The sequence below is a fragment of the Achromobacter sp. NFACC18-2 genome (genome assembly GCF_900108985.1).
In the GTDB taxonomy this organism is placed as follows: Bacteria; Pseudomonadota; Gammaproteobacteria; order Burkholderiales; family Burkholderiaceae_B; genus Achromobacter.
This window is the reverse complement of the sequence record NZ_FNYM01000006.1, coordinates 223,616-279,796: the sequence shown is the minus strand read 5'-3', so window position 1 is coordinate 279,796 and position 56,181 is coordinate 223,616. Positions and strand designations below refer to the sequence as shown.

General features: G+C 63.1%; 55 protein-coding genes (2 of these 55 only partly in view). 34 read left to right on the top strand and 21 right to left on the bottom strand.

What is annotated here, in order from left to right:
- From BMW75_RS11815 to clsB, 12 genes are all read left to right on the top strand, one after another.
- Window positions 1-390, top strand: partial view of a GAF domain-containing protein gene (locus tag BMW75_RS11815; protein ID WP_092579480.1) — the 3' portion only. The gene continues 96 nt to the left of window position 1, outside the view; 390 of the gene's 486 nt are visible here — the last part of the coding sequence; the start codon falls outside the window, past its left edge; its stop codon occupies window positions 388-390.
- A 341-nt stretch (window positions 391-731) separates the two neighbouring features.
- The gene (gene dapA, locus BMW75_RS11810) at window positions 732-1,646 is read left to right on the top strand and encodes a 4-hydroxy-tetrahydrodipicolinate synthase (RefSeq protein WP_092579478.1); all 915 of its coding nucleotides are present in this window, start codon (window positions 732-734) and stop codon (window positions 1,644-1,646) included.
- Window positions 1,647-1,747: 101 nt separating this feature from the next.
- A complete protein-coding gene (locus BMW75_RS11805; protein WP_092579476.1) occupies window positions 1,748-2,533 on the top strand; it encodes a sterol desaturase family protein in 786 nt (261 codons plus the stop codon).
- A complete protein-coding gene (locus tag BMW75_RS11800) occupies window positions 2,533-3,441 on the top strand; it encodes a fatty acid desaturase (RefSeq protein ID WP_092579474.1) in 909 nt (302 codons plus the stop codon). The genes BMW75_RS11805 and BMW75_RS11800 overlap by 1 nt, the downstream gene beginning before the upstream one ends.
- Window positions 3,442-3,474: 33 nt before the next feature.
- Window positions 3,475-5,400, top strand: coding sequence for a StlD/DarB family beta-ketosynthase (locus tag BMW75_RS11795; RefSeq protein ID WP_092579472.1), 1,926 nt, complete (start codon window positions 3,475-3,477; stop codon window positions 5,398-5,400).
- Window positions 5,397-6,293: a DUF6999 family protein gene (locus BMW75_RS11790; protein ID WP_092579470.1), complete on the top strand. Its 897-nt coding sequence runs from the start codon at window positions 5,397-5,399 to the stop codon at window positions 6,291-6,293. Before BMW75_RS11795 ends, BMW75_RS11790 begins: the two co-directional genes overlap by 4 nt.
- A gap of 173 nt (window positions 6,294-6,466) precedes the next feature.
- A complete protein-coding gene (locus BMW75_RS11785) occupies window positions 6,467-7,750 on the top strand; it encodes a putative Na+/H+ antiporter (RefSeq protein WP_092579468.1) in 1,284 nt (427 codons plus the stop codon).
- 206 nt (window positions 7,751-7,956) lie between these two features.
- On the top strand, window positions 7,957-8,271 hold the full coding sequence (locus tag BMW75_RS11780) for an FmdB family zinc ribbon protein (RefSeq protein WP_092579466.1): 315 nt from the start codon (window positions 7,957-7,959) through the stop codon (window positions 8,269-8,271).
- 16 nt (window positions 8,272-8,287) lie between these two features.
- The gene (locus BMW75_RS11775) at window positions 8,288-8,953 is read left to right on the top strand and encodes a DUF502 domain-containing protein (RefSeq protein ID WP_175493155.1); all 666 of its coding nucleotides are present in this window, start codon (window positions 8,288-8,290) and stop codon (window positions 8,951-8,953) included.
- 40 nt (window positions 8,954-8,993) lie between these two features.
- Window positions 8,994-10,778: an aspartate--tRNA ligase gene (aspS, locus tag BMW75_RS11770; RefSeq protein WP_076518376.1), complete on the top strand. Its 1,785-nt coding sequence runs from the start codon at window positions 8,994-8,996 to the stop codon at window positions 10,776-10,778.
- 234 nt (window positions 10,779-11,012) lie between these two features.
- The gene (locus BMW75_RS11765) at window positions 11,013-11,879 is read left to right on the top strand and encodes an endonuclease/exonuclease/phosphatase family protein (protein WP_092579462.1); all 867 of its coding nucleotides are present in this window, start codon (window positions 11,013-11,015) and stop codon (window positions 11,877-11,879) included.
- Window positions 11,876-13,087 (top strand): cardiolipin synthase ClsB, encoded by a 1,212-nt coding sequence (clsB, locus tag BMW75_RS11760; RefSeq protein WP_092579460.1) that lies wholly within the window; start codon window positions 11,876-11,878, stop codon window positions 13,085-13,087. Before BMW75_RS11765 ends, clsB begins: the two co-directional genes overlap by 4 nt.
- 10 nt (window positions 13,088-13,097) lie before the next feature.
- Here clsB and BMW75_RS11755 read toward each other — a convergent pair whose 3' ends face one another.
- From BMW75_RS11755 to pgi, 4 genes are all read right to left on the bottom strand, one after another.
- A complete protein-coding gene (locus BMW75_RS11755; RefSeq protein WP_092579458.1) occupies window positions 13,098-13,967 on the bottom strand; it encodes a DMT family transporter in 870 nt (289 codons plus the stop codon).
- A 21-nt stretch (window positions 13,968-13,988) separates the two neighbouring features.
- The gene (locus BMW75_RS11750) at window positions 13,989-15,341 is read right to left on the bottom strand and encodes an MFS transporter (protein WP_175493154.1); all 1,353 of its coding nucleotides are present in this window, start codon (window positions 15,339-15,341) and stop codon (window positions 13,989-13,991) included.
- A 99-nt stretch (window positions 15,342-15,440) separates the two neighbouring features.
- Window positions 15,441-16,010: an SRPBCC family protein gene (locus BMW75_RS11745; protein ID WP_076518381.1), complete on the bottom strand. Its 570-nt coding sequence runs from the start codon at window positions 16,008-16,010 to the stop codon at window positions 15,441-15,443.
- Between the two features lie 85 nt (window positions 16,011-16,095).
- The gene (gene pgi / locus BMW75_RS11740; RefSeq protein ID WP_092579454.1) at window positions 16,096-17,676 is read right to left on the bottom strand and encodes a glucose-6-phosphate isomerase; all 1,581 of its coding nucleotides are present in this window, start codon (window positions 17,674-17,676) and stop codon (window positions 16,096-16,098) included.
- A 239-nt stretch (window positions 17,677-17,915) separates the two neighbouring features.
- On the opposite strand from pgi, the gene BMW75_RS11735 reads away from it, so the two are divergent.
- From BMW75_RS11735 to BMW75_RS11725, 3 genes are all read left to right on the top strand, one after another.
- Complete coding sequence (locus BMW75_RS11735) at window positions 17,916-19,019, top strand: MraY family glycosyltransferase (protein ID WP_092579452.1); 1,104 nt, start codon at window positions 17,916-17,918, stop codon at window positions 19,017-19,019.
- Between the two features lie 158 nt (window positions 19,020-19,177).
- The gene (gene waaC / locus BMW75_RS11730; protein ID WP_076518384.1) at window positions 19,178-20,215 is read left to right on the top strand and encodes a lipopolysaccharide heptosyltransferase I; all 1,038 of its coding nucleotides are present in this window, start codon (window positions 19,178-19,180) and stop codon (window positions 20,213-20,215) included.
- A gap of 1 nt (window position 20,216) precedes the next feature.
- A complete protein-coding gene (locus BMW75_RS11725; protein ID WP_092579450.1) occupies window positions 20,217-21,494 on the top strand; it encodes a 3-deoxy-D-manno-octulosonic acid transferase in 1,278 nt (425 codons plus the stop codon).
- On the opposite strand, the gene BMW75_RS29450 is transcribed toward BMW75_RS11725, so the two are convergent.
- Genes BMW75_RS29450 through BMW75_RS11710 form a run of 3 tightly spaced genes read right to left on the bottom strand, consistent with a single transcriptional unit; the run spans window position 21,491 to window position 23,322 of the window.
- Complete coding sequence (locus tag BMW75_RS29450; RefSeq protein WP_092579448.1) at window positions 21,491-21,655, bottom strand: hypothetical protein; 165 nt, start codon at window positions 21,653-21,655, stop codon at window positions 21,491-21,493. The genes BMW75_RS11725 and BMW75_RS29450 overlap by 4 nt on opposite strands.
- Before the next feature lie 12 nt (window positions 21,656-21,667).
- Window positions 21,668-22,474, bottom strand: coding sequence for a type III pantothenate kinase (locus tag BMW75_RS11715; RefSeq protein ID WP_092579446.1), 807 nt, complete (start codon window positions 22,472-22,474; stop codon window positions 21,668-21,670).
- Window positions 22,471-23,322 (bottom strand): biotin--[acetyl-CoA-carboxylase] ligase, encoded by an 852-nt coding sequence (locus tag BMW75_RS11710; RefSeq protein ID WP_092579444.1) that lies wholly within the window; start codon window positions 23,320-23,322, stop codon window positions 22,471-22,473. Before BMW75_RS11710 ends, BMW75_RS11715 begins: the two co-directional genes overlap by 4 nt.
- A 93-nt stretch (window positions 23,323-23,415) precedes the next feature.
- Between BMW75_RS11710 and BMW75_RS11705 the strand changes: the two genes are divergently transcribed.
- The 10 genes from BMW75_RS11705 (at window position 23,416) to BMW75_RS11660 (ending at window position 31,799) form a co-directional block, all read left to right on the top strand.
- On the top strand, window positions 23,416-24,546 hold the full coding sequence (locus BMW75_RS11705) for an MlaE family ABC transporter permease (RefSeq protein ID WP_092579442.1): 1,131 nt from the start codon (window positions 23,416-23,418) through the stop codon (window positions 24,544-24,546).
- Window positions 24,546-25,385, top strand: coding sequence for an ABC transporter ATP-binding protein (locus tag BMW75_RS11700; RefSeq protein ID WP_092579440.1), 840 nt, complete (start codon window positions 24,546-24,548; stop codon window positions 25,383-25,385). The genes BMW75_RS11705 and BMW75_RS11700 overlap by 1 nt, the downstream gene beginning before the upstream one ends.
- Window positions 25,372-26,319: an MlaD family protein gene (locus BMW75_RS11695; protein WP_175493151.1), complete on the top strand. Its 948-nt coding sequence runs from the start codon at window positions 25,372-25,374 to the stop codon at window positions 26,317-26,319. The genes BMW75_RS11700 and BMW75_RS11695 overlap by 14 nt, the downstream gene beginning before the upstream one ends.
- 5 nt (window positions 26,320-26,324) lie before the next feature.
- Window positions 26,325-26,930, top strand: coding sequence for an ABC-type transport auxiliary lipoprotein family protein (locus tag BMW75_RS11690; protein WP_092579436.1), 606 nt, complete (start codon window positions 26,325-26,327; stop codon window positions 26,928-26,930).
- A gap of 41 nt (window positions 26,931-26,971) precedes the next feature.
- Window positions 26,972-27,625 (top strand): alpha/beta hydrolase, encoded by a 654-nt coding sequence (locus BMW75_RS11685; protein WP_076518395.1) that lies wholly within the window; start codon window positions 26,972-26,974, stop codon window positions 27,623-27,625.
- Window positions 27,626-27,777: 152 nt separating this feature from the next.
- Complete coding sequence (locus BMW75_RS11680) at window positions 27,778-29,040, top strand: D-alanyl-D-alanine carboxypeptidase family protein (RefSeq protein WP_092579434.1); 1,263 nt, start codon at window positions 27,778-27,780, stop codon at window positions 29,038-29,040.
- Between the two features lie 132 nt (window positions 29,041-29,172).
- Window positions 29,173-30,039: a D-amino acid aminotransferase gene (locus tag BMW75_RS11675; RefSeq protein ID WP_092579432.1), complete on the top strand. Its 867-nt coding sequence runs from the start codon at window positions 29,173-29,175 to the stop codon at window positions 30,037-30,039.
- A gap of 111 nt (window positions 30,040-30,150) precedes the next feature.
- On the top strand, window positions 30,151-30,423 hold the full coding sequence (locus BMW75_RS11670; protein WP_076518397.1) for a YbeD family protein: 273 nt from the start codon (window positions 30,151-30,153) through the stop codon (window positions 30,421-30,423).
- Between the two features lie 12 nt (window positions 30,424-30,435).
- Window positions 30,436-31,074, top strand: coding sequence for a lipoyl(octanoyl) transferase LipB (gene lipB / locus BMW75_RS11665; RefSeq protein WP_092579430.1), 639 nt, complete (start codon window positions 30,436-30,438; stop codon window positions 31,072-31,074).
- Complete coding sequence (locus BMW75_RS11660; RefSeq protein ID WP_092579428.1) at window positions 31,071-31,799, top strand: tetratricopeptide repeat protein; 729 nt, start codon at window positions 31,071-31,073, stop codon at window positions 31,797-31,799. The genes lipB and BMW75_RS11660 overlap by 4 nt, the downstream gene beginning before the upstream one ends.
- A gap of 6 nt (window positions 31,800-31,805) precedes the next feature.
- On the opposite strand, the gene BMW75_RS11655 is transcribed toward BMW75_RS11660, so the two are convergent.
- Window positions 31,806-32,618, bottom strand: coding sequence for a substrate-binding domain-containing protein (locus BMW75_RS11655; protein ID WP_092579426.1), 813 nt, complete (start codon window positions 32,616-32,618; stop codon window positions 31,806-31,808).
- Window positions 32,619-32,780: 162 nt separating this feature from the next.
- On the opposite strand from BMW75_RS11655, the gene lipA reads away from it, so the two are divergent.
- The 8 genes from lipA to BMW75_RS11615 all read left to right on the top strand — a co-directional run bounded on the left by lipA (window position 32,781) and on the right by BMW75_RS11615 (window position 40,997).
- Window positions 32,781-33,785: a lipoyl synthase gene (gene lipA / locus BMW75_RS11650; RefSeq protein WP_076518402.1), complete on the top strand. Its 1,005-nt coding sequence runs from the start codon at window positions 32,781-32,783 to the stop codon at window positions 33,783-33,785.
- Between the two features lie 748 nt (window positions 33,786-34,533).
- Window positions 34,534-35,571, top strand: coding sequence for a glycosyltransferase (locus BMW75_RS11645; RefSeq protein ID WP_092579424.1), 1,038 nt, complete (start codon window positions 34,534-34,536; stop codon window positions 35,569-35,571).
- Window positions 35,559-36,728, top strand: a complete 1,170-nt coding sequence (locus BMW75_RS11640) for an NAD(P)/FAD-dependent oxidoreductase (RefSeq protein ID WP_092579422.1) — start codon at window positions 35,559-35,561, stop codon at window positions 36,726-36,728. Before BMW75_RS11645 ends, BMW75_RS11640 begins: the two co-directional genes overlap by 13 nt.
- Window positions 36,725-37,519 carry an NAD-dependent epimerase/dehydratase family protein gene (locus BMW75_RS11635; protein ID WP_092579420.1) on the top strand — a complete coding sequence of 265 codons (795 nt, stop codon included), beginning with the start codon at window positions 36,725-36,727 and terminating at the stop codon, window positions 37,517-37,519. The genes BMW75_RS11640 and BMW75_RS11635 overlap by 4 nt, the downstream gene beginning before the upstream one ends.
- On the top strand, window positions 37,516-38,352 hold the full coding sequence (locus BMW75_RS11630; protein ID WP_092579418.1) for a sugar phosphate isomerase/epimerase family protein: 837 nt from the start codon (window positions 37,516-37,518) through the stop codon (window positions 38,350-38,352). Before BMW75_RS11635 ends, BMW75_RS11630 begins: the two co-directional genes overlap by 4 nt.
- Complete coding sequence (locus BMW75_RS11625; protein ID WP_092579416.1) at window positions 38,349-38,705, top strand: DMT family transporter; 357 nt, start codon at window positions 38,349-38,351, stop codon at window positions 38,703-38,705. Before BMW75_RS11630 ends, BMW75_RS11625 begins: the two co-directional genes overlap by 4 nt.
- A 15-nt stretch (window positions 38,706-38,720) precedes the next feature.
- Complete coding sequence (locus tag BMW75_RS11620) at window positions 38,721-39,530, top strand: glycosyltransferase family 2 protein (RefSeq protein ID WP_092579414.1); 810 nt, start codon at window positions 38,721-38,723, stop codon at window positions 39,528-39,530.
- A gap of 90 nt (window positions 39,531-39,620) precedes the next feature.
- Complete coding sequence (locus BMW75_RS11615; RefSeq protein WP_092579412.1) at window positions 39,621-40,997, top strand: hypothetical protein; 1,377 nt, start codon at window positions 39,621-39,623, stop codon at window positions 40,995-40,997.
- Between the two features lie 119 nt (window positions 40,998-41,116).
- Here the strand turns inward: BMW75_RS11615 and BMW75_RS11610 are convergent, their stop codons facing one another.
- From BMW75_RS11610 to BMW75_RS11555, 12 genes are all read right to left on the bottom strand, one after another.
- The gene (locus BMW75_RS11610; RefSeq protein ID WP_092579410.1) at window positions 41,117-42,067 is read right to left on the bottom strand and encodes an NAD-dependent epimerase/dehydratase family protein; all 951 of its coding nucleotides are present in this window, start codon (window positions 42,065-42,067) and stop codon (window positions 41,117-41,119) included.
- Window positions 42,064-44,319, bottom strand: a complete 2,256-nt coding sequence (locus BMW75_RS11605; RefSeq protein WP_092579408.1) for a glycosyltransferase — start codon at window positions 44,317-44,319, stop codon at window positions 42,064-42,066. Before BMW75_RS11605 ends, BMW75_RS11610 begins: the two co-directional genes overlap by 4 nt.
- A 130-nt stretch (window positions 44,320-44,449) precedes the next feature.
- Window positions 44,450-46,624 (bottom strand): methyltransferase domain-containing protein, encoded by a 2,175-nt coding sequence (locus tag BMW75_RS11600; RefSeq protein ID WP_175493150.1) that lies wholly within the window; start codon window positions 46,622-46,624, stop codon window positions 44,450-44,452.
- An 83-nt stretch (window positions 46,625-46,707) separates the two neighbouring features.
- Window positions 46,708-48,024, bottom strand: a complete 1,317-nt coding sequence (locus BMW75_RS11595) for an ABC transporter ATP-binding protein (protein ID WP_371466971.1) — start codon at window positions 48,022-48,024, stop codon at window positions 46,708-46,710.
- Window positions 48,025-48,088: 64 nt separating this feature from the next.
- The gene (locus BMW75_RS11590) at window positions 48,089-48,907 is read right to left on the bottom strand and encodes an ABC transporter permease (protein ID WP_092579402.1); all 819 of its coding nucleotides are present in this window, start codon (window positions 48,905-48,907) and stop codon (window positions 48,089-48,091) included.
- A complete protein-coding gene (galE, locus tag BMW75_RS11585; protein ID WP_092579400.1) occupies window positions 48,897-49,940 on the bottom strand; it encodes a UDP-glucose 4-epimerase GalE in 1,044 nt (347 codons plus the stop codon). The genes BMW75_RS11590 and galE overlap by 11 nt, the downstream gene beginning before the upstream one ends.
- Complete coding sequence (gene rfbC / locus BMW75_RS11580; RefSeq protein ID WP_092579398.1) at window positions 49,937-50,482, bottom strand: dTDP-4-dehydrorhamnose 3,5-epimerase; 546 nt, start codon at window positions 50,480-50,482, stop codon at window positions 49,937-49,939. The genes galE and rfbC overlap by 4 nt, the downstream gene beginning before the upstream one ends.
- Window positions 50,482-51,363: a glucose-1-phosphate thymidylyltransferase RfbA gene (gene rfbA, locus BMW75_RS11575; RefSeq protein WP_092579396.1), complete on the bottom strand. Its 882-nt coding sequence runs from the start codon at window positions 51,361-51,363 to the stop codon at window positions 50,482-50,484. Before rfbA ends, rfbC begins: the two co-directional genes overlap by 1 nt.
- Complete coding sequence (rfbD, locus tag BMW75_RS11570; protein ID WP_092579394.1) at window positions 51,360-52,259, bottom strand: dTDP-4-dehydrorhamnose reductase; 900 nt, start codon at window positions 52,257-52,259, stop codon at window positions 51,360-51,362. The genes rfbA and rfbD overlap by 4 nt, the downstream gene beginning before the upstream one ends.
- 7 nt (window positions 52,260-52,266) lie before the next feature.
- Window positions 52,267-53,190, bottom strand: coding sequence for a glycosyltransferase family 2 protein (locus BMW75_RS11565; protein WP_254791988.1), 924 nt, complete (start codon window positions 53,188-53,190; stop codon window positions 52,267-52,269).
- Window positions 53,191-53,327: 137 nt separating this feature from the next.
- Window positions 53,328-54,389 carry a dTDP-glucose 4,6-dehydratase gene (gene rfbB / locus BMW75_RS11560; protein WP_092579392.1) on the bottom strand — a complete coding sequence of 354 codons (1,062 nt, stop codon included), beginning with the start codon at window positions 54,387-54,389 and terminating at the stop codon, window positions 53,328-53,330.
- A 168-nt stretch (window positions 54,390-54,557) separates the two neighbouring features.
- On the bottom strand, window positions 54,558-55,118 hold the full coding sequence (locus BMW75_RS11555; protein ID WP_092579390.1) for a cob(I)yrinic acid a,c-diamide adenosyltransferase: 561 nt from the start codon (window positions 55,116-55,118) through the stop codon (window positions 54,558-54,560).
- Between the two features lie 227 nt (window positions 55,119-55,345).
- On the opposite strand from BMW75_RS11555, the gene BMW75_RS11550 reads away from it, so the two are divergent.
- A complete protein-coding gene (locus BMW75_RS11550) occupies window positions 55,346-55,651 on the top strand; it encodes a copper-binding protein (RefSeq protein ID WP_092579388.1) in 306 nt (101 codons plus the stop codon).
- An 85-nt stretch (window positions 55,652-55,736) separates the two neighbouring features.
- Here the strand turns inward: BMW75_RS11550 and hslU are convergent, their stop codons facing one another.
- Window positions 55,737-56,181 carry the 3' end of an ATP-dependent protease ATPase subunit HslU gene (hslU, locus tag BMW75_RS11545; RefSeq protein ID WP_076518428.1) on the bottom strand. The gene runs 890 nt beyond the window's last position, so the window shows 445 of its 1,335 coding nt (coding positions 891-1,335); the start codon falls outside the window, past its right edge; it ends in the stop codon at window positions 55,737-55,739.

Genomic DNA, 56,181 nt, shown 5'->3' with positions numbered 1-56,181 from the left:
CGCATCGCCAATGCCGCCAACCTGAGCGCGCTGGCCTTCCAGGCCTTGCCCGACCTGAATTGGGTGGGCTTTTATTTCTTCGACGGCCAGGAGCTGGTGCTGGGCCCCTTTCAGGGCAAGCCCGCCTGCGTGCGCATCCCGCTGAATCGCGGGGTGTGCGGCGCGGCCGCCAGCCAGCGCCAGACGCAGCTCGTGCCGGACGTGCATGCCTTCCCCGGCCACATCGCCTGCGACGCGGCCTCGCGCTCCGAAATCGTGGTGCCGCTGGTGCACCGGGGCGAGCTGATCGGCGTCTGGGACGTGGACAGCCCCGTGCCGGGCCGCTTCGATGAAGACGACCGCAAGGGCATGCAGGCCCTGTGCGAGGTGTTCCTGGCCACGCTGGCCTGATCTTCAGGCCGGGCCGGTCGCCTGCCCGGATCCGCCACCTCGTTGACACCGCCGCGCGCGCCCGGTAGATTTCCGCAACCGTCGCCTCATCGCGCTTCGCCATTTCATGATTCCTCAGGCCCACCAGACTGCTGCACGTATCCGCGCCCTTGGCGTGGTGCTGGCTGCCGCCGGCCTGAAATCCAAAAAACAGCCGCTCATCTGACCGGAGCATGCTGTTCCGTCAGATGGGCGACGGAACAGCGGCCTCCTGGCGGCGCGTTTGCGCCTCCGCGCGCACCCCCTGACATCCCGAGCACTTCTGTACGGTCCCACCACGGTCCTACCGAAGGAGTGTTCTCATGCAATCACATCAATCTCTGTTCCAGGGCGTCTGGGTGCCGCTGGTCACGCCGTTTTCGGGCGGCGCGGTCGACGGCGGGGCCCTGCGCCGCCTCGTGCGGCACTACGTGGCCGCGGGCGTGGACGGGCTGGTCGTGTGCGGCAGCACCGGCGAGGCCGCATCCCTGGACGACGCCGAGCAGCTTGCCGTGCTGGACGCGGTGCTGGCCGAAGCGGGCAGCCTGCCCATCGTCATGGGCCTGGCAGGCAATCACCAGGGACACGTGCTGCAGCGGCTGTCGGCGTTCGGCACCCGGCCGCTGGCCGGCATCCTGGCGCCCGCGCCGTACTACGTGCGCGCCGGCCAGGAAGGCGCGGCCGCGTACTTCCGCTGCCTGGCCGACGCCTCGCGCTCTCCGCTGGTGCTCTACGACATTCCCTACCGCACCGGCACCACGCTGGACACGTCGACCCTGCTGGCGCTGGCCGCGCATCCCAACATCGCCGCAATCAAGGACTGCGGCGGCTCCCTGGAAAAGACGGTGGCGCTGATCGCCGACGGCCGGATGAACGTGCTGGCCGGCGAGGACCTGCAATCGCTTTCTGTGCTGTGCCTGGGCGGAACCGGCATGATCGCCGCCGCCGCGCACCTGCGCCCCGACCTCTTCGTGGCGATGCACCGCGCGGTGCGGGACCAGCGGCTGGACGAGGCCAGGGCGCTGTTCCACGCGCTGGCGCCGGTGATCCAGCGGGTGTTCGCCGAGCCCAACCCGGGACCGCTGAAGGCCCAACTGGCGCGCCAGGGGCTGCTGTCGAACGAGCTTCGTCTGCCGATGCTGCCGGCCAGCGCGGCGCTCGGAGAGCGGCTGGACGCGGCCGTCACGGCGCTCGATCGCCAGTTTCCCGTGGCGGCAGCGACCCTGCGCGCGGCGTGAGCGCTTTGTGGCGTCCGGATTCAATTGGTAATAATTGACTCGCCCGGACGCTGACGGATTGCTTATCATGCGGCCATTCTTCAGGGTGAAACAAAACCTACATGGGTCAAGCTTTCGAAGCCTTGTCCGCCTGGCAGGTGATGCTGGCGGGGCTGCTGTTCTTTGGCGGCATCTACCTGGCCTTTGGCGCGGCCACCTGGCTGTTGACCCGGCATGTCCTGCCGGCGCTCGGCCTGGGCCGCCCGCTCGACCCGCGTCCGCTGGCGCCGGGCCAGTTGCGGCGCGAGTTCGCGCAGTCCGGCTTGTCGATCCTGCTGTTCGGCACCGGCATGATCTTTCCGTGGGGCCTGCTGCAACTGGGTTGGGCGCGCCTGGACCCGGACGCGAGCGGGCTGCAGATCGTGCTGGAAATCCTGGCGCTGGTGGCCTGGAACGACGTGCATTTCTGGATCAACCACCGCCTGCTGCACACGCGGCTGCTGCGCCGTTTTCACCTGCCGCACCACCGCTCCGTCGTCACCACGCCGTTTTCGACCTACAGCTTTCATCCCATCGAGGCGCTGATGCTGGGCAACGTGATCCTGCTGCCCATGGTGGTGCACGACTTCAGCTTCTGGTCGCTGGCGTCGGTGCCGATCTTCAGCCTGTTCTTCAATTGCATCGGGCACGCCAATTACGACTTCTTCCCCAAGGTGTCGTACGCGCATTGGTTCGCCGCCAGCCGGCGGCATCATCTGCACCACGCCTGCTACAACGGCAATTACGGCTTCCAATTCACCTTCATGGACCGCCTGTTCCGCACGCGGCTGGGCGCGCAGGCGGCGGAGCGCCAGCTTGACGCCTACCGGCAGCGCGAGCCGGGCGCCGGCCAGCGGGGCAACGCATAGTGGCGGCAGTCCTGGGTCGGCGCCGCGGACTGCCGGCGCTGCGCAACCGGCGCGATTGGCAGAGCCTGGCCTATCTGGCCGCGCTGCCCGCGCTGGCGGCGTGGCAATGGGTCTACGGGTTCTGGTGGCCGCTGTATGGGTTGATGCTGTTCCTGACGCTGGGCATCGGCGTCATCCATCACAACCACACGCACATCCGGATGTGGCGCGGACGGCGCGCGAACCGGATCACAGACTTCTGGATCACGCTGCTGCAGGGGCATCCCACCTTCGTGTTCTATCCGGCACACGTGGCCAATCATCACCGCTACAAGCATGGGGTGCGCGACGTGGCGCGCACCTACCGTTTCGGCGGCGACACGAATCACTTGTGGGGCTATGTCATCCACCCCGTCCAGGCGGTGTGGGTGCTGTATCCGCTGTTCTTCGCGTGGCTGGGGCGGCTGCGCCGCCACTGGCCCGGCGCGTGGCGGTACTGCATGGCGCAGTACGGCGCGTGGCTGGGCCTGTGGGCCGGATTGATCGCGCTGAACCCGGTCAAGGCGCTGGTGTTCGTGATCGTGCCGCAGCTCCATGGCCTGCATTGGCTGCTGGCCACAAATTACCTGCAGCATGCGCACGCGGACGGCGGGCCCCGGCACGTGGCCGGCCTGAACTACGCGCGCAACTTCGAGGGCCTGGTCAACCCGCTGCTTTTCAATATCGGCCTGCATACCGCGCATCACGAGCATCCGCGGGCGCACTGGTCCGAACTGACCCGCCTGCACCGCGACCACTATCGCGGCCGCGTGCGAAGCGAACTGAATGAACGCGGCCTGACTCCCTACATGTTCCGTGTCTTCATCCTGGGCGCCTTCGTTCCGCGGTTTCGCAGCCGTTCCTGCATGGCGCCCGAGCACGTCCGCTAGCGCCGCATTGCCACCTTTCACCAGAGATCCGCCATGCCTATTGCGTTTCATCGTGTCTACCTGGAGAGCGCCGGCTATTTCATGCCGGGCGAGCCCGTGTCCAACGAAGCGATGGACAGTTACATCGCGCCGCTGAACCGCATGTCCAGCCGGATCAAGAGCCGCATCCTGGCCGAGAACGGCATCAAGCAGCGTTACTACGCCATCGATCCCGACGGCGCGACCGTGTTCTCCAACGCGCAGCTCGCGGCCAACGCCATCCGCGACTGCCTGCGGCGCCACGACAGCGATCTGTCGGCCGTGTCCATGCTCACGAGCGGATCGTCGGGCGGCGATGCGCTGATGCCGGGTTTTTCGAACATGATCCAGGGCGAGCTGGCCGCGCCGCCCATGGAAACGCTGTCGGTGCATGGCATCTGCGCCGCGGGCGTGTCCGCCATCCAGGCCGCCGCGCAGGGCGTGGAGCTGGGGGCGCATGCCAGCGCCCTGGCCGTGGCGAGCGAACTGCCGTCGCGCCTGTTCAAGCGCTCGCGCTTCGCCGCGCGCGGCTATGACGCGGATTTCGACGCGCACTTCCTGCGCTGGATGCTGTCGGACGGGGCCGGCGCGGTGCTGCTGGGCAACAGCGGCCGGCCGCTGGCCGGCGCGTCGCAGGGCGTGCGCCTGCGCTTGAAATGGGTGCACCAGCGCTCGTTCTCGGGCGACTACCCCGTGTGCATGCAGCTCGGGCTGTCGGCGGACCGGAGCAAGGGGCACCTGGACTACCCGTCCTGGAACGAGGCCGAGGCGGACGGCGCGCTGTCGCTGCGCCAGGACATCCGCCTGCTGCCGCATCTGTTCGATATCGGCATCCATGAATACGCCAAGCTGGTGCGCGACGGCTGGGTGGATCCGGACCAGGTCGACCACTTCCTGTGCCATTACTCATCCGAGAAATTCATCCCCGTGGTGGAAGACCTGATGGAAAAGGCGGGCCTTGCGATCCCGCGCGAGCGCTGGTTCAGCAACCTGGCCTGGCGCGGCAACACTGGCGCCGCGTCCATCCTGATCATGCTGGCCGAGTTCCTGGAGACGCGCGAGGTCAAGCCGGGCGAGCAGATCTTCTGCTACATCCCGGAATCCGGGCGCTTCATGGCGGCCTACATGCTGCTGGAAGCCGAGGCGGTCCACGCCAGCCCCGGCGTCGCCGCCGGTGCTGCCGCCGCCGCCGCGCGCCAGGACGCGGCGAGCTTGGACGCCGAAGCGATCGCGCCGCCGCACGATCCCGACATGGCCCCGCAAGGCCTGGGGCAACTGCTGACCGAGCTGGCGTCCATCTGGCACGACTACCGCTCGCGCGTGTGGCGCACGCCGGTGGTCAGGCGCCTGCGCGAGCGCCGGTTCCAGACCGCGGACTACCTGACCTGGATGGAGAACTGGATCCCGCAGGTGCGCGAAGGCAGCAAGTGGATGCGGGAGGGCGCCGCCTCGCTGTCCGAGCAGTACGCGCCCCTGGCCGCGCTGATCGACACGCACGCGGGCGAAGAGCAGAACGATTTCCAGATCCTGTTCCAGGACTACCGCACGGCGGGCGGCACGGTGGACAACATCGACGCCCTGCGCCGCAATCCCGGCGGCGAGGCGCTCAACGCCTATCTGCACGGGCTGGCGGCCACGCGCGATCCGATCGGGCTGCTGGGCGCGATCTACATCATCGAGGGCACGGGACAGCGCATCGTGCCGGCGTTGCTGCCGCTGCTCAAGGCAAGCCTGAAGCTGCCGCCCGACGCCTTCCGCTTCCTGGAATACCACGGCCACAACGACGAGCACCACCTGGCCCGGTGGCTGACCGCCGTGGAGCTGGCGCTCGATTGCGACGAGGAAGGGCGCGCCGCGCAGCGCATCGTCGACACTGCGCGCCGCACGGCGGCGCTCTACCTGATGCAGTTTCATCATGTGATGGAGGCGGACGCGGCATGAACAAGGAGCCCGAATTCCTTGCCCGGGAACACGATCCCTCGGACCCGAGCCCCTGGCTCGCGCTGTACCTGGACCGCAGCACGCCGCTGCCGGACAAGGTCAAGAAGGCCTGGCTGACGGACTCGAGCTGCGCGTCGCGCCAGTATCTGCTGCCGTTCCTGCGGCCGATCGCGCGCGCCTTCATCATCCTGATCCAGGTCGTCAAGACCTTCCTGCCGCGCCGCTGGTCGCATTCGAAGCTGCTGCATCGCATCCTGGCCTGGGGCCTGAAGCGGTTCGTGTCGCCCGAGGCCAACTGGCTGATCCTGCGGCATTTCCACCTGGGCGCGCAGGCGCTGGCCTTCATCGCCGCCAACTCGCCGGTGCCGATCACCACGACGCCGCTCGAGCCGATGGAGATCGACGATCTGAAGGACGATCTCTTCGTCAAGCACGACCTGAATCTCTTTAACTTCGTCATCCGCCTGAACCAGGCGCTGCGCGATGCGGGCGTGGAGATGCATGCGCCCCAGAAGGTGGACTTCTCCATGCTCCGCGACCCGCCGATCCGGCTGGAGGACATGCCGCGGGGCAAGCTGAACTTCCTGGACCTGCAAAGCGCCATCGAGCTTTTCACGCCGCTGTACCAGCTGATGCTGACCGACAACGACTTCTGGCGCGCGGCCAATTCGTTGCAGCTGGACGAGACCATCGGCATCTATGCGGCCAAGCTGCTGGGGGCGCCGCAGCACCTGATCCTGGTCAACAACAACCATCCGCTGGTGCCGCTGTCGACCCTGCGCGCGGGCTACCGGCTGGTGCTGCACGGGCTGTCCACCGAGATGCTGCACAGCCTGCTGATGGAGATGAAAGCGGCGCAGGCGGGCGCCGAACCGCCGGCCCCGATCGCGTAGAAAAGACGGCAGGGATCAGTGTTGACCCGGCGTTACATCGTCCGGCCGGTGGGCTATATTGCGACGCTTGTCCGACAAGCCTGCCGGAACGTGTATCTGTTGCGCGGCGCGCCGTCGCGCGGCGGATCCGCCCGACGGCGCGCCGCGTGAACCCGTTACAGGAATTCCCCTACATGCCCCAGCCGCTAGAGGTCATCGCCACCATTTTGTTCGCCGTGGCGGTCCTCCATACTTTCTCGGTTCCCTTCTTCGCGCGGCTCGCGCATCGTGGCGGACCGCATGCGGGCTTCTGGCATCTGTTTTCCGAAGTCGAGGCCGTCTTCGGCGTCTGGGCCTTCGCGCTGATCGTGACGATGGCGTCGCTGGGCGGACCCGCCAGCGCCATCGCGTACATGGACACCCGCAACTTCACGGAGCCGTTGTTCGTCTTCGTCATCATGGTCGTGGCCGCCAGCCGGCCGATTCTGGAGCTGGTGGGCCTGCTGGTCCGCGTCGTGGCCCGGGCCCTGCCCCTGCCGCGCGAACTGTCCACCTTCTTCGTGGTGATGGCGATGGTGCCGCTGGGCGGCTCGTTCATCACCGAGCCCGCCGCCATGACCCTGGCGGCCATCCTGTTGCGCGATGCCTACTTCCGCACCAGCGGCCGGGCCGGCTTCAAGTACCTGACCCTGGGCGTGCTGTTCGTGAACGTGTCCATCGGCGGGGTGCTGACTTCATACGCCGCGCCGCCCGTGCTGATGGTCGCGGGCACGTTCGGGTGGGATGCCGCCTTCATGATGCAGCATTTCGGGTGGCGCGCCGCGGTCGCGGTGTGCCTGAACGCCGGCCTGCTGACGTTCATCTGCCGCAAGGCGCTGATGGAGCACTCGGTGGGCACCGGCGGCGGCGTGGACGCGCCGCAGGGCGCGGGCAAGCGTGCGCCGGTGCCGGCCATCGTGATCCTGGTGCACCTGGTCTTTCTGGTCGCCGTGGTGCTGACGGCGCATCATCCCGCCATTTTCCTGGGCCTGCTCATGATGTTCATCGGCTTCTCGGAGGCCTACAAGCGGCACCAGGACCGCCTGATGATCAAAGAGGGCCTGATGGTGGGCTTTTTCCTGGCGGGGCTGGTGGTGCTGGGCGGCCTGCAGAAATGGTGGCTGCAGGACCTGTTGGGCGGGCTGGAACCGTTCCTGCTGTTCTGGGGGGCCACCGCGCTTACCGCCATCACCGACAATGCGGCCCTGACGTATCTGGGGTCGCTCGTGGAAGGCACCAACGAGACGTGGCGCTACATGCTGGTGGCCGGCGCCGTGACCGGCGGCGGCCTGACGGTGATCGCCAACGCCCCGAATCCCGCGGGCTTCGCCATCCTAAAGAACCATTTCCCCGACGGCAGCATTTCCTCCGGGCGCCTCTTCCTGTGCGCCCTGGCGCCCACCCTGGTGGCCGCCGCGATGTTCCTGCTGCCCGTGTAGGGCAGGGGCCGCCGGGCCCCCGGGGCCGCGCCGGGGGCGGCGGCTTCCGGCCGGCAGGCCGGGCAGGCCTGCGATGCTTTAAGAAAAACCGCTAAAATTCAACACTTTCCCGTATTTTTCCGGCCTAGCCCTGCCGCCGAACCCTGCGCCCGCGCAGGGCGGACCGGCGGAATTTGATATGCCCGGCTTGCGCCTGGGAGCCCTCGATGCCCATCTACGCCTATAAGTGCAGCGCCTGCGGCCATGCCAAAGACGTCTTGCAGAAGATTTCCGATGCGCCGCTTTCGGATTGCCCCGAATGCGGCCAAAGCACATTCTCCAAGCAGGTGACCGCGGCTGGATTCCAGCTCAAGGGCTCCGGCTGGTATGTCACGGATTTCCGTGGCAATGGCAGCGGCAGCGGCCAGGGCGCCGCGCCGGCCGGTGCGCCGGCGGCGTCCGCCGAAAGCGCCGCGCCCGCCGCGGCGCCGGCTGCAACGCCCGCCCCGGCGGCGCCCGCTGCCGGCGGCACCACCGCCTAGAGCCCGCGCGATGCGGATGCGCGTCTTCAAGAAGTACTTCATCACCGGCCTGCTGATCTGGGTTCCCCTGGTCATCACGGTGTGGGTACTGGGACTGCTGGTCGCCACCCTGGAAGGGTTCGTGCCCGGTTTTCTGTCGTCCGAATCGCTTTTCGGCGTCGACATTCCCGGTTTCCGCTTCGTCCTGGTCATCGTGGTGGTGCTTCTGACGGGCGTGTTCGCAGCCAACCTGATCGGCCGCACCATGGTGGACCAGTGGGAAAACCTGCTGGGCCGCATCCCGCTGGTGCGCTCCATCTACAACTCGGTCAAGCAGGTCAGCGATACCGTGCTTGCCCCCAACGGACAGGCGTTTCGCCGCGCGGTGCTGGTGCAGTACCCGCGCGCGGGGGCCTGGACCATCGCCTTCGTCACCGGCTCGCCCAGCGGGGAAGTGGCCGCCAGCCTGCCTGGCGACCACATCAGCGTGTACGTGCCGACGACGCCGAACCCCACGTCCGGCTTTTTCCTGATGGTGCCTCGCGAAGAGGCGATCGACCTTCAGATGAGCGTGGACGCGGCATTGAAGTACATCGTTTCCATGGGCGTGGTCGCCCCGGGCCCGGCGGCGACGCCCGCGGTCCGGCCGGCTGCGCTCTCTCCGGCGCCGGGCGTGCACGACGCACCCCGCGCAGATTCGTAACCCTTACGCTCAAACCAAGCACACAACGGAGTCATCCCGCATGCGTACCTGCTACACCGGCCAGGTTTGCCGTGACCATCTCGGCCAGACCGTCACCCTGTACGGCTGGGTGAACCGCCGCCGCGACCACGGCGGGGTCATCTTCATCGACCTGCGCGACCGCGCGGGCCTGGCCCAGATCGTGTTCGATCCGGACAACGCCGCCTTCGCCACCGCCGAGCGCCTGCGCAACGAATTCTGCATCCGCGTCACGGGCCTGGTGCGCGAGCGTCCGGCCGGCACAGCCAACGCCGAACTGGCCTCGGGCGAGGTCGAAGTGCTCTGCAAGGAAGTCGAAATCCTGAACGCGTCGGTCACGCCGCCGTTCCAGCTCGATGACGACAACCTGTCCGAGACCACCCGCCTGACGCACCGCGTGCTGGACCTGCGCCGCCCGCAGATGCAGCGCAACCTGATGCTGCGCTATCGCGTGTCCATCGAGACCCGCAAGTTCCTGGACGAGCTGGGCTTCATCGACATCGAAACCCCCATGCTGGCCAAGAGCACGCCCGAAGGCGCGCGCGATTACCTGGTGCCCTCGCGTGTGAACGCCGGCCACTTCTTCGCGCTGCCGCAGTCGCCGCAGCTCTTCAAGCAGATGCTGATGGTTTCGGGCTTTGACCGTTACTACCAGATCACCAAGTGCTTCCGCGACGAAGACCTGCGCGCCGACCGCCAGCCTGAATTCACCCAGATCGACTGCGAAACCTCGTTCCTGAACGAATTCGAAATCCGCGAGATCTTCGAGAACCTGATCCGCCACGTCTTCAAGGTGGTTCAGGGCGTCGACCTGCCGTCGCCGTTCCCCATCATGCCCTGGACCGAGGCGATGCGCCGCTACGGCTCGGACAAGCCGGACCTGCGCGTGCAGCTCGAATTCACCGACATCACCGACGTGATGCGCGACGTGGACTTCAAGGTGTTCGCCGCCGCCGCCACGGCGCCCGGCAGCCGCGTGGTCGCCCTGCGCGTGCCGGGCGGGGCCGAGATGTCGCGCAGCGAGATCGACGCCTACACCCAGTTCGTCGGCATCTACGGCGCCAAGGGCCTGGCCTACATCAAGGTCAACGACGTGGCCAAGGGCCGCGACGGCCTGCAATCGCCCATCGTCAAGAACCTGCATGACGCCGCGCTGGCCGAGCTGGTCAAGCGCACGGGCGCCCAGGACGGCGACATCATCTTCTTTGGCGCGGACCGCGAGAAGGTCGTCAACGACGCCATCGGCGCGCTGCGCGTGAAGATCGGCCACAGCGAATTCGGCAAGAAGACGGGTCTGTTCACGGCCGGCTGGAAGCCGCTGTGGGTGGTCGACTTCCCGATGTTCGAGTACGACGAGGAAGACGGCCGCTACACCGCCGCCCACCACCCGTTCACCAGCCCCAAGGACGGCCACGAAGACTTCCTGGAATCCGATCCCAGCAAGGCGTTCGCCAAGGCCTACGACATGGTGCTGAACGGTTGGGAAATTGGCGGCGGCTCGGTCCGTATCCATCGCGAAGAAGTGCAGAGCAAGGTGTTCCGCGCGCTGAAGATCGGCGCCGAGGAAGCCCGCGAGAAGTTCGGCTACCTGCTGGACGCGCTGCAATACGGCGCGCCTCCGCACGGCGGCATCGCCTTCGGCCTGGACCGCATCGTCACGATGATGACCGGCGCCGAATCGATCCGCGACGTGATCGCCTTCCCGAAGACGCAACGCGCCCAGGACCTCCTGACGCAAGCGCCGTCGGAAGTCGACGAGAAGCAACTGCGCGAGCTGCACATCCGCCTGCGCAACGTCGAGAAGTAGACCCCCCCGAAGCGCCTGCGGCGCCTCCCCCCAGGGGGCCCGCTGGCGGACCGGCGGAGCCGGATCCGCGGCGGTGCGCTTGCGGTGCGCTCGCGCACCGGCACCGCAAAGGTGGGAACGGCCGGCTGAAATGGAGTAATCTGGCTGACGCCGCCCGACGTGGCGGCGCCTGGCCAGAGGACCTTCCGGGACCCGGCCGGCGGTTCCCCAGATTTGAAAGGCGCCATTGCTTCCATGTCGCTCATCCGAGTCGTCAGCTACAACATACACAAGGGCCGTTCGGCACTGGGCCGGCGCGACTCCCTGAATGAACTTCGCCTGGGCCTGTACGGCCTGCGCCCCGACCTGGTCTTCCTGCAGGAGGTCCAGGGCCGCAACGAGCAGAAGTCGCTGCTCGATGCCCAGCACGAATCCCTGGCCGCCGCATTGCGGCTGGATGTGGCTTACGGCCGCAATGCGGTCCGCCACGCCACTGACCACGGCAACGCGTTGCTGTCGCGCTATCCCATCATCGAGCATGAGAACCTGGACATCTCCGACCACCGGCTGGAGCAGCGCGGGCTGCTGCATGCCCGTATCGACGTCGGGGATCGCGCGGTGCATTGCTTCGTGGTGCACCTGGGACTGTTCGCCGGCAGCCGCAGCCGCCAGATCCTGGCGCTGACCGAGCGCATCAAGCGCATGGTGCCCGACGGCGAGCCCATCCTGATCGCCGGGGACTTCAACGACTGGAACGACCGCCTGGCGCCCCTGTTCGTGCAGCAGCTGGGGCTCTACGAGGTGTTTTCGCACGCTCCGCGCAGCCATGGCGGCGACCTGCCGCGCCTGCGCGACTCGGTCAAGCGGCTGAGCAACGCCCTGCGCGGGCTGCCCAACAGCGGCGTCTCCGTCATGGAGCGCACCAACCAGCTCGGCATGGAAGGCAGTGCGCCCCTGCTGCAGCCGCCGCCGCGCACGTTCCCGGCCGTGTTTCCGTGGTTCCGCCTGGACCGCATCTACCAGCGCGGCTTTGCCGTGCGCAGTGCGCGCGTGCTGCGCGGCCGCGAATGGGCCAAGCTGTCCGACCACTCTCCCTTGCTGGCGGAGCTTGAACTGCCGTGAAGGATGAGCAGGACAAGCTGGAATGGGCGCAGGGCAACGATATCCGTTTGCTGCAGAACGGCGCCGACTTTTTTCCTGCCCTGTGCGCGGCGATCGACGCCGCCAAGGTCAGCGTGCACCTGGAAACCTACATCTTCATGGTCGACCGGACCGGCGCGAAAGTGCTGGAATGCCTGGCGTCGGCGGCGCGCCGCGGGGTCAAGGTGCGCGTGGTCCTGGACGGATTCGGCAGTGCCCTGCACGCCGAGCGGGTGCGCATCGCGCTGACCAACGCCGGCGCGCAGTGCCGCATCTTCCGGCCTGAACCGCGCTGGTTCGCGCGCTTCGTGCCGTCGCGCAGCCGCCTGCGACGGCTGCACCGCAAGGTCACGGTCGTCGACGGCCGCCTCGCTTTCATCGGCGGCATCAATATCGTCGATGACTATGACGACCTGGATCCCACGGACGGCCTTACCGGCCCGCGGTTCGACTTCGCCGTGCACGTGCAAGGCCCGCTGGTTGCGCAGGCCGCCTATGCGCAGGAACTGCTGTGGGTGCGCCTGAACTGGGCGCGGCTGCGGCGCCACCCGCGCGACTGGAACCGCATGCAGCTGCTCAAGCCGCGCGACGTGCCGGTGGAGCCGGGCGGCGTGCTGCGCGCGGCCCTGGTGCTGCGCGACAATCTGCGCTTTCGCCGGACGTTCGAGCGCGCGTACCTGTTAGGCATCTCGCGCGCGCGCCGCGACATCCTGATCGCGAACGCGTACTTCTTTCCCGGCGTGCGCTTTCGCCGCGCGCTGGCCAAGGCCGCGGCCCGCGGCGTGCGCGTGCGGCTGCTGCTGCAGGGCAAGGTCGAATACCGGATGCAGTACCACGCCACGCGCTCGCTGTATGACAAGCTGCTGCGCGACGGCATCGAAATCTATGAGTACATGCCGAGCTACCTGCACGCCAAGGTGGCGGTGATCGACAACGTGGCCACCGTCGGCTCGTCCAACCTGGATCCCTTCAGCCTGCTGCTCGCGCGCGAGGCCAACGTCGTGGTCGACAGCCAGCCGTTTGCCTGGGACCTGCAGGAACGCCTGGAAACCGCCATCCGCGAGGGCGGCCGCTTCATCCGGCCGCTGGACTACCAGCGCCGGGGCTTCCTGCGGCGCTGGATCGACGCGATGTCCTACACGCTGCTGCGGATCGGCGTGGCGTTCACGGGCACGTCGGACAAATACTGAGCGCGCGCGTTCAGCGGCGCGGTTTGAGCAGACCCAGCGCCAGCGCGGTTCCCACCAGGATGATGGCGGCGCCGATCGCGATGGACGGCGTGACGGCCTCGTCCAGCAGCGTCGCGCCCCACACCACGCCGAAGATCGGCACCAGAAAGGTCACGCTCACCGCCGCGGTGGGGCCGACATTCGCGATCAGGCGAAAGAAGATGATGTAGGCCGCGCCGGTGCAGACGACCGCCAGCAGAATCGTGGCGATCCAGGCCGTGGCCGATGCCGGTGTGTCGGGCCAGGCCGGAATGGCGAACGGCAGCAGCACCAGCGACGCGGCGACCATGCTGCCGGTGGCGCTGGCCAGCGCGTCCACGCCGGACAGGAATCGTTTGGTCCAGTTGGCCGCGATGCCGTAGAAGACCGGCGCCGAAATGGCGGCCAGCACGGCCGGCCCGGTGCCGCCGGCGCCGAAGTCCAGCTTGTTCCACACCAGCACCACGATGCCGACCAGGCCGATCAGCAGCCCCAGCGACCGCATCCAGGGCAGCTTGTCCTTGAGCCACAACCATCCCACCACCGCGCCCCAGACGGGCGTCACCGCATTGGCCACCGACAGGAACCCGGCGCCGAGCGACTGGGCGGCGTAGGCATACAGCAGGAACGGCACCGCGGCATTGAGCGTGCCCACCACCAGCAGCGCCTTCCAGTGGCGTGCGATCACGCGCAACTTGCCGCGCCACAGCGCGGCCGGCAGCAGGAACAGCGCGGCCAGGCCCACCCGCAGCTCGATCAGCGCGATGGGGCCGAACTCGGGCACCGCCACGCGCATGAACAGGAAAGAACCGCCCCAGACAGCGGCCAGGAGCAGCAGGTCCATCAGATTGCGTTGACGCATGAGTTGTCTCGGAGGAGCGCCTTATTTCCGGTTCGTGACCAGATTCTTCATCTTGACCCGGTGCGCCAGCAGCGCGCAGGTCAGGGACAGGACGACGCACAGGACCAGGCCGGTGCGCACGCCGTTCAGCACCGTGCTATGGGAAATCAGGATGCCGACCACGGCGGTGCCCAGGGCGCTGCCGATGGCGCGCGTGGTCTGCACCAGCGCCGAGGCGACGCCGACGTCGCGCCGTTCGCTCAGCATCTGCATGAAGAGCGTCAGGTTGGGCAGCAGAAAGCCCAGCGCGCAGCCGTTGACGAAGAACGCGCTCAGGATCCACCAGGCCGACGTGCCCGGCGAGATCAGCAGCACCATCAGCGAGCCGGCCGCGAGCAGCCCGCCGCCGAACACCATCAGCCGCTGCGGCTCGGTCTGCTTGGGAAACATGCGGCCGTTGATGATGCTGCCCACCGAGATGGCCGCGACCAGCGGCGTCAGCAGCAGGCCTGCCTGGCTGGGCGTGTAGCCCAGCACCTGTTGCAGCAGCAGCGGGCTGTAGAAGATCAGGATGAACATGACCGCGCCCACCATCATGGCCGCCAGGTTCAACAGGCGCGGCTCGCGCCCGGACAGGACGCGCAGCGGGAAGATCGGCGACTGCACCCGTCGTTCCGTCGGGATCAGGATGGCGATGGCGGCCGCGCCGACCAGCGCCAGCGTCAGGCCCAGCACCGGCTGCGCGTGATCGCCGCTGGCAAAGGCCAGTTCCAGCGCGGCGAGCGGCGCGCCCACCGCCAGCACCAGCAGGATGGCGCCCACCCAGTCGATCTTGCGGTTGCCGTCGTGGATGGGGCGGATGCGCGGGAAGTAGCGCGCCAGCAGGAAAAACGCGCCCGCGGCCGCGATCGGCGAAATGAAGAACGCCGCGCGCCAGCCCAGCGCCTGCGTGGCCGCGCCGCCCAGCACCGGACCGATGCCGCTGGCCATCGCGAAGGCTGCCGACACCAGCGCCATCCATCTCACCCGCTGCTTGGCGTCGGGAAAGAGGTCGGCCGGCGCCGCAAACGCGGTGGCGATCATCATGCCCCCGCCGATCCCCTGCAGGGTGCGGAACACGATCAGTTGCGTCATGGACTGCGCCAGCCCACAGGCAATGGAGCCGAGCGCGATGATGAGGACCGACACCAGCATGAGGGGCTTGCGCCCGAACATGTCGCCCAGCCGGCCGAAGATGAGGATGGATGCGGCGGTGGCGAGCAGGTAGCCGGTGCCGACCCACGCATAGAGCGCCATGCCGTTGAGCGCTTCGGCCACGCGCGGCAGCGTGGTGCTGATGATGGTGGAATCGAACGCCGCCAGCACCACGGTCGCCGATACGCCGGCCATCGCCATCAGCAGGTCCCGCCGTGAACGTGCGGGATCGGCGGCGGGCTGGGGCGGTGAGGGCGGCGGCGTCATGCCGCCAAGGATATCACCGGCACCCTAGGGTTATCACTTGTAAAACGTGTGGTATCCCCAGAAAACCGCGATCACCAGCACCACCAGCATCCACGACCAGCGCGAATTCGCCAGGCCGCGCGGCTCGGGTTCGGGGGGAGGAGGGGGAGGGGCCATGCGCGGCTGCGCCGCCATGTGGTCGATGAAGGCGGTGAAGAACTTGTCGATGATTTTTTCGGCGGCCTTCAGCAGCACGCTTTCCCCGCACTCGGCCAGCTTGCCGCCCGCCATGCCGGCCACCGTGTAGGCCACGCGCGTGCCTTCGTCCTTGGTGGACAGGTTGACCTGGGCGGTGCCGATCGCCAGGCAGGCGGCGCGGCCCTTGCCTTCGAACACCAGGGTGCAGCTATCGGGGGCGTTGACGTCCGACAGCAGGATCTCGCCCTCGTAGTCGGTGTCGATTCCGGCGATCTTGGCGCGCAGCGTGACGGCATATTCGGTCGGGCTGCGCATCGCGACTTCCACGCAGCCCGGAATGCACTTCTGCAGCACTCGCGGGTCGGTCAACGCATCCCAGGTCTGGTGCTGCGTCGAAGGAATCCATTGGGCATCGGCAATGCGCATGGCTGTCTCCTTGTAGGAAGCGTTATGCGTACATTCTCTGCCCAAAAAGCGGGTTTGGCTATCGGGGGGCCGGCGCCAGGCCGGATCAGCGTCCCTGCCTGTCGCCCGCCAGCAGCGAGATCCAGTGCCGGGTGGACTGGTCGTGCGATGGGGCTTGCGGTTCGCCATGCAGTTCGCGCAGGATGCCGCTGGCCATCTTCTTGCCGGCCTCCACGCCCCATTGGTCGAACGGATTGATGCCCCAGATCAGGCCCTGCACGAAGACCTTGTGCTCGTAGAGCGCCAGCAGGGCGCCCAGCGCCTCGGGCGTCAGGCGCGGCAGCACGATCAGCGTCGACGGCCGGCCGCCCTGATGGTGGCGATGGCGGGCCAGCCATTGCGCGTTGGCCTGCGGCATTCCCTGAGCCAGCAGCGCGGCCTCGTCCGTATCGATGGAGGTGCCGCGCAGCAGGGTCTGGCGCTGGGCCAGGCAATTGGCCAGCAGCATGGCGTGTTCCTCGACCCACTGGTGATCGGCTTCGCGGCACATGATGAAATCCACCGCGGCGCCGTCGGTGCCCTGGTGCAGCCATTGGAAAAACGTATGCTGCCCGTCCGTGCCCGGCATGCCCCAGACCGAAGGCCCGGTCGGCACGCCCACGGGCCTGCCGGCGATATCCACCGACTTGCCCAGCGATTCCATGTCGAGCTGCTGCAGATAGGGCGCCAGGAACTGCAGGCGGGCGTCATAGGCGGCGATGCTGAGCGAGCCATAACCCAGCACACTGCGGTTGGCGACCCCGGCCAGCGCGAGCTGCGCGGGCGCGTTATCGGCGATGGGGGCCTGCGCAAAGTGGTCGTCCATGGCGGCCGCCCCGGCGCGGATGCCTTCGATCACGTCCAGCCCGACCGCCAGCGCCACGGGCAGACCGACCGCCGACCAGAGCGAGTAGCGCCCGCCCACCCAGTCCCAGAACCGGAAGATCTGGCTGTCGGGAATCCCGAGCTGGGCGGCGGCGGCCGGCCGGGCCGTGATGGCGACGACCTGCCGGTAGGGGGCTGCGATGCCCGCGTCCGCCAGCCATTGCACCGCGCGGCGCAGGTTGGCAAGGGTCTCGGCCGTGGTGAAGGACTTGGACGTCACCACCACCAGCGTTTCGTGGGGGTCGATGTCCTGGACCGCATCCTCGATGGCGTGTCCGTCGATGTTGGCGACGAACTTCAAGGTCCGGCGGCAACCATAGCCGCCACAGGCGTCCGTCGCCAGGCGCACGCCCCAGTCGCTGCCGCCGATCCCGATGTGGATGATGGACTTCCACTGTCCCCGCGCGTCGGCGTCCAGCACGAAGTCGCGCACCCGCTGGTGTTCGCGGGCCACCTCCTCGATGGGGGCGGGCGCGCGCAGCATGGTGTGCCAGGCGGCGCGGTCCTCGGTCATGTTCACGGGTTCGCCCGCCATCAGCGCCTTGCGCGCGGCGTCAAAGCCGCGGGCCTCCAGCAGCGCCTCGCCCGCCCGGCGGGCTGCGGGGGAATCCACGTGCGCGCTCAGGTCGATCGTCAGGCCGGCTGCCTGCACGAGGTGCAGCGCGTCGGGGCGAAACGACGCTTCCAGCACGGCTTCGGAATATGCCTTCCATTCGGACAGGTGCAACAGGCTTGCGTGTTCAGCGGGTTTGAAAGGATGCATATATTCGAGAATACGTCTTGATACTGGAATGGGCTTCGCACTATGCGCCTGGGGGCGCCGACGCAAGCTACAACTCCATTGCGCAGGCCGGATTTTAGCTGGCTCCGGAAAGCTGATGCGGCGCCATTTATTAATGCGGTCTTCGTTTCTAATCCTATGAAAAGCTGTCGATTTTCTGCAGTGTGGCCCGCGCTCATCTAGCGCTACAATCGCGCCTACTTCAACAGGCGCCACCTTTCATGCTGTACGTCCTTGTAGCGTTTCTGGTTTCGCTCATCTCAACCTTGCTGATCGTCCGCTACCGCTCTTGGCATGATGGCCTGACGGCCGATCATGATTTGGACGGTGTGCAAAAGTATCACTCCGCCCCGGTTCCCCGCATCGGGGGGTTGTCACTGCTCGTGTCCAGCGGTGTGACGTGTGCATTGGTTGCCATACGCGAACCCGACGTATTGCCCAGCATGGTGCTGCTGTTGGCTGCGGGCATGCCTGCATTCCTTGGTGGGTTTGCCGAGGATCTGACCAAACAGGTGCGCGTGCTGGTTCGGCTGGGCCTGGCAATGCTGTCCGGGGTGGCTGCATTTTATTTTCTTGGCGCCGCCGTCACCCGTGTCGACATAATCGGTTTGGACTGGTTGCTGCAGTTTGGAATAGTTTCGTTGGTGTTTACAACGGTAGCCATCGGCGGCGCCGCCAATGCGATAAATATCATCGATGGATATAACGGCTTGGCTGCCGTGGTTTCCGCAATGATATTGGCCGGTTTTGCCTATGTTTCCTTTTATTTGGGCGATCGTTTTCTATTGATCGTGGCGTTGAGTACGTTGGGCGCGGTTATAGGTTTCCTGGTCTGGAATTACCCGCACGGCCATATATTCCTTGGCGACGGCGGGGCGTATTTCCTGGGTTTCATCATCGGAGAACTGTCCGTGCTGATGCTGGCAAGGCACCCCTATGTGTCGGCCTGGTTTCCGCTTCTCCTGTGCATCTATCCGGTGTTCGAAACGCTGTTCTCCATCTATCGCAAAAAGTGGCTGCGTGGCCGCTCGCCTGGCGCGCCGGATGGGGTGCACCTGCATATGCTGATTTACAAGCGCCTGGTCCGCTGGGCCATCGGCTCGCGCGAAATGCGGCATCAGACGCAGCGCAATTCGATGACGTCGCCTTACCTGTGGCTGCTGTCGTCGCTGGCGGTCATTCCGGCGGTGCTGTTCTGGCAGGAGCCCTGGCTGCTGATGCTGTTTACGGGCATATTCTCGACCACCTATGTCGTGCTGTATCGCAAGCTGGTTTTGTTCCGCATGCCGAAATGGATGATCGTGAAGAAAAAGAAGCGGCAATAATCCCCCCGCCGCCGGGCCTCGGGGGCTGCCGCCAAGGCGGGCCGAAACCGGGCGCCGGTTTGCGCAGCAATCGCCATTGTTGATGTACAGTTCGGGCTGCGTTGAACGGTGTCCGCCCACATCGGGTCGAGGGCGGCTCCAAGCACCAATCCTTGCCCATGCCCACACGAATTCTCATTGTTCGCACGTCCTCTTTGGGCGACCTCGTCCACATGCTGCCGGCGATCACGGATATCGCCCGGCATGTGCCAGACGCACAGATCGACTGGGTCGTCGAAGAGGCGTTTGCCGAGATCCCCTCGTGGCATCCCGCCGTCAATGAAATCATCAAGGTCGCGCACCGCCGCTGGCGCAAGTCCTGGTGGTCCGCGCAGGTACGGGCCGAGCGCCGCGCGCTGCGCGAGCGCCTGCGCGCCGTGCGCTACGACGTCGTCCTGGACATGCAGGCCCTGCTGAAATCGGCGTGGCTGGTGCGCCAGACGCAGGGCGTCAAGCACGGCCTGGACTGGCGGTCGGCGCGCGAACCCCTGGCCTCGCTGTTCTACAACGTGCGCCATCGCGTCGAGTTCTGGCAGCCCGCCGTGATCCGCCAGCGCAAGCTGGCCGGGCTGACCTTCGGCTACCAGCACGCCGGCCTGCCGGATTTCGGATTGCAGGCGTTCGCCCGCCAGGCCACGCAGGCGCCCGAACCGGTCCTGGAAGTGGGCAGCGGCGGCCTGAACACCACCGAACTGCCCCGGCTGCACCACCTGGACACCGACCGCGGCTACGCGGTGATCATGCCGTCGGCCAGCCGCGACGACAAACTGTGGCCCGAAGAGGACTGGCGCGCGGTGTTCCGCCGCCTGCGCGAGGCCGGCTGCATGTTGAAGCTGCTTGCCGGCAATGACCAGGAGGCCGAGCGCGCCCGCCTGCTGGTGGCCGGCATGGACGGCGCCGAGGTCATGCCCCGCATGGATTTGTCCGCGGTGGCCAAGCTGCTGGCCGGCGCGCGCCTCATGGTGGGACTGGACAGCGGCCTGACGCACCTTTCCGCCGCGCTGGGCCGCCCGACCATCGGCATCTACCGCGCCTCCACGCCCGTGCGCACCCCTCTGGTCGGGTCCAACTACACCGCCAGCCTGGGCGACCGCGGCGCCTCGCCGTCGCGCGAGGCCGTCATGGCCTCGGTCGAGCAGGCGCTGGCCGCGCAGTGACATGAACCGCGGCGTCTATACGCTCGCGCTCCGGGCCCTCGCGCCCCTGATCTGGCTGTGGATGGCCCATCGCGCCCGGCGCGCGGGCGGCCGCTGGGAAATCTTTTCCCCCGAGCGTTTCGGGCGTTCGGAATCTCCTTCTTCATTGACCGACCCAGTCTGGGTGCATGCCGTCAGTCTGGGCGAGACCCGGGCCGCGCAACCGCTGCTCAATGCGATGCTGGAGCGCGGTCTGCCTATATTGCTGACCCATGTGACGGCGACCGGCCGCGCCGAGGGTGAACGGCTGTTCGGTGACGCCATAGCCCGGGGCCAGCTTCGCCAGGCCTGGCTGCCCTACGATTTTCCCGGCGCGACCCGCCGCTTCATGGCGGCGCATCGGCCGCGCTGCGGGCTGTTGATGGAACGCGAGATCTGGCCCAACCTGCTGGCCGCTGCGCGCGACGCAAATGTGCCCATGGCCCTGGTGAGCGCCCGCTATTCCGAATCGTCGCTGCGGCAGGCGCGCCGGATGGGCGGCGTGATGCGCGAAGCGCTGGCGCGGCTGGACATGGTGCTGGCGCAGACGGCGGAAGATGCTGGCCGGCTGGCCCAGGCGGGCGCGCCCGCGGCCGTGGTGACCGGCAATCTCAAGTTCGACCTGGTCCTGCCGCACGCGCAGGTGGAGGAAGGAAGGGCATGGCGCGCGCAGCTTGGCCGGTGCATCGTCGCCGTGGCCAGCACGCGCGAGGGCGAGGACAGTCTGTTCATCGAAGCGATCAAGCGTCACGCCGCCGCGCCGGGAGCACCACTATTCCTGTTGATCCCACGCCATCCCCAGCGCTTTGACGAAGCCGCTCGGATGCTGTCGGACTCCGGGCTTGGTTTCGCCCGCCGCTCGGCGGGCACGGTGCCACGCCCCGAAGCTGCCGTGCTGCTGGGTGACACGCTGGGTGAAATGGCCTTCTATTACGCGGCTTCCGACGTGGCGATCGTGGCGGGCAGCTTTGCGCCGCTGGGCGGCCAGAACCTCATCGAGGCTTGCGCCGCAGGCGTGCCCGTCATCGTCGGACCGCACACGTTCAACTTCAAGCAGGCGGCCGAGGATGCCATCGAAGCGGGCGCTGTCTCGCGCGCCGCCGATCCCGGTCAAGCGGTCGACATGGCGATGGCCTTTCTGCAGGATGAGCCGCGGCGGCAGCAGACCAGCCGGGCCGCGCGGACGTGGTTCGACCAGCACGCGGGGGCGACGGCGCGGACGATGGCTGCCCTGGAACCCTGGCTGGACCGGGGCCGCTAAGGCGACTTGCGCGGAACCAACGTGACCGCGCCAGAATTCAATTCCTGGCTGAAGCGCCGCGGGTCCCGGCCTTCGTCTTCGGGCCTGGCGCCGAGCCAGCCCTGTCCCAGCGCATAGACGCCCAGGTTCGCAAGCAGAATCAGGATCAATAGCACGCGCATGCCGGGCCTGCGTCAGGGATGAGGGGTCAGCGTGGCGCGCGCGACGGCGGCCAGCCCGTCGAGCACGGGGTGGTCCAGGTAGACCGGCACCGGCGCCGCGCCGAACGCGCCGCCCGCGTCGGCGAGCAACCGTTCGATCTCCTGGTGGACCTCGGGCCATCCGCCGCCGGCCGCGTAGATCTGCGGGGTCTGGCCGTAGCGCTGGCGGCCCGCCAGCCATTGGCGCACCACGGCGCCGGCCTGGGCGGCGGCGATGCCGGAGGCGATGGCCTCGTGCGTGTCCGTGGGGTAGGGCACGACCTGGCCGTTGGCGATGGGCAGGTTGGCCGTGCCATGGGCCAGCGAGGTGCGCATCATGGCCGGGCCCGGCAGGATCAGGCCGCCCGCGAAGACGTTGTCGGGTCCGACGGTGTCGATGGTGGTCGCGGTGCCGAAGCTGGCCAGCACGAAGGGCGGGTGGGTGCCCGGCAGGCGCGACAGCACGCCCAGCAGCGAGGCCCAGCGGTCCGCGCCCAACTGGGTGGGGTTGCGATAGCTGTTGACCAGGCCCAGCGTCGTGGCCTGCGATGGCGACCACGTCACCGCGCAGCCGCGTTTTTGCAGGATGGCCGCGATGGCATCGCCGCGCGCCGCGCCGGCCACGTTCACGCCCAGCGCGCGCCGCGGCGCTTGAGGCAAGCCCGCCACCCAGCTGTCCAGCGCGTCCAGGTCCAGGCCGTCGAACGCGACGACCGCGGGTTCGCGCGGCATGTCCGGATTGCTGGCGTCCAGCCAACCCACTTTGAGGCGGCTGTTGCCGGAGTCGATGAGAATAATCATGCTTGGCGTCGAATCGAAATTTCACCGACCGAGATCGGTGTGGCGCCTTCGGGCGTCTGCACCAGCAGGCGGCCTTGCTCGTCCACGCCACAGGCGGTTCCGCTGAGAAGAATAGCGTCCTTGTCCAGCACGTTCACCTTGCGGCCCGCCAGCGCGTCGACCTGGTCGAAACGCTGCCGGAAGGCGCCGAAGCCTTCGCGCTCGAGCGTGCGCACCGCGTCGTGCCACGCCGTGGCGCTGGCGCAGACCAGGTCGGCGGCGGCCGCGGCGTGCGCGGACGCGGCCTGCACCTGGGTCCAATCGGCGACCTCGCGGCCCAGCGCGCGCGACAGTTCGGGGGCATCGACGAGATTGACGCCCATGCCGATCACCACGGTGTAGCCGGCGTCGCGGCCGCCGGGGTTGCGGGTGGTCTCGACCAGGATGCCCGCCAGCTTGGCGTCGTGCCATTGCACGTCGTTGGGCCATTTCATGCACAGCGCGCGCGCATCGCGGCCGGCAACGGCGCGCAGGGCTTCGCACGCGGCCACGCCGGCCAGCGGCGACAGCGCCGCCAGTTGCATGGCGGGCAGGTGCACGTCGAACGCGCACGAGAACATGAGCGTGGAGCCCGAGCGGTTCTGCCAGGGACGGCCGGCGCGGCCGCGGCCGGTTTCCTGCAGGTGCGTGCCCAGCAGCCATGGCTTGCCCGGGCCGGCCCCCGACCGCGTGCGGGCAAGCAGGTCGGCGTTGGTCGATCCGGTGCTGGCGGTCCAGGCGATGTCCTGGAAGGCGGGCAGGCGGTCGCCCAGCGTCCGGGCGAGGATTTCCGGGGCGGGCAGGTCGATGGGGCGGACTTGGTCGAGCATGGCGGCGATTGTAGGGCACGCGGGCCGCGCTCGCGGCCGCGCAGCCCCTGCGTATATGATTGACGACACATTTTGCATCGATAACCGGACGACATGCCGCATTCCGCCTTGCTTGCGACCGCCGCCGCGCCTTTTCGCCACGAGGGCGGGGTTTGCCACGTCGGCGGCGACTGGAGCGTGCTGGCGCTGGCCGAGCCGGGCGAGGTCGAACGCCGGCGCGCGGCGCTGGGCCGGGCGGCCCAGGCCGGCGCGCGCTGGGACATGCACGGCATCGACCGGCTGGATACGATCGGCGCGCTGATCATCTGGCAGGCCTGGGGCGAGAAACTGCCCGAGCGCGTGCGCTGGGGCGCCGGACAGCAGGACGTCTTCAACGCCCTGGCGATGAACAAGGGCGAGGCGCTGACCGCGGCGCCCAGGCCCGAGACCTGGGCGTGGGTGCGCGCCATGGGCGGCGGAATCCTGCGGGCGGCCGAAAACGGCAAGGCCCTGCTCATCATGCTGGGCCAGTTGGTGCTGGACGTGGGCGCGATGCTGCGCCGGCCGCGGCTGGGGCCGTGGCGCGAGATCTCGGCGCAGGTGTACCGCACCGGCGCGCAGGCGCTGGGCATCACCGCGCTGGTGGGCTTTCTGATCGGCGTGGTGCTGTCCTACCTGTCTGCGCAGCAACTCCAAATGTTTGGCGCGGACCGCTTCATCGTGCGCCTGCTGGGCGTATCCATCGTGCGCGAACTGGGCCCGGTGCTGGCGGCCATCCTGGTGGCGGGCCGCTCCGGTTCGGCCATCACGGCGCAGATCGGCGTCATGCGGGTCACGCAGGAGCTGGACGCCATGCTGGTCATGGGCATCTCGCACGGGCAGCGCCTGATCCTGCCGCGCGTGGTGGCGCTGGCGGTCACCATGCCCCTGCTGGTGCTGTGGACCAGCGCCATGGCGCTGCTGGGCGGCATGCTGGCCGCGCAGGCGCAGCTTGGCGTGTCCGCGCAGTGGTTCCTGCAGTCGCTGCCCGACGCCATCACCCTGACCAATTACTGGATCGGCATGCTCAAGGGCGTGACCTTCGGCATCCTGATCGCGCTCATCGCCTGCCACTTCGGCCTGCGCATCCAGCCCAACACCGAGAGCCTGGGCCGCGGCACCACCACCTCGGTGGTCACCTCGATCACCGGCGTCATCCTGCTCGACGCGGTGTACGCGGTCATCTTCAGCACGGTGGGCATCTGATGAACAACGCCACCCAGAATCGGCTGTTCACCGAAGAAGGCGTCACCGTCGAGCCGGTCATCACCGTGCGGGGCCTGCGCACCGCCTTCGGCGACCACGTCGTGCATGACAACCTGGACCTGACCGTGTTCCCCGGAGAAATCCTGGTGCTGGTTGGCGGCTCGGGCACGGGCAAGACGGTGCTGCTGCGCCAGATCATCGGGCTGGACGTGCCGGCGGCGGGCACCGTGAAGGTGCTGGGCCACACGCTGTCCGAACTGACGCCCGGCGAACGCCGCCGGCTGTCATACCGGTGGGGCATGCTGTTCCAGGCCGGCGCGCTTTTCTCCGCGCTGTCGGTATTCGACAATGTGGCCTTGCCCCTGCGGGAACTGCGCACGGTGCCCGAGGACCTGGTGCGCGACGTCGTCATGTGCCGGCTGGCCATGGTGGGCCTGTCGTCGCGCGACGCCGACAAGCGCCCGTCCGACCTGTCCGGCGGCATGGTCAAGCGCGTGGCGCTCGCGCGCGCGCTGTCGCTGGACCCGGAATTGCTGTTCCTGGACGAGCCCACGGCCGGGCTCGATCCGCTGCGATCCGACGAGTTCGTGGACCTGGTGCGCAGCCTGCACCGGCAGCTCGGCTTTACCGTCGTCATGGTGACGCACGACCTGGACACGCTGCTGGCGCTGGCCACGCGCGTCGCGGTGCTGGCGGAAAAGCGGGTGATCATTTGCGACACGGTGCCTGAAGTGCTGAAGTTCGATCACCCGTTCATTCATACGTTCTTCCTGGGCGAGCGCGGCCTGCGCGCGCTGGGGGACTTGGCACCGAAGGGAATGCAACATGGAAAACCGTAGTCATGCGCTCATGGCCGGCATCTTCACGCTGGTCCTGCTGGCCGCAGCGGTATTGACGGCCATCCTGATCGGCCGCGACCGGACGCAGTTGCAGCCATACGAGATCATCTCGGCCACGGCCGTCAGCGGCCTGAATCCGCAATCGGCCGTGCGCTACCAGGGGGTGCCCGTGGGCCGGGTGCAGTCGCTCGCGCTCAATCCCAACAAGCCGGGCCAGGTGCGCATCCGCATCGGCGTGGCTCCCAATACGCCCATCACCGAATCGACGTGGGCCGAACTGGGCGTGCAGGGGGTGACCGGCATGGCCAACGTGGATCTGCGCGACGACGGCTCCTCGCTCAAGCGCCTGACCTCCACCGCCGAGAATCCGGCCGCCATTCCGCTGCGGCCCGGCTTCCTGGACCGCGTGGAGCAGCGCGGCGACAAGCTGATTTCCAACGTCGAGGTCGCCACCGAGCAATTGAAGCGCGTGCTCAGCGAACAGAACGTGCAGGCGCTCACCGCCAGCCTGCAGAACGCCACCGATATCTCGCAATCCCTGAAAGAGGCCAGCCGCACCCTGACGCCGACGCTGGCCAAGCTCGGGCCGCTCATGGAGTCGCTGGACCGCACCTCGCGCCAGGCCGACCGCGCCGCCCGCGAAATCGGCGACCTGGCCCAGCAGGCCCGCCAGTCGCTGGCGCGCCTGAATGCGCCGGACGGCCCGCTGGCTGTGGCCACGCGCAGCCTCAACGACATCGCCCTGGCCGCCGCGCGCCTGGATGGCGAGACCCTGCCGGCGATCACCGGCATGGCGACGGACGTCGGCGCGGCCGCGCGCGGCGCCACCAATACCCTGCGCCGTGTGGACAGCACGCCGCAATCGTTCCTGTTCGGTCCCGCGCCCATGGCGCCGGGACCCGGCGAACCCGGCTTTGCCGGATTCGGGAGATAGCCGAAATGAAGATGCGCAGCGCCCTCCTTATCCTGACCCTGACCCTGGCGGGCTGCGGTATCGGCCGCGTCGACGCGCCGCCCAAGGTGTTCGACCTGGGGCTGGACGCCAGGCCCGTGCCCGCCTTGCCGGCGCGCGACCCGATTGCGCTGACGTTCCAGTCCGCGCCCGGCCTGTCGGACACCGGCATGATCTGGCGCGTGGGCGACAGCGCCGCGCCGCGGTCCTACGCGACGTATCGCTGGGCCGCGTCGCCCGCCGACCTGGTGCGCCAGCGCATCGTTGACCGCCTGTCGCGCCAGGGCCCGGTGCTCAACGATCGCGTCACCTTGCAGACGCCGCAGTTGCAGCTATCGCTGGCGCAGTTCGAACAGGTCTTCACCGAAGACGGGCAGTCCAGCCAGGGGCGCATCCTGTTGCAGGCCGTGCTGCTGAACGGCCGCGCCGTGGTGGACCAGAAGCGCATCCTGGTGACGGCGCCCGCGCCCACGCAGGACGCCGAAGGCGGCGTCGCGGCCCTGCGCGAGGCCACCGACCAGGCCAGCGACCAGCTCGCGCAATGGCTCGGCGCCACGCTGGCAGCGCCGGCGCAGGCGGCCCGCACGAGATGAGCGGTTAACATCGTTCCTTTTTCCGCACGCTGAGTCACGCCATGTCCGCACGCACTGAAACCCACGCTTTCGTCGGCGCCGCCGGCCGCATCGACTGCGCCATCGACTGGCCCGCCGGATCGCCGCGCGGATGGGCGCTGGTGCTGCATCCGCATCCGTTGCAGGGCGGCGCGCGCGAGAACAAGGTGGTCACGACGCTGTCGCGCGCGTGCGTGCAGCACGGGCTGGTGGCGGTGCGGCCCAACTTCCGTGGCGTGGGCCAGTCCGAAGGCGAGTTCGACAAATCCGTGGGCGAAACCCAGGACATGCTGGCCGTCGTGGCGCAGATGCGCGAACGCCATCCCGAACTGGCGCAGGCGCCTTGGGTGCTCGCGGGCTTTTCGTTCGGCACGGCCGTCGCGGCGCAGACTTACGCCGCGTTGGCCGAGCAGGGCGAGCCCGTCCTGCCGTCGGCCCTGATGCTGATGGGCCCCGCCGTCAACCGCTTTCAGTCGCACGAAGTGCAAGTCCCCGACGACACGCTCATGGTGCACGGCGAAGAGGACGAGGTGGTGCCGCTGTCCGAGGCCATGGACTGGGCGCGTCCGCGCTCGATCCCTGTCGTGGTGGTGCCGGGCGCCTCGCACTTCTTTCACGGAAAGCTGCTCGTGCTGCGCCAATTGGTGCAGGCTCGCCTGAAGGTCGCGCTGGACTGAACGGTCCGCGCGGCACGCCGCAGGTTGCATCAGGTTGCATGTTTTAGGCGCGCGGGGAACCCCGCGTGGCCGGGATGGGTCTGATCGACTGCCTATAATTGTCAGCCACTTGCCCCGCGCCGGCGGGCGTCATTCCTGGACCCACGTTGCCGATGAAGAAATTGCCTCACTCCGCTCAATCCCCCGTTGTCTTTACCCGCCGCCTCGTTTCAGGCGCCGTGTTGTCGGCGATGCTGGCGGCCTCCATGCCGGCTTGGGCGCAGCAGGCGCCCGCCACTCCCGCCGCCGCGCCGGCCGCGACGGCCCCGGCCCCCACGCCTGCGGGCGCGATCCCTGTCGGCGACGTGTCGGCCGTCCCGGCGCCCACGATCGCGGCCAAGGCCTGGATCGTCGTCGATGTGAACAGCGGCCAGACGCTGGCTGCTTCCAATCCCGACATGAAGGTCGAGCCGGCTTCGCTCACCAAGATCATGACGGCGTATGTGGTCTTCAACGCGCTGGAAGAAAAGCGCCTGACGCTTGAACAGACGGTCCCGGTGTCCGAACACGCCTGGCGCACCGGCGGTTCGCGCATGTTCATCGAGCCGCGCAAGCCGGTCACCGTGGATGAACTGAACCAGGGCATGATCGTGCAGTCCGGCAACGATGCGTCCGTGGCGCTGGCCGAGGCCGTGGGCGGCAGCGAGTCCGCCTTCGCCGCCTTGATGAACCAGGAGGCCGAGCGCCTGGGCATGAAGAACACGCACTTCATGAACGCCACCGGCCTGCCCGACCCGCAGCACATGACGTCCGTGCGCGACCTCGCCACGATGTCCGCCCACCTGATCACCGATCACCCGGACTACTTCCACTACTACAAGCAGAAAAGCTACACGTACAACAAGATCACGCAGCCCAACCGCAACCGCCTGCTGTGGGCCGATCCCTCGGTCGACGGCATGAAGACCGGCCACACCGAATCGGCCGGCTACTGCCTCGTGTCGACGGCCGTGCGCGGCGACCGCCGCATCCTCGTGGTCGTGGTGGGCACCGACAGCGAAGCCACGCGCGCAGAAGAAAGCCTGAAGCTCCTGAACTGGAGCTTCCAGAACTTCGACACGGTCAAGCTGTTCGACAAGAGCCAGCCCGGCATCGACGCCCGCGTCTGGGAAGGCACCGCCGAAAACGTCAAGCTCGGCCCGCCCAACCCCGTTTCCATCGCCGTGCCGCGCGGCAAGGCCGGCGAACTCAAGCCGGTCGCGCAGCGCACCGATCCGCTGATTGCGCCGCTGGCCAAGGGCCAGCAGGTCGGCACGCTGCAATTCACGCTGGACGGCAAGGTGCTGCGCACCGAACCGCTGGTGGTGCAGGACGCCGTCGAGCGCGCCGGCTTCTTCGGCCGCATGGTCGACACCGTCAAGCGCTGGTTCCAGTAAATCGGACACCGCGGCCCCTGCCGCGGGTGTAAGCTAGCAGCGGGCGTTTCGTGCGCGAAACGCCCGTTTTGCATTCTTCGGGGGCGGGTCGGGCGGCTCGTCCCTGTTCCATTTCAAATTCAGGAGTGCCTCATGATTCCGGGCGTGCCGGGCGAAAGCCAGGTGTATCTCAACGGTGAATTCCTGCGCGTGGACGAGGCCAAGGTCTCCGTCCTGGACCGCGGCTTCATTTTCGGCGACGGCATCTACGAAGTCGTCCCCGTGTACCAAGGCAATGCATTCCGCATGGCCGAACACCTCGACCGTCTCGACCGCAGCCTGGCCGCCTTGCGCATCGCGCAGCCGTTCGACCGCAGCGGGTGGATCGACCTGATCCAGCAATTGCTGGACCGTTCCAACCTGGAAACCTGCATCGTGTACCTGCAGGTGACGCGCGGCGTGGCCAAGCGCGACCACCAGTTCCCGTCGCCCGCCGTGCCCCCGACGGTGTTCGGCATGATCTCGGCCTGGGCGCCGCCGGCGGCCGCGCAGCGCGCCCAGGGCCTGTCCGCGATCAGCATCCCCGACGAGCGCTGGCTGCACTGCGAAATCAAGTCCGTCTCGCTGCTGGGCAATGTGCTGGCCAAGCAGCAGGCGGTGGACGCCCACGTCGACGAAGTCCTGCAGTTCCGCGACGGCTACCTGACCGAAGGTTCCTCCACCAACATCTGGGTCGTCTCGGGCGGCAAGCTGCTGGCCCCGCCCAAGAACAACCTGATCCTCGAGGGCATCCGCTACGGGCTGATGGGCGAACTGGCCGCCGAGGCCGGCATCCCGTTCGAAGCGCGCCGCATCTCGCAGCAAGAAGTGGAGCAGGCCGACGAACTGATGCTGTCGTCCGCCACCAAGGAAGTGCTGGCCATCGTCTCGCTGGACGGCAAACCCGTGGGAACCGGCAAGCCCGGCCCTGTTTTTGAGCAATTGCGTGCGGGTTATGATGCCCGCATCGCCGCGCTGTAGTCCCGGCGCGGGGCGGCCCCGGGGCCGCCCGCCCGGCGCCCGCCGGCCCTTGCCGGCGCGCCGCTTGCCCCCATATAAGAACATTCAGGGGCAACTCTTTTTAGGCACATCATGCATATTCCGCCCGAAGATTCTTTGATCGAATATCCCAGCGACTTTCCCATCAAGGTCATGGGCAAGCATCATCCCGAATTCGCGCAAACGCTGACCGAGGTCGTGCTGCAGTTCGATCCGGGATTCGACGCCGCGACCGTGGAAATGCGCCCCAGCAAGGGGGGCAACTACCTGGGACTGACCTTCACCGTGCGCGCGACCTCCCGCGAGCAGCTCGACGCCCTGTATCGGGCGCTGCATGGCCACCCCATGGTGTCCATCGTCCTGTAAGGCAAGATCGCCGTGATCAAGTGGCTCGCGCGGCCGGTGGACTACCTGCCGGTCTGGCAGGACATGCAGGCCTACACCAGCCAGCGCGACGCCGACACGCCGGATGAAATCTGGCTGTGCGAGCACACGCCGGTCTATACGCTGGGCCAGGCCGGCCTGCCCCAGCATGTGCTCAACCCCGGCAACATCCCCATCGTCCATTGCGACCGAGGCGGCCAGGTGACCTACCACGGCCCAGGCCAGGTCATGGCCTATGCGCTGTTCGACCTGCGCCGCGCCGACATGTACGTCAAGGAATACGTCGCCTTGCTGGAATCCGCCGTCATCGACACGCTGGCTCGGTTCGGCGTGAGCGGCGCCTGTCGCAAGCCGGGCGCGCCCGGCGTCTACGTGCCCGACCCCGCCGGCGGCGAACTCGCCAAGATCGCGGCCCTGGGCATCAAGATCCGCAATGGCAGGGCTTATCACGGCGTGTCGCTGAACGTCGAGATGGATCTTGCGCCATTCCTCGGCATCAACCCCTGCGGCTACGAAGGGCTGCGCACCGTCGACATGGCGGCCTGTGGCGCGCGCTGCTCGCCCACCGAGGCGGGCGACGCGCTGGCCCAGAACCTGGCGCAGGCATGGCGTCGTCGAAGGAACCCGAATTGAAGACCTACACCGCGGCCGAGGTCGCCGCCACCACGCCCGAACAGCTCGCGCGCCTGCGCGAATCCGGCCCGCCCGAGGAATACGCCGCGTGGATCCACACCGCGGCCGAATTGGGCCTGACCGAGGCCCAGACGATCTACGGGCAGATGCTGCTGGACGGCGTGGGCGTCGAACGCCAGCCCGCGGAGGGACTGGCGTGGTTCAAGCGCGCCGCCCATGCCGATCACCCCATGGCCATCAACATGGTGGGACGCTGCTACGAAAACGGATGGGGCGTGCCGGCCGACGACACCGTCGCGGCGTACTGGTTTCGCCGGGCCGCCGATGCCGGGCTCGACTGGGGCCTGTACAACTATGCCCACATGCTGCGCAGCGGGCGCGGCGGCGTCACGCAGAACCCCGCCGCGGCGCTGGCCCTGTACCAGCAGGCCGCGCAGGCGGGCCACGTGAAGTCCATCGGCGTGGTCGGCCGCTACTACGAGGCGGGCGACGAGATCCCGCAGGACATGGCGCGCGCGTTCGACTGCTACCAGCGCTGCGCCGAAGGCGGCGACTTCCGGGGCATGTTCCACCTGGGCCGCCTGCTGCTCCTGCAAGGCAAAAAGGAAGAAGCCGTCCAATGGCTCGTCCGCGTGCCCGAAACCGCCACGCCGGCCTTCCTGAAGGAAGCCAACGGCATGCTGCAGGACTGCGGCTTTCCGGCGCTGTATGAGGCCGGCGCGTAGCGCGGCTCAGGTGCTCAGCCGCGCCTCGAACACCACTTCCAGCATGTCGCGCTGGCCGGGCCCACGTTCGCCGTCCAGCCGGTCCAGCAGCAACTGACCCGCACGCCGGCCCAGGTCGGCGGCGTCCACGCCCAGCGTCGTCAGCCCCTGCACCCATTGCACGGCGCTGCCGTCGTCCGTGAATCCCAGCACCGCCAGGTCCTGCGGCACATGCAGGTCGCGATTGTGGGCCTCCGACACGGCGGCGGCGGCCAGCAGGTCGGACGTGCAGAACACGGCATCGAAGATCGTATTGGTGGCCAGCAGGCGCAAAAAGGCCATGCGGCCGTCGTTCATGTGCTGGACCTCGGGCTGCACGATGTCCGCGACCAGCTCCAGCCCCAGCGCGGCGGCGCCGTGGATGAAGCCCTCGCGCCGGGCGCGTTCCCACGGATTGTCGGCGCTGACGCAGGCGACCCTGGGGTGGCGCTTGTCGGCCAGGTGCCGGGCGGCCAGGCGGCCGGCCTCGGCGTTGTCGATCGCCACGGCACTGTCCAGCGTCTGCGGGGACGCGCTCCAGGTCTCGACGACCGGAATCTCCATCGCGGTGAGCGCGGCGCGCAGCGCGGCGTCCTCCAGCGGCCCGATGACCAGGGCCGCGGCGGGGCGCAAGGCCTCCAGCAGGGGCAGCGTCCCGGCGTCCTGCCAGGGCGCCGCCGCCAGGAAATAGCCGGCGGGAGCGAGCCGTTCGCCGCAGGCCTGGAGGGCGCGGGCGGTCGGGCCGGCATCCAGACGGGCGGCAATCACGGCGACGGGGGCAGGCGAGGGCAGGGCGGGCATGGAAAAGTCGGGAAATACGCCAGGCCAGACGATAACCCAGGCCCGCGGGCTGCCGGGGGGGCAATCGGGCGGACGATCGGGCGGCGGATCGGGCCGCGAAGGGTAAAATGCCCTTTTTCTCCCAGACCCGGCCGTCCTGCGCGCCGGTCATGAAGGTGTCCCATGTCTACGCTCGCCGAGTCTCCTGTGCCCTCGAACGAATCCGCCGCCGCGCCCGCGGACGCGGTCTACGATCCGACGCAAAAGCAGAAATCGCAGGCCAAGACGGCGCGCATCCCCATCAAGATCATTCCGGCCGAACGCCTGAAGAAGCCCGAATGGATCCGCGTGAAGGCCGCCGCGCCCGGTTCGCGCTTCTACGACATCAAGCGCATCCTGCGCGAGCACAACCTGCACACGGTCTGCGAAGAGGCGTCCTGCCCGAACATCGGCGAATGCTTCGGCAAGGGCACGGCCACCTTCATGATCATGGGCGACAAGTGCACGCGCCGCTGCCCGTTCTGTGACGTGGGCCACGGCCGGCCCGACCCCCTGGACACCAAAGAACCCGAGAACCTGGCGCGCACCATCGCCGCCATGAAGCTGTCGTACGTGGTGATCACCTCGGTCGACCGCGACGACCTGCGCGATGGCGGCGCCGGCCACTTCGTGGATTGCATCACCCATATCCGCGAGCTGTCGCCCACCACCCGCATCGAGGTGCTGGTGCCCGACTTCCGCGGCCGCCTGGACCGCGCGCTGACCATCCTGAACGCCGGCCCCCCCGACGTCATGAACCACAACCTGGAAACCGTGCCGCGTTTGTACAAGCAGGCGCGTCCGGGTTCGGACTACATGCACTCATTGAAGCTGCTGGCCGAGTTCAAGAAGCTGCATCCGGAAGTGCCCACCAAGTCCGGCCTCATGCTGGGCCTGGGCGAGACCGACGAAGAAATCCTGCAGGTGATGCGCGACATGCGCGAGCACAACGTCGACATGATCACCATCGGCCAGTACCTGCAGCCGTCGGAGCATCACTTGCCGGTGCTGCGCTACGTGCACCCGGACACGTTCGCAATGTTCGAACGCGAGGCGTATGCCATGGGGTTCTCGCATGCGGCGGTGGGCGCGATGGTGCGGTCTTCGTACCATGCGGATGAACAGGCGCATGCGGCTGGGGTGAATTGATCAACCCCTCAATCCAAGCCTCGGTGAATCGTCCCTCCTAGATGATGCCGAACAGCGGCATATCGCTGCAGCCGGGCGGCCGAAAACCCTGTGTCAAGCGCCGGCGGCATCGCTGTTGACTCCGCGTCCGCGCGGACTGGGGCGCTGCCCGCAGCGAGTTTTGTGGCCGCCAGACGCCCACATTCAATGCTTTTCATCTCCGGCCATTTGGACCTACCAGGTCTGCCAAGTTCGGCCCCATCGCTCACCCTGCCAGCGCACTCTTCAAAGGCATGAGCATCTCCTGAACCGACTTGGCGGCCATCGGTTCCTTCAAAAGTTCATCAAGTAACTGCTCAGCAAGGGGCGGGTGGCGCTTGCTTGCTGGGCGGCTTGACGGCCGTCAGGTTGCGTGCCATGGCCCGTCTTCTGAAAATCCGTACTCCGGTTGCACATAAACCTCCAGATTTCTGCGTCAGACGAAGTGTCTGGGTATTGCCGAATACGTCGACCCGGGCCGAGACACATGGGTGAGCGGTATTTCCTATTCAGCGGTCTTTTCATGGTGGACGGAGTCCTTTACTGCGCCATCCATGACATTTGCGGTAGCAAATTTGGCCTGTTTTGATATTGCCTTGGGTAATACATTCGTCCAACATCGAGCTTGGTGCCCGATATGGCGGAACGCCATCAGGTTTTTCGCCAGGTTTAAAAGCCTTTAATTTTTAGAGCGCTTCAAGGCAGGTCTGAGCGTTCTATGGGGAATTGAATGGCCTATTTTCCGATTTTCATTTCGGTTGTGTTTGTCGTGCGCAACCAATCTAAGTTTATTGAAAAAATTCTGACAGACGCTGAATCCTGCGTCGCCCCTCTGGTTAGTGATTATGAAATCATCGTCGTTGATAATGCTTCCAGCGATGACAGCGTATGCGTTCTTAAAGAACTGACAAGCGAGCGGGGCCTCCCGAATCTGCAGATATACGCTTTGACCAAGGAGGTGGATGCGGACACTGCCTCTTGGGCGGGGCTGGAAAATGCGCTGGGTGACTTCGTCGTCGTCATCGATCCCCTGACTGACAGCGTTGAATTTTTGCGTGAAATGCTTGAAAAGGCAGTGAATGGCGCAGACGTCGTGTTCGCCAATAATCAACGTAGATCGCCCCAATCGTTAGCCTATCGGTCGTCATACGCCGTGTTCAATGGACTCTACAAGCGCTTCAATGGAATTCACTTGGCCAACGAGGCGCCACAATATCGCGTGCTGAGTAAGAGAGTCGTCAACTTCATCCTTCAGCATTCTCAGCCTGCGACGACCTATCGCCATCTGCCCGCAACGGGCGGATTCGCGCGCGTGAATCTGATTTACAGCGCAGAGCCCAAAATCGTGCACACGAAACGGTTAGGCGAAAGTGTGGACCGCGGCATGCGGTTGATGGTATCCAGTACGCGAGCGCCGATGCGCATCGTCACGTCCTTATCCTTGTTCGGCGCTGTTGCCAACCTCTTGTATTCATTCTATGTCGTCGTGGTCGGGCTCCTCAAGACGAATATCGCGCCTGGTTGGGTCAGTCTTTCCTTGCAGCAATCTGGGATGTTCTTCCTGATTTCTCTCGTCCTCCTCGTACTTGGCGAATACATCCTGCATATGGTCAGCCTTTCGAATGAGGGGCCTCTTTATCATGTTGGGCAGGAGTTCACCAGCGCTCGCATGACCCGGCGTGAAAAACTGAACGTCGAAGAAGTGGCGATGGTGGCGGAAAACGTTCTGGACGATGGATCCGCGCGGATCAGTAAATGCAAAACATAGATAGTCACTATGATGCCGTGATCATCGGAGGCGGATTTTACGGCGCCGCAATAGCGATCTACCTCGCCAAGCGTCGAGGTTTCAAGCGCGTCCTGCTCGCGGAACGCGAATCTGCAATCCTTCAACGTGCGTCATACAACAATCAAGCGCGCGTTCACAACGGCTATCATTATCCTCGCAGCTTTACGACCGCATATCGAAGCCGTGTCAATCTGCCAAGATTCGTCCTTGACTGGCCTGATGCGGTAACGCAAGATTTCACAAAGCTCTATGCCATTGCGCGCCGCAATTCAAAAGTCACCGCCAGACAGTTCGATCGCTTTTGTCGCGAGATTGGTGCGAGCATTCAGCCGGCAGAACCTTCGCTCCGAGCCTTGTTTGAGCCGGGCTTGATCGAGGATGTGTTCCTGGTAAAAGAATATGCGTTTGATGCGACCAAGTTAGCCAATTGGGCAGCAAGGGAGCTGCAGGATTGTGGAGTACGAATCCGCCTCCAAACCTGCGCGACCGCGATTTCCAAAGGACCAAACCAGTCATTGCAGGTGGCCTTGACCCATGCGGACGCGTCTGAAGAATTGCTCAACAGCCAGTATGTCTTCAACTGTACCTATAGCGCCTTGAATCAGTTCGGCGGCGACTTTCCTGGCACGCGGACCCGCCTGAAGCAGGAGATCACCGAAATGGCGCTGGTGGAGGCTCCTGCTCCGCTTTCCGGCCTGGGCATCACAGTCATGGACGGACCATTCTTCTCATTGATGCCATTCCCTGCTCGGGGGCTGCACACCCTTTCGCATGTGCGTTATACGCCTCACATGCACTGGAACGATGAACGGGGTGTCAATCCGTACCAGAGGTTGGGTGAGTATGAACGCGCTTCGCGAGTCGATCGCATGGTTCGGGACGTGGGCCGCTATATGCCGGCGATACTTGACGCCAGGTATGTCGAGTCGATGTTCGAGATAAAGACTGTATTGATGAAGAACGAGGGTGACGATGGCAGACCGATTCTATTTGAAAAGCATTTGAAATTGCCGGGGTGCTTTTCTGTGCTGGGCGGCAAGATCGACAACATTTATGACGTTCTTGAGAAATTGGATGCGGAAGATCTCGCATTCTCGACGGGAGCGAAGCGCGGTGCATCCGGAGCAATGACATGAACAACGCGTTGATTGGCTATTCAGGATTCGTGGGATCCACACTTCTTAAGCAAGCATCTTTTGCATCGCTTTATCGTTCCAACAACATCGGCGATATAGAGATGAAATCGTTCGACATGGTTGCGTGCGCCGGCGCGCCAGCGCAGAAGTGGATCGCAAACCGCGACCCCGAGGCAGATCTAAAACAAATAGAAGAACTGATTGCGCGCCTTGAAACTGTTCGGTGCAAGACCTTTGTTCTAATAAGTACCGTGGACGTATTCAAAGAGCCCGTGGCTGTAAATGAAGAGACTCCGGTGGATGAGTCAGGGCTTCACCCCTACGGATTCCATCGTCGGTTGCTCGAAAAGTATGTCGAATCTCAGTTCTCAAGCCATCTTATAGTGCGCCTCCCCGGGCTTGTAGGTCCAGGATTGCGGAAAAACGTCATTTACGACCTACTAAACTCGAACAATTTGCACTTGATCGAGAGTCGGGGGGTGTTCCAGTTCTACCCAATGGTAAACCTCTGGTACGACATTCAAATCGCGCTACAGGCCGGCTTAAAGCTCATTCATCTCACTGCCGCACCAATCAGCGTGGCTGAAGCCTCAAAACAGGGCTTCGGAAAGACGTTCGATAACCAGTTGCCCGGCGTGCCGGCCAGCTACGATATGAGAACCATCCACGCTCAGGCCTTCGAGGGGGATGGTCCTTATCAATACTCTGCTTGTGACACCATTCAGGCGATCAGGTCCTATGCGCAATCCGAGCCATTAGCGGACAGAGCCGCTTCGGGCGTGCAATCATGAGGCTCGCCATCTCCAATATTGCGTGGGAGACCACGGAAGATGAGGCGATCGCGGGTTTGCTTCACCGCTTCGGTATCGATGCCATCGATGTCGCTCCAGGCAAGTACTTCGCCCAGCCTCAAACGGCGGCTGATGATGACATCGCTCGCGTGAGAGCGTGGTGGGCCGACCGCGGCATCGAACTCACGGGCATGCAAGCGCTGCTGTTTGGTACCACGGGTTTGAATGTGTTTGGCACCCCAGGATCCCAGGAGGCGATGCTCCGTCACCTTGCAGCGGTATGCCGGATCGGAGCGGGCCTGGGGGCAGGGCGAATCGTCTTTGGTTCGCCCAAGAACAGGGACCGTTCAGGGCTGAACGACCAAGAAGCCATGGAAGTCGCGATGTCCTTTTTCAGCCGGCTAGGGGATATTGCTGATTACCACGGAGTGGTCATCTGCTTGGAGCCCAATCCGACGTGTTATGGCGCCAACTTTATGACCTCTTGCGCTGAAACGCTGCAAGTCGTGCAGCAGTTGGGCCACAAAGCTATTGGGATGCAGTTCGACACAGGAGCGCTCGCCGTCAATGGGGAGGACGCTTTGGCAGTTCTTCAGAAGTGCTCGGCCCATGTGTGCCACGTTCACGCGAGCGAGCCAGGGTTGGTACCACTGGGGGACGGTGGGGTCGACCATGCCAAGATGGCTGCTGCGTTGAATAAATATCTGCCCGATCACCTCGTCTCCATCGAAATGCTGGCAACCAAGAACGAAGCGCACCTAACGTCGATTGAGCGCGCTCTGGATGTGGCGATACAGCACTACCGAGTCAAGAGTATTGGGGTTCAAGGATGAAGTGGATCGTCTTGATTCTTGGCATCGCAGCGAACGCGTCCGCTAGCGTGTTGATTAAGATAGCCATGCTGCCACCCCGAAAATTTCCGTCCTTAAGCGCGCCGATGGCTGCGTTGCAGAATTGGCCTTTTTGGCTGGGACTCGGTCTTTATGGCGTGGCTTTCCTGCTCTACGCCGCGGCGTTGGCCCGCTTGCCACTCAACGTGGCCCATCCCGTGCTGACCGCCGGAGCGATCGCTACGGTAGCCCTATGCTCGGCAGCGATATTCCGAGAGGCGTTCCCATGGACGACCGCGGTTGGTATTGCATTGGTGATCGCCGGTGTTGCACTTATAACGGCCCGGGTGGGCTAAGGCAGCGGAAGCGCAATGAAATCCAATATTTCCCCAGCCGTCCGCGCGGGCTGGCAAGTTCCGACCTACGAAACGCAGTTATGGCGCGGACGCCGACATTCCTGGTGCGTTGCAATTCCCGTTATTAACGAAGGAGGCCGAATCAATAGCCTGCTGTCCAAGATGGCGGATCAAAGGATTGACGATTTTGCAGATATCATCATCGTCGACGGTGGAAGCACTGATGGATCGCTGCAAATCGACTCGCTGCAACGGCAGGGTGTTCGTGGGCTTTTGGTCAAAACCGGGCCGGGGCAGCTGAGCTCACAACTCCGCTGTGTGTATGCATTTGCGCTCGATCAGGGTTACGAAGGCATCATCAGCATCGATGGAAACGACAAGGATGATCCGGAGGCCATTCCTCGTTTCATCGAGGCGCTTGAGCAAGAAGTTGATTTCGTCCAGGCCTCGCGATTTATACCGGGAGGCAGAGCGGAAAATACGCCAAAATCACGCGATTTCGCGATTCGCCATATCCATGCTCCACTGCTGAGTCTGTTCTCTGGCTTTAAGTGGACCGATACCACACAGGGGTTTCGCGCCTACAGCAGGCGAATGCTCCTCGATCCCAGAGTCGCGCCATTTCGTGATGTCTTCACGACGTATGAATTGCTGGCGTATTTGTCGCATCGCGTTCCGAAACTTGGATATCGCTGCCTGGAGATCCCGACAATCCGGCGTTATCCAAAAGGAGAGGTGCCCACAAAAATAACAAGTTTTAAAGGCAACCTAAAGGTCCTGACAATTCTATTGCGCGCATGCCTGAATTTGTACGCCCCGCGATGATGTGAGGGGAAGCAGAGTGGTTACTGCAGAAGACAAACTTCTTGATAGCCTAATTTTACCGTCAGCGCATATTCAATGCGGATAACAAGCATGTTCAACCAAACAAAGGGCGTGCCGATGGGTTCTGGCAAGCAAGCACCCGCCTTGTTATTTGCCGCCGTGCTGGTCCTTTCGGCCAGTTTCTTTCTGCCCGGTATCGTCATGTCGGACACGATGACGAGATGGGCGGGCGTGTACACGGTAGTGGGCCAACTTGATATTTGGTGGGGTCTCGAGCTATGGCTCGCCCCAACGATGACCTGGTTCATGTTGCCATTCGCCGCAACGGGTCTCGGTCCGCCATACTTCCTCCTCGCGCAGATTGCCTACCTGATGTTCGGCGGATTCGCCTGGATCCATTTTTCGTCCGGCCAGCGGCCTTGGTGGGTCGCCATGGTGTTCATGATTCCAGTGGTCTTCGTCTTCGCGAGTTTCATCGTTCCGGACGTATGGACGCTAGCTGCGATTTTGGTTGTCGTGGGTTGCTTCCATTCCTTCGAGCGGCATCGACGGGTAATCCCTGCCGTTGTATTTTTATTCTCTTGCGTTGTTCTATTCGGATTTCGACAAAATTCTCTGGTTCTTGTGCCCTTCGTTTGGTTTTTTATTGTGCGGCTGAAGGGGCCGACGAAGGGAGTGAAGGCGGCATTCATCGCGATTACGATCGGAGCCCTGGCAATCATTAAATTCGTTCCGCCCATAGTAGGCTTCGAGGGACCGGACAGCTCCGCGTCTGCGCCCGCGTGGGAATTGGTTGGGGCGATCAGATTGGCTAAGGAAAGTGGCATGCCGATGGATCCGACATTGACACTCGATGGCATCGCGGATACGGATATCGCGGCACGTCGGCATTCGTTCGTAACGATCGACACCTTGATCTGGGGAGACGATGCGGCTGTATCAACCACCGCCATAATGCAACACTCCGCCGAGATTAAGTCGCGTTGGTTGCAGATGGTTATTAACCACCCCATCCTTTATGCAAAAACAAAAATCAGGATTTACGAATGCATGATCGGGTTATGCCCCGGCTATCTTCCTGTCCGCATAGCCTGCGTCACACCGTGGCCGCTGCTCAATGGCCACGTCCAAACTTGCGCATCCACAACTTTCGGTCCCAGGGCGCTTGAGACTCTGAATCGAGCGCAAGAGGTCTTCGGAATACTATTGCTTCCCGTCCTGTGGATCCCGATTTCTGCGGTAGTGATGTTTTTGAGCTGGGGCAGATACGGTCGCTACGATAAGATATTGATCACCCTGGCGGCGGCTTATCTAGGAAGCTTCTTTGTGCTTAATCAAGCCGCGACTTTTAGGTATCTTTTTCCGACGTACGTTGTATTTGCAGCGTACCAGATTCGCTTTTTACTTAGCCTGCCAAAAAGTTGGGGTATTCTGAAGCATGCCCGGCAAGGCGATGTCCACAATTAGCGAATGCCAAGCCCACTTGCCTATGTGTGAGATTCCGATTCCGGTCTGCCAAAAGCTACCCTCTGGAAAGACGGCGAGGAAGTGCGGCAATACGCGAAGAACGACCGGTCGCTGCAAATCTAAATCGCGTGAGGATTGTCCGCCAGCCAACGTGCGAACCGGGAGATGCCTTCAATAAAAGGCACTTGGGGTGCCCAACCGAGCGAGCGGTACGCAGCTGAAATGTCCAATACATTGGAAGGGACGTCAAACGCGCGAGGCGGCAGATACTTTCGATCAGCAACGCGGCCGGTCACCGACTCTATAGACTCCAGAAGTTCGTTTACGGACACTCCGATACCCGAGCCAATATTAAGTACCCGCTCTGGCGTAGCTCCCGGATCAATGCTCCGGATTAATGCGCGTGTAACGTCGGAAATGTGGAGATAATCGCGGACAGAAGATCCGTCCCCCCAGACTTCGACGCATTCGCCCCTGATGATCTTGCCAAGGAATATTGCAACTACACCCTGGTTGCCGCGCGTCAGTTGCCGCTCGCCATAAGGATTGGCCAAGCGCAACACCTGGTATTCCAGACCATGCAAGGTGCGGAACATTTCCAGGTACTTTTCAACGGCTAGTTTGGTAATTCCATACGAGCAGATGGGATCAGTAGGGTGGTTTTCCGGGATTGGCGTAAATCGAGGATTCCCGTACACCGTGCCGCCGGAAGAGGTAAAAACGATTTTCTTGACGCCTTTATCGACGGCAGCGTTCAGCAGGCGAACGGTGCCAATAAGATTGCTCTCGATGTCATAGCAAGGATCTCCATTCGACGACTTCGGCAGGGTTGTGGAAATCAGGTGGTAGCAGATGTCGCAGCCATCCAACGCCGACCTCACGTCGTCCAGATTCTCAAAATTTCCATCGAAGTACTCGAGCCCCTCGCGAGGTTCATGATGGCCGGTATGCAGGCGTCCAAAACTACGAACGCGGTGTCCCGCCGCGAGCAGGCCATCTACGAGATGAGAGCCCACAAAGCCGCGTCCACCGAGCACGAGGCAACGAAGAGGCGTCGTATTGTCAGTCATCGCTTGAACCATTTGTCGGCCTTAAAAGAAAGAACCAGCCGGATGATTCTCGCCATGAAAGGCCTTGAGGCCAAAGCCTTCAGACGCATCAAGTCGCCGGCACTGAACTCCGTCGCAACCGCAGTGCTTTCTGCAGCAGTAATCGCGCCATCGCCGATATATCCGATGGCTGGGTAGGTCATGGTGGGGTTGTTCCAAAGGTAGCCGGGGCCGTTGGCATTCATCAGCATAAAAAGTTCGTCACCAAACCGCTTATAAATCGCCGGGTTCTTCTTGGCCATCTGCTCATACATATAAAGAACAGTGCTCCGCCGGAACTGTCGCGCCATGGAGTTGTGGCGCACTCGATAGTTTACGAGCGGTTTTGGAATGGATACGCCCTTGTAGCCGAGGCTGGCCATCCGAAGCCATGCCTCAAAGTCCTCCATTCCGAACATCATCTCTTGATCATTAATGCCGGCTTCCAGGAAATCTTTTTTGCGCACAACCTGGAACGCTGCGAGCATATTGGCCGCCAGAAAGTAAGGAAACTCAGTGTCGAAATTGAGCCAGTATCCCTCGCTTTCACCCACATAATTCAGCCATGAGTACACAAAGGATACGTTGTGGAACCTATTCAGGATATGCGCGCATTGAGAGTAATAGGTCGGCATGACGCAGTCATCTGCGTCCAAGAATGCGATGTACTCGCCCGTCGCGGCGCGAGCGCCAACATTGCGGGCGTTGGCTAGACCGCCATTCTCGATGTCCAGAATGCGGATATGTGGACTTGTCTGGCGTAGTTTAGCCAACAGCTCAATGGCGTCAGAGTCGGTACTGCCGTCATTCACTATGACGATCTCGATATCCTGATAATCGCTGGCTGCGACACTGGCCAGCGTCTCGGGGAGGTATGCAGCCAGGTTGTAGAAGGGTACGACAACAGAAATCCGTCCTGAAACGCTAATCGGGTCCTCGGATTCGACAGGTGCAGGTCGATCGACCTTGACGTCCTCGTGCGCGAATGGATACCTCGGGGCATTGGACTCGGAGCTCGCGATCGTGCGAGCCAAATGCTGTGTCCGCTGCTGGATGAAGTTGGACACCGAGCACAGTTCCCGGATTCTCGTCCTGCCATTGGCCCCAACCGTCTCCAACTGTGCTGGCGAGCAAGCCAGCGCTTGCTGAATGGTTTCTTGAAAGCTATTGGGCTGATCCCAATCAAACACCCATCCGCAAGACGAGCCGGGCCCCACCATCTCCGCTTGACCGCCGGACTTCGAGACAACGACTGGCATTCCCAGTTCCATGGCCTGCATGCAGACGTAGGGATAGTTTTCGTATATCGACGGCACGACGACGACGCGCGCTGAAGCGAAAATCCCGGGCAACTGGTCCGTCGGAACCGGCTCCGACAACGTGAGCAGTCCATCATCGATGAAAGACAAATATCTACTCTGGATATAAGTTTTCATGCTGATCTGCTTGGGGGACCAATGCGTATCGCCTCCCACCATGCGTAGACGTATCTTGTGCCCAGCCTCCCAGAGCGTTTTGAATGCGCTGAGAAGCTGAACTACTCCTTTTCGATACTCCAATCTTCCAAGGTAAACGCAGTCGAATTCCGGCGTGCCGGTCGAGGCGTTGCGGGGTTCAGACTTCGTCTGAAAGTGGGGATACGGGATGACCTCGATTGGCTTGTCAGTATGCTGCTGTATCTTGTCTTTCAGGAACTCCGAAGGACTAAGCACGGCGTCAGCCGCTCTCAGGCAAAATTTTTCACATTGCCCCAACCAATAATTGGGAAAGAGATAAGAAGGCTCCTGGTTGACCTGGGCGAGTTCAAAAACTGGCGTATGGGAATAGATGACAATCCTGGTGGAAGCCAACTCACGCGCGCCCGCCAGCTTTTGTTTCAGCAGGAAATACGCCATCGCGCCGTAGTCCTGGACCTCGATCATGTCAGGGGTGATTCCCGATGCCCTGATCCGACTGATGATTTCCTCGGCGATGCAGTATGACATCAAATGCCAGTATCCAAGTGCAGCCTGTAATTTAGGCTCCGCCACCACTGGCACGCGAACAAGGTCAAACCGGTCTTGGAGTGATTCCTTGCTGACGTCGGCCTGCCCAGGATTCGCCCGCGTAAACACCGTGACCGAATGCCCGGACTCTGCCCAGGCCAAGCCGGCCTCTCGGCAGTAAGTACTAATTCCGCCCCCGTACATGGGCGGAAATTCGGACGTTACGATCCAGACGTTTAGACTCTTCATTTATGATCAATCCGATTATTTTGAAATTTCAGTACGCGAGCGGCCAACATCTCGTAGGCATCAAACGAATTCAAGTGGCTGGTGCACAAGTCGTGCCTTGATGCAGCCGCATCTGAATCGAATTCTCGGCTTAGCGACCTCTTAATTGTTTCATCAGCGCTGAGCGGTTTTCCTCAAGATCAGCAATATACTGACGCAACTCGGCAATCTGAGTCATCTGCTCATTGCGGCTTTGCTCTAGCGCTACCACATACTTCTTTGTTTCGGTCAACTGTACGGCCTGCGATGCCAAAGCACCACTGTAAGTATTATCTTTGGACCGCCCGAGCAACTGGTCCTCGAGCCTGAGAGCAAGTGAAGTCAAGCGCTCAATCTCGGAGAGGTAGTCGTTTACCGCATTTGTAAAGAAGGCCGCAGGCGAGTTTTTCAGCTTGTCCGCGTACTTATCTGCCGCCAATATTCGTCCACAGAATAGCATTGCGGTCGACGTCTCGCGCAGAACAAACGGAGCCGGGGTCAAGTTGGCCGCAGAAAAGTACTGTGCCATGGCACTCTGCACTTCAACGGCTGTTTGCCGCCAGATTCGTCTGGCAGCAGTGAGGTCCCCATCCACCGCTTCCAAAAGGCCGAGCAAATATCCAGCCTGTGCAGGCTTGGTGAGCAATGTAACGCTGAAGCTTGCGACGTTCGCATCGAGCACCCATTGAAGCTGTCTTTTTGCCGCTTCACGGTGGCCGAAACTTAACGAGAGTAGCGCTTGAACGTATGCAAGAGAAACCTTCCAGCGCAGGACGCTCGGGTTGTTTGCGGAATCAACAGCCGTAATATATCGATCAATTGACTCGCTAAGCGCATCCTCAAGGACTGCCTGTCGATTGAGGGCGAGATAGGCGAGTACACAAAGTGCGGCTCCCGCATCCGGACCGTCCGGAGCACATCCGTCGAGCGTCTGCCGGGCCCACTTTTCCCGAAGCAGTGCATTCGAAGTTCGAGACCCCATCGCCACCAGGCTTCGGATTAACCATGGATTAGCGTAATCTCGAGAGAACGCCAATGCGTTGCCCGTTGAGAGGCACTCTTCGCTGCTGTAGCTCTTGTCAATATAAGGGACATCGCCGCCAGATATCGGAGACTTGGCGGCAACCGCCAAAAGCCACTCAAACTCGACGTCCTCGTTGCGACCGAGAGGAATTTCTCGAAGCTGACGGGGGCGCTTTTCCCACTCGCATTTTCCGTTTGCGAGTTTCACCCTATCGGCAGTCTGGCCGAACAGGTGTTCCACGTCAAAATAGCCTTCCATCTGGGAGGTGAATTTAGGAAGGTCGTAAACGTGGAAATGATATGGATTAGGGTCCTCGCCCGTCTCGTCGCTCCAGTCATTAGGAACGCTTGAAATAATTCTTCCGCCAGGACTCAGAATTCGGTGGAATTCCTTCAGGAGGTCGACGGGGCGTTCCACATGTTCCAACGTCTCAAAGCAGACGACAACATCGACGCTATTGTCCGGAATGTCGTGCAGACATTCGGGAAGAAAGCCTTCAGAAAACGCAATGGATTGGTCTTGACCGTAACATGTATTTGCGTACGCGATGGCCGAGGCGCTACCGTCGATCCCCCGGAATGATGACCCGGCGGTCAGACCTTTCAGAGTATATGTGCCATATCCAAGGCCACACGCGGCATCCAGCACGACATCGCCGGGCCTGACATACTTTGAGGCGAAGTGGTAACGTCCGACGTGCGCATCTGAACGAGTCCCAGTATCTCGGAACATATCCATATGCAGGCTGCGCTCTTCATCCAAGGAAGAAAGAGGATACGCAGCCTCAGCGGCTTCCGGCATGCGCTCGAGCAATATGCAGATCGAAGCGCCGTCGTCATTCAAGCCCTCATAGTCATTCACTGCGTAGTACGCCGGATGCTTCCTGAAGCCGACCTGGAAACACATGCGCTCCCACCATGCGCGATTTTGAACGGTCAAGCGAGCTGGACCCTGTTCAACGTGGGTAGTCGCCACTTGGAGCCAGACATAACGCTGAGCCACGCGGCGGATCTCGGACAGTGCTTGCGCGATGTGGTCGGTGTGCAAGTATTCCAGGTAGTCGACGACGAGGACAGTACCAAATTCGTTGTCTTGAAACGGCAATGGCGCAACCGGGCCGGATTGGGCTGCGTCTGCGATTCCGTCGGCGCCGTCAGCTGCAGCCGCTGGGGTCTGGTTCAGGCCAACAGCCTCTACGCCCTGCTTCAGTAATTCCGCCACGTGAGCTGAACTGGTTTTGCCGAGGCTCAAAACCTTCGACATTCCGCATGTACGAATCACACGATCGATGCCCCCAAGTGCTGTGGGCTTGCTGTGTGACACTTCCGCTAGGGGTGCCTTTTTATTTACCATGATGCATTCATCCTCAAATCCGCCACCCCACCAAAAAAGTTCTCGTCACGATTCATCAAAATCTGGAAAAAAGCGGCTTCATCGATCCAATGCAACATGCGTTGTCCCATGTAGTCCGGGGTTTCTTCATGGGTTACCGTTGCCTGAATTTCGTATAAATTCATGCCCAGCGGTGAATCACACGAGAGCTCGACCGTGAAAGCCTCGCCAGCAGAAAATTTCTGATCCCAGAATAGCGGTGCAGAGGAGGCAGATGCCCTGGATCGCATGTCCTGGTTTAGCGTGCCCCACGAGTAAATCTTGATGCCTTCCTTGTTTCTGATTCTCACACCGACGTTCAAGTTGGTAATGGGACTCGAAACTTCGCACGAAATCCGTATGCGAAGCGTGTCGCCCGGGAAGAATACGGTTGATTCCTGCCCGTCGCCGTTCAAGGTTTCCACCTTTACGATTGTGACTTCTCCATCGCCAAAGGTGAGCTTGTCGGAGCGCACTGAAGGGGCCGGCGCTCCTGCGCCTTCATCTTGGGGTTGATCCGAAGCGGCTCCCGGCGCCGCTGGCGCTATCGCAGCCTGGGCCTTGGCTGCAAGTTGCTTCGTGGCTGCGGTGAAGTACGACGATTCTTCGTCGTGAAGTTGGCGTCGGTACTCCAGGACCACGTCGGAGGATTTCCCCCACGTGACGGTCCGCCCCTGCTTAAGGAGGAGCGCGCGGCTGGTAAGTGTCCGGACGCTTTCCTGATCATGAGAGACGAAAAGCAATGTCGTTCCATCGGCTACCAGCTTTTCGATACGCCGGAAACAACGCTTCTGGAATAGCGCATCGCCAACAGCCAGCGCTTCGTCGACCACCAGGATATCGGGTTCAACCTGTACCTGGACGGCAAAGGCCAACCGAATCAGCATGCCGCTTGAATAAGTTTTTACCGGCTGATCGAGAAAATCGCCGATATCCGCGAACGATGCGATGGCGTCGAATCTTTCGTCGATCTGTTCGCTATTCAATCCGAGCAGGGCGCCGTTCATATAGACGTTTTCTCGGCCAGTGAATTCAGGATTGAATCCTGAACCCAGTTCGAGCAACGCCGCAATACGGCCCGTGGTTTGAACGCTGCCCGCTGATGGCGACAGCGTGCCGCAAATCATCTGCAGCAGGGTGGACTTGCCGGACCCGTTGCGCCCCAGAATCCCGACACTTTCGCCCTTCTTTACTTCGAAGGAAACGTCACGCAGCGCCCAAAACTCCTTGAAGTAGTGGCTAGGCGGCTTTCCCATCGCGCGTTGGACGTGAGGAATGAAAAACTGCTTCAATCTATCCCGGGGTGAGGAGTAGATTTGATAGCATTTGCTAAGATTCTCTACCGTAATTGCAGTATTAGAGGACATCAGCAAATCCCTTCCGCATTTTTTGAAACCAGGCAAATCCCAACCATGCAATCAGGGCGGCTATAAGTGTATAGACACCGTATTGCAGCCACTCGGGAGTCTTTCCCCAGATCAGGGCGTTCCGCACCGCTTCAACGACGGGAGTCATCGGGTTCATTACCATGAACTCCTGATACTGGGCAGGTAAGGCAGAGATCGGGTAGAAAATCGGCGATAAAAACATCAAGGCCATGGTCAGAATGCTAATCACCTGGCCCACATCTCGCAGAAAGACGCCTAGTGATGCCAAAATCCAGGTAATTCCCAAGGTGAAGAGCAAGAGGGGAAACACTATTATGGGCAAGAGCAATGCGGTCGCTGGTGGAATCCCTAGAAAGATAAGATAAAAAAGCAACCAGACGCTCATGCTGATCAGAAAGTGAAAAAGAGCAGCCCCAAGGGCGACGACTGGCAGGATTTCCAGGGGGAAAATCACCTTCTTGACGTAGTTCGCATTCGCCAAGATCAGACTGGGCGCCCTGTTGAGCACTTCGGCAAAGAGGTTGAATACCATCAGGCCCGCGAACAAAATTATCGCGAACTGCGTTTTCGATTCACTTCCGCCCGGCCACCTCGACTTGAATACCACGCTGAACATGAACGTGTATACGAGCAGCATGAAAACCGGATTGAAGAATGACCAAACGATTCCGAGAAAAGAACCCTTGTATCGGCCAAGGACGTCGCGCTTGACCAGTGTCTTGATCAGGCTGCGGTTTTGCCAAAGACTTTTGGCCAGTGCAACCGGGCTGCCGCTGTTACGTTGCATGTTTACTCGCGAAATCGTTGTTTGAACCGTACCCCGCAGGGTTCAGATGCTGCCAGCGCCAGTGGTCCACGCACATATCCTCCAGATTCCTCTCGGCGCGCCACTGCAAAATAGACTCGGCTTGCTTGGTACTGGCGTAGCAAGCTGCAACGTCGCCCGGTCGTCGAGGGAAAAATTCGTGCGGAATCGCTTTGCCACTGGCTAGCTCGAACGCACGCAGTACCTCTAGGACGCTATATCCTCTGCCTGTGCCCAAATTGAGCTCGATGCATTGCGATGGCGTCGGGGTCGCTATCGCTTTTACGTGTCCAATGGCCAGGTCGACGACGTGTATGTAGTCTCGCACGCCCGTGCCGTCCGCTGTGGGATAGTCGTTGCCCCAAATATTCAGCCTGTCACGGAGCCCAATCGCAACCTGGGCAATATATGGCATCAGATTATTCGGCGTATCTTTCGGATCTTCGCCGATCAGTCCGCTTTCGTGGGCGCCAACGGGATTGAAGTACCGCAAGATGGTGATATTCCAATCCGGATAGGCTCGGAAGTGGTCGCGCAGCATATCTTCAGCGACCAGTTTGGTACGACCATAAGGATTCGTTGCCGACAGCGGATGCGCCTCGTCGATGGGCAGCAATTGCGGTTCGCCATAGACAGTCGCCGATGAACTGAAAACCAGTTTCTTTAAGCCGACCGCCAGCATCGCCCTCAACAATGTGAGGGTGCCTACGACATTGTTGTGGTAGTACGCCAAGGGATTGGTGACCGACTCACCAACGGCCTTCAGTCCGGCAAAGTGGATCACAGATTCGCATTGAGAATGCTGCAGGGCTCGCGTCAATGCGTTGGCGTCTGTAACGTCGCCTTCTATGAATTCGATACTCGTGTTCGTAATGCGCTCTACTCGCTCGAGCCCCAAGCGGCTGCTGTTTGAGAGGTTGTCATATACGAATACTTTATGGCCTGCCTGCAGCAATTCCAGGCACGTATGCGTGCCGATGTAGCCTGCGCCGCCAGTCACAAAAATCGAACTCATTCGAATAATTCCGATGAATTAAAGGGAGTCCCCTGGTCGTCGGATTTCGACAGTATTGGATGACTGTCAATCGGCCATTGGATATCCAGTGCTTCGTCATTCCACGCGATGCAGCGTTCATGCTGAGGCGCGTAATAGTCCGTGGTCTTATATAAAACCTCTGCTGTGTCCGACATGACCAGAAATCCATGTGCGAAGCCCTGCGGGATCCAAAGCTGGCGCTTGTTGTCGGCAGACAAAATCTCCCCAACCCATTTTCCAAATGTCGGCGACGATCTGCGGATGTCCACCGCAACATCGAATACTTCCCCGGATATCACCCGCAGAAGCTTTCCTTGTGCGTTCTCAATCTGATAGTGCAGGCCTCGCAGCACGTTCCTCACTGACAAGGACTGGTTGTCCTGAACGAATTCGACCTTTTGGCCGATAGCGGCCTCGAAATTACGATGATTGAAACTCTCAAAGAAATATCCGCGCTCATCCTGGAAGATCCTGGGTTCAATGACCTTAACTTCTGGAATTTCTAGAGAGAAGGCTCTCATCAGTATATCCTTTCAAGGAGGAGGCGCTTCAGGTATTGGCCGTAGCCTGTTTTTTGGAGGGGCGTGGCCAATTCGTCTAGTTGCTCGCCAGTAATCCACCCCTGCCGATAAGCAATCTCTTCTGGACACGCCACTTTCAGGCCCTGGCGGTTTTCCAGGGTTGAGATGAACTGGCTCGCTTCCAGCAGTGATTCGTGCGTCCCGGTATCCAGCCAGGCATACCCCCGGCCCATGATTTCGACGGAGAGGTTGCCTTGTTCAAGATAGGCGAGATTGACATCAGTGATTTCCAGTTCGCCGCGCGGTGATGGTTTTATCTGCTTGGCGATATCCACGACTTGCCGATCATAGAAATAAAGGCCGGTCACGGCATAGTTGGATTTGGGTGCCGAGGGTTTTTCTTCGATGGAAAGAACTTTGCCGTTGGAGTCGAATTCCGCCACTCCGTAACGCTCGGGATCGTGCACATGGTATGCAAATACGCTCGCGCCAGCGGAGCGCTCATTAGCGCTGGCGAGCAGGCTTGCAAAGTCGTGGCCATAATAAATATTGTCGCCAAGCACGAGCGCAGAGGGCGAGTTATTCAGGAACGATTCACCGATGATGAACGCCTGCGCCAAGCCATCCGGAGAGGGTTGCACTGCATATTGCAGGTTGAGTCCCCACTGTTCCCCAGAGCCCAACAGCTGTTGAAATCGCGGGATGTCTTGCGGCGTTGAGATGATCAGAATGTCCTGAATTCCCGTCAGCATCAGGGTGCTGAGGGGATAATAGATCATCGGTTTGTCGTAGACAGGCAGTAATTGTTTGCTGATCGCAAGCGTGGCCGGATGCAGGCGTGTGCCGGACCCTCCGGCCAGAATGATGCCTTTACGTTTCATAGGGGATACTCCATCGATGTCGTCATTTGATCCACGGTGCGGTTCGCATGGACAGTCCAATCGGGGAACTGGAGCAGCAACGCATCGCTCAGCGCGGATGTGCCCAGGCGCGAATTCTTGGGACGGCGCGCGGGCAAGGGGTAAGCTTCCGTGGGGATGGGCCGGATCAACTCAGGCGTAGCTCTGATCCTCGCACCGTTCGCGGCAGCACGGGCGACGATATGGCATGCGAAGCCATGCCATGTAGTTTGCCCCGCAGCGGTCAGATGATAAATTCCAGTGTTGCAGAGCCCTTGGCGATGACCCGTAATGGCAAGCGCGGTTACGTCGGCGATCAGTTCCGCAGAGGTCGGTGCGCCATACTGGTCGTCGACGATGTTCAATTCATCACGTTCCTTGGCCAGGCGCAATATCGTCTTAAGGAAATTGCTTCCGTGCGCGGAGAACACCCAGCTCGTTCGAAGGAGCAGGAATCGGCAGCCGCTGGCCACGATAGCCTCTTCCCCTTCGCGTTTGGTGCGCCCGTAAACGCTCAGCGGGTTAGTGGTATCCGCTGGTTCGTAGGGCGAAGCTTTGGCGCCGTCAAAAACATAGTCCGTTGAATAATGCACTAGCAGCGCATCGCGTGCTCTTGCATACTGTGCGATCACTGACACGGACTCCGCGTTGATGGCGTGCGCCATCTCCGAATTGGCTTCTGCCTTGTCGACAGCGGTGTAAGCGGCGGCGTTGACGATCACGTCCGGCGAGTGTGCTTCCAATACTTCGAGCAAGGTCGTCGGCCTAGCGAGGTCGGCCTCTGCGCGACCCAACGCGATCAACTCGCCCAGCGGAAGCAGCGTGCGCTGCAGTTCGATGCCGACTTGTCCGGTCTTACCCAACAAAAGAATCTTCATAAGGATCCTAGATTCGATTGAGAATCGCCGCGATCAATAGTCCGAGGTTGCCAAGCGGAGTCTGTCGATATATTCCAGAACGCCAGATTCCAAACACGCGGGGGATCAGGCTGCGCTTGCGTGCCGAGGTGAACCGTTCGAACGTAGACAGGTTGTCGCGCGACAAGCTGGCGATAATGGGCTCCAGCGCGACAACATGCTGATCTGTCCATGTCTTCAAATGGCCTCGGAACAGCTTACCGATCCTCTCAATCCGCGCGCGTACACCAGTGTTGGCGCCGATCAAGTTCTCCGCGTGTTGTCGATAAAGTAACGACGGGGTGGGGTCGTAAAAAACTTTGCCGCCGCAGCCGCTAACCACGATATAGACCCACCAATCGTGAGCGGCAATCTTCACGTCAGGACCGGCCGCTTTTAACAACTCGCGCGCCGCGTGGTTGAAGACCATAGTATTGCCGCCGGCCACGTTCTGGACCAAGGCGTTTCTGAAGGATGGCGGACGCGTGAACAGTGGCGAGTACCCGAGCTTTCCGCCTCCCTCATCGACCAGTTCCGTCCTCGTGCAATATAACGCTGGAACGTCCGAGGGGACTGTGTTTAGCCATTGGACAGCCCGCTCAAGCTTGTCAGCGTGCCAGAGGTCGTCTTGGTCCGACATCGCATAATAATCAGCAACGATTTCTTCGCGGCAAACGAGGGACATGAAATTCGCCGCAAACCCTTTGCGTGGCCCTGCTCGGACCAACAATCGATCTGGCCCCCAAGTCTGTTGGTAGGACTTGAGGACGTCATGAGTAGTGTCCCGGGAACCGTCGTCCGATGCCCAGACAGTCCATGCCGTGTGCGTTTGTGCGCCGAAAGATTCCAGCTGCTCCGCAAGGTACGGGCCGCCTTGATATGTGCAGAGGAGGATAGCGACGTTATGGCTCATCGTGCCATCCATGAGAGATCTGGTTGAAGAGAAGCGCCCTCGCCCGCTGCGTTGCGAGCGGGTACGGGAATTGAATTGGCGAAACACTCATGTCAATATTGGCTTCACTCCTTGTGAAGGGCGAGCCCGTCGAGCTCTCAGCCGTTGTACTGGGTGTTGACCCAGTCGCGATAGGTGCCGCTGGTGATATTGCCGACCCAATCCTGGTTGGCCAGGTACCATTCCACGGTCTTGCGGATCCCAGAATCGAAGGTCTCCGCCGGCTTCCAGCCCAGTTCGCGTTCCAGTTTGCCGGCGTCGATCGCGTAGCGGCGGTCGTGGCCGGGGCGGTCCTTCACGAAGGTGATCTGCTGCTTGTAGGACTGGCCGTCAGCGCGCGGGCTGAGCTCGTCGAGCAGCTCGCACAGCGTATTCACGACGTCCAGGTTGGCCTTTTCGTTCCAGCCGCCCACGTTGTAGGTTTCGCCCAGCACGCCCTTGTCCAGCACGCGGCGGATGGCGCTGCAATGGTCCTTCACGTAGAGCCAATCGCGGATCTGCTGGCCGTCGCCGTAGATGGGCAGCGGCTTGCCGGCCAGGGCATTGTGGATGACCAGCGGGATGAGCTTTTCGGGGAAGTGGTACGGCCCGTAGTTGTTCGAGCAGTTGGTCGTGAGCACCGGCAGGCCGTACGTGTGGTGGTACGCGCGGACCAGGTGGTCGCTGGCGGCCTTGCTGGCGGAATAGGGGCTGTTGGGCTCGTAGGGGTTCGTTTCGCGGAAGGCCGGGTCGTCCTTGGCGAGCGAACCGTAGACTTCGTCGGTCGAGACGTGCAGGAAGCGGAAGTCCTGCTTTTCCTGCGCGGGCAATTCGGACCAGTAGGCGCGCACGGCTTCCAGCAGGTGGAAGGTGCCGACGATGTTGGTCTGGATGAATTCGCCGGGGCCGTGGATGGAGCGGTCCACGTGCGATTCGGCGGCGAAGTTCAGCACGGCGCGCGGTTTGTGCTTGGCGAGCAGCTCGGCGACGAGCTTGGTGTCGCCGATGTCGCCCACCACCAATTGGTGATTGGGATTGCCGGCCAGGGATGCCAGGTTTTCGGGGTTGCCCGCGTAGGTGAGCTTGTCGAGCGTGATGACGGGCTCGCTGCTTTCGCCGAACCAGTCCAGGACAAAATTCGAACCGATGAAGCCGGCGCCGCCGGTGACAATAATACTCATTCTTTATTGGATCCTTGAGCCGTGAGCGCGTTGCGCAAACCCGCTCGTTAACCCGCAATTATGCCGGAACTGGGCCTCGGCGAGCTTATAAATGAAACAGAGTGTCGGTAGCAATATTTTGAATCCCGACCTGCTTGCGGCCCCCCGGCTTGCAATTCCTCTCAGGGGTTACGTGGCCTTACGGGCGTTCGGGCTGGTCCAGAACGTGTCCCCGATATCGAGCGTCTTGTTCAGATGGCGCGCCAGCACGAACATCAGGTCCGACAGCCGGTTCAGGTACTGGCGCACGGGCGCACGCACGGCCTCTTCGCGCGCCAGGGCCACCACCGCGCGCTCGGCGCGCCGGGCCACCGTGCGCGCCATGTGCGCCACCGCCGCGGGGCGCGAGCCGCCGGGCAGGATGAATTCGCGCAGGGGCGGCAGCGCGGCGTTGTAGTGCGCCAGGCGCGCATCCAGGCGGGCGACCTGCTCGTCCGTGATGGCGGCATGGCCGGGAATGCACAGCTCCGCGCCCATGTCGAACAGGTCGTGCTGGATGGCGAGCAGGTCCGCCGCCACGTCGCCGGGCAGGGTCTCGGTCAGCAGCAGGCCGATGACGCTGTTCAGTTCGTCCACGTCGCCCAGGGCGGCGATGCGCGGCGCGTCCTTGGGCAGGCGCGATCCGTCCCCGAGTCCGGTGGTGCCGTCGTCGCCGGTGCGGGTGGCGATGACGGATAAGCGGTTGGCCATGGATGTCCCGATCTGGTGAGTCAATGAAGTAAGAGCCAGGGACCTGGAGCCAGGAGGCTTGCGTCCGGTGGTAAGCGCCTGCGGCCGGCGCGGCGCGGTCGGCAAACAACCGTCAGGATTGTTGCGCTCTGGCCCAGGAACTGTTGCATTCGCGCAGTATCCTAGCACTGTAGAAAGTGGAAGGGGCCTGGCCTGATTCCGGCTTACCCCACAGATGGAGGTTACATATGGGTTTTAACCGCAAGTACGCAGCGCCCGTGGCTATTGCCACGGCGATGGCCGTGGTGACGCTGGCGGCGCCGTTGGCGTTCGCGCAGCAGGCGGACGCCACCGGCGAGGTGCGGCGCGTGGATGCCGCCGCGGGCAAGGTCACAATCAAGCACGATGCCATCAAGGCGCTGGACCTGCCGGCCATGTCGCTGGTCTATCAGGCCGATCCGGCGCTGCTGGCCAATATCAAGGCGGGGGACAAGGTCCGTTTCACCGCCACCCGCAAGGACGGCAAGTATGTGGTGACGGCAATTACGAATTGACGCCGGACCCGGAAGAAAAAGCCCTGCCGCAAGCGATTGCGGCAGGGCTTTTTTGCGTCTGGGGCGGGACCGGAGCCCCGGGCCGTCAGAGCACGTAGCGGGCCAGGTCCTGGCTGCTGGCCGCTTCGGCCAACTGCGCATTGACGTAGGCGGCGTCGATCTTCACATGCTTGTCCTGGCTGGAGGTGGCGTCGAAGGACAGTTCATCCAGCAGCTTTTCCATCACCGTGTACAGGCGGCGGGCGCCGATGTTTTCGGTGGTCTCGTTGACCTCGAAGGCCAGTTCGGCCAGGCGGCGCACGCCTTCGTCGGTGAATTCCAGGGCGACGTCTTCGGTGGCCATCAGCGCCGTGTACTGCTTGGTCAGCGAGGCGTCCGTGTCGGACAGGATGCGCACGAAGTCTTCGGCGGTGAGCGATTCGAGTTCGACGCGGATGGGGAAGCGGCCTTGCAGTTCCGGGATCAGGTCGGACGGACGCGACAGGTGGAAGGCGCCCGACGCGATGAAGAGGATGTGGTCGGTGCGGACC

Bases quoted from the DNA above. Each gene is read 5' to 3' on its own strand.
- dapA (WP_092579478.1), top strand. From the start codon at position 732: ATGCAATCACATCAATCTCTGTTCCAGGGCGTCTGGGTGCCGCTGGTC.
- BMW75_RS11805 (WP_092579476.1), top strand. From the start codon at position 1,748: ATGGGTCAAGCTTTCGAAGCCTTGTCCGCCTGGCAGGTGATGCTGGCG.
- BMW75_RS11795 (WP_092579472.1), top strand. From the start codon at position 3,475: ATGCCTATTGCGTTTCATCGTGTCTACCTGGAGAGCGCCGGCTATTTC.
- BMW75_RS11790 (WP_092579470.1), top strand. From the start codon at position 5,397: ATGAACAAGGAGCCCGAATTCCTTGCCCGGGAACACGATCCCTCGGAC.
- BMW75_RS11785 (WP_092579468.1), top strand. From the start codon at position 6,467: ATGCCCCAGCCGCTAGAGGTCATCGCCACCATTTTGTTCGCCGTGGCG.
- BMW75_RS11780 (WP_092579466.1), top strand. From the start codon at position 7,957: ATGCCCATCTACGCCTATAAGTGCAGCGCCTGCGGCCATGCCAAAGAC.
- BMW75_RS11775 (WP_175493155.1), top strand. From the start codon at position 8,288: ATGCGCGTCTTCAAGAAGTACTTCATCACCGGCCTGCTGATCTGGGTT.
- aspS (WP_076518376.1), top strand. From the start codon at position 8,994: ATGCGTACCTGCTACACCGGCCAGGTTTGCCGTGACCATCTCGGCCAG.
- BMW75_RS11765 (WP_092579462.1), top strand. From the start codon at position 11,013: ATGTCGCTCATCCGAGTCGTCAGCTACAACATACACAAGGGCCGTTCG.
- BMW75_RS11755 (WP_092579458.1), bottom strand. From the start codon at position 13,967: ATGCGTCAACGCAATCTGATGGACCTGCTGCTCCTGGCCGCTGTCTGG.
- BMW75_RS11750 (WP_175493154.1), bottom strand. From the start codon at position 15,341: ATGGCGATGGCCGGCGTATCGGCGACCGTGGTGCTGGCGGCGTTCGAT.
- BMW75_RS11745 (WP_076518381.1), bottom strand. From the start codon at position 16,010: ATGCGCATTGCCGATGCCCAATGGATTCCTTCGACGCAGCACCAGACC.
- pgi (WP_092579454.1), bottom strand. From the start codon at position 17,676: ATGCATCCTTTCAAACCCGCTGAACACGCAAGCCTGTTGCACCTGTCC.
- BMW75_RS11735 (WP_092579452.1), top strand. From the start codon at position 17,916: ATGCTGTACGTCCTTGTAGCGTTTCTGGTTTCGCTCATCTCAACCTTG.
- waaC (WP_076518384.1), top strand. From the start codon at position 19,178: ATGCCCACACGAATTCTCATTGTTCGCACGTCCTCTTTGGGCGACCTC.
- BMW75_RS11725 (WP_092579450.1), top strand. From the start codon at position 20,217: ATGAACCGCGGCGTCTATACGCTCGCGCTCCGGGCCCTCGCGCCCCTG.
- BMW75_RS29450 (WP_092579448.1), bottom strand. From the start codon at position 21,655: ATGCGCGTGCTATTGATCCTGATTCTGCTTGCGAACCTGGGCGTCTAT.
- BMW75_RS11715 (WP_092579446.1), bottom strand. From the start codon at position 22,474: ATGATTATTCTCATCGACTCCGGCAACAGCCGCCTCAAAGTGGGTTGG.
- BMW75_RS11710 (WP_092579444.1), bottom strand. From the start codon at position 23,322: ATGCTCGACCAAGTCCGCCCCATCGACCTGCCCGCCCCGGAAATCCTC.
- BMW75_RS11705 (WP_092579442.1), top strand. From the start codon at position 23,416: ATGCCGCATTCCGCCTTGCTTGCGACCGCCGCCGCGCCTTTTCGCCAC.
- BMW75_RS11700 (WP_092579440.1), top strand. From the start codon at position 24,546: ATGAACAACGCCACCCAGAATCGGCTGTTCACCGAAGAAGGCGTCACC.
- BMW75_RS11695 (WP_175493151.1), top strand. From the start codon at position 25,372: ATGGAAAACCGTAGTCATGCGCTCATGGCCGGCATCTTCACGCTGGTC.
- BMW75_RS11690 (WP_092579436.1), top strand. From the start codon at position 26,325: ATGAAGATGCGCAGCGCCCTCCTTATCCTGACCCTGACCCTGGCGGGC.
- BMW75_RS11685 (WP_076518395.1), top strand. From the start codon at position 26,972: ATGTCCGCACGCACTGAAACCCACGCTTTCGTCGGCGCCGCCGGCCGC.
- BMW75_RS11680 (WP_092579434.1), top strand. From the start codon at position 27,778: ATGAAGAAATTGCCTCACTCCGCTCAATCCCCCGTTGTCTTTACCCGC.
- BMW75_RS11675 (WP_092579432.1), top strand. From the start codon at position 29,173: ATGATTCCGGGCGTGCCGGGCGAAAGCCAGGTGTATCTCAACGGTGAA.
- BMW75_RS11670 (WP_076518397.1), top strand. From the start codon at position 30,151: ATGCATATTCCGCCCGAAGATTCTTTGATCGAATATCCCAGCGACTTT.
- BMW75_RS11655 (WP_092579426.1), bottom strand. From the start codon at position 32,618: ATGCCCGCCCTGCCCTCGCCTGCCCCCGTCGCCGTGATTGCCGCCCGT.
- lipA (WP_076518402.1), top strand. From the start codon at position 32,781: ATGTCTACGCTCGCCGAGTCTCCTGTGCCCTCGAACGAATCCGCCGCC.
- BMW75_RS11645 (WP_092579424.1), top strand. From the start codon at position 34,534: ATGGCCTATTTTCCGATTTTCATTTCGGTTGTGTTTGTCGTGCGCAAC.
- BMW75_RS11640 (WP_092579422.1), top strand. From the start codon at position 35,559: ATGCAAAACATAGATAGTCACTATGATGCCGTGATCATCGGAGGCGGA.
- BMW75_RS11635 (WP_092579420.1), top strand. From the start codon at position 36,725: ATGAACAACGCGTTGATTGGCTATTCAGGATTCGTGGGATCCACACTT.
- BMW75_RS11630 (WP_092579418.1), top strand. From the start codon at position 37,516: ATGAGGCTCGCCATCTCCAATATTGCGTGGGAGACCACGGAAGATGAG.
- BMW75_RS11625 (WP_092579416.1), top strand. From the start codon at position 38,349: ATGAAGTGGATCGTCTTGATTCTTGGCATCGCAGCGAACGCGTCCGCT.
- BMW75_RS11620 (WP_092579414.1), top strand. From the start codon at position 38,721: ATGAAATCCAATATTTCCCCAGCCGTCCGCGCGGGCTGGCAAGTTCCG.
- BMW75_RS11615 (WP_092579412.1), top strand. From the start codon at position 39,621: ATGTTCAACCAAACAAAGGGCGTGCCGATGGGTTCTGGCAAGCAAGCA.
- BMW75_RS11610 (WP_092579410.1), bottom strand. From the start codon at position 42,067: ATGACTGACAATACGACGCCTCTTCGTTGCCTCGTGCTCGGTGGACGC.
- BMW75_RS11605 (WP_092579408.1), bottom strand. From the start codon at position 44,319: ATGAAGAGTCTAAACGTCTGGATCGTAACGTCCGAATTTCCGCCCATG.
- BMW75_RS11600 (WP_175493150.1), bottom strand. From the start codon at position 46,624: ATGTCGAAGGTTTTGAGCCTCGGCAAAACCAGTTCAGCTCACGTGGCG.
- BMW75_RS11590 (WP_092579402.1), bottom strand. From the start codon at position 48,907: ATGCAACGTAACAGCGGCAGCCCGGTTGCACTGGCCAAAAGTCTTTGG.
- galE (WP_092579400.1), bottom strand. From the start codon at position 49,940: ATGAGTTCGATTTTTGTGACTGGCGGCGCAGGCTACATCGGCACGCAT.
- rfbC (WP_092579398.1), bottom strand. From the start codon at position 50,482: ATGAGAGCCTTCTCTCTAGAAATTCCAGAAGTTAAGGTCATTGAACCC.
- rfbA (WP_092579396.1), bottom strand. From the start codon at position 51,363: ATGAAACGTAAAGGCATCATTCTGGCCGGAGGGTCCGGCACACGCCTG.
- rfbD (WP_092579394.1), bottom strand. From the start codon at position 52,259: ATGAAGATTCTTTTGTTGGGTAAGACCGGACAAGTCGGCATCGAACTG.
- BMW75_RS11565 (WP_254791988.1), bottom strand. From the start codon at position 53,190: ATGAGCCATAACGTCGCTATCCTCCTCTGCACATATCAAGGCGGCCCG.
- rfbB (WP_092579392.1), bottom strand. From the start codon at position 54,389: ATGAGTATTATTGTCACCGGCGGCGCCGGCTTCATCGGTTCGAATTTT.
- BMW75_RS11555 (WP_092579390.1), bottom strand. From the start codon at position 55,118: ATGGCCAACCGCTTATCCGTCATCGCCACCCGCACCGGCGACGACGGC.
- BMW75_RS11550 (WP_092579388.1), top strand. From the start codon at position 55,346: ATGGGTTTTAACCGCAAGTACGCAGCGCCCGTGGCTATTGCCACGGCG.